This is a genomic window from Xenorhabdus bovienii (genome assembly GCF_024721015.1).
GTDB classification, from domain to species: domain Bacteria; phylum Pseudomonadota; class Gammaproteobacteria; order Enterobacterales; family Enterobacteriaceae; genus Xenorhabdus; species Xenorhabdus bovienii.
The window spans coordinates 1-57,671 of record NZ_JANAIF010000013.1; the positions used below are offsets into that span (position 1 = coordinate 1).

A 57,671-nucleotide genomic window follows, 5' to 3' on the forward strand; every position below is an offset into this window, starting at 1 on the left:
TGGATGGGATAATGGTTATATGCTGAAGGTTCTAACGGGAGGGTTTACGTCAGTATAATTTAGACCCGTTTGCCCTAGGTAGTTATTGATGCAACCGATATCGTCATACTGTTTTTTTGCTGAAAAAATTTTCAACTGGGATAAATCGCCTATTGATATTTCTGATACCAATCCGCATTATTCAGTAATCGGCAGAAGCCGTCACATTAAAAGGTAAAATAAACTGTATGGAATGGATCGCTGATCCTACGATATGGGCCGGTTTGGCCACACTTATCGTTTTAGAAATTGTTCTCGGAATTGACAACTTAATATTTATTGCCATTCTGGCAGACAAACTTCCTGAAAAACAGAGAGACAAAGCTCGCCTAACAGGTCTGACCTGTGCTCTGGTCATGAGATTGCTCCTGTTATTCAGTCTTTCTTGGCTTATTTCCCTGACAACTCCATTACTAACTTTATGGGATCATCCTTTCAGCGCCCGTGATTTAATTATGCTGATAGGGGGAATATTCTTGCTGTTCAAGGCCACAATGGAGTTAAATGAGCGGTTGGAAGGTAAAATGCTACATAACAACCAACAGCGCAAAGGTGCAAACTTTTGGGCAGTTGTTGTGCAGATTATCGTCTTAGATGCCGTCTTCTCGCTGGATTCTGTCATTACTGCCGTGGGTATGGTCAATCACATTGGCACCATGATGGCTGCTGTCATCATTGCCATGATCCTGATGATATGGGCCAGCAAGCCGCTGACGAAATTTGTTAATGCTCATCCGACCATTGTTATCCTGTGTCTCAGCTTTCTGCTGATGATCGGTTTCAGTCTGGTGGCTGAAGGCTTTGGCTATGTCATTCCAAAAGGCTATCTCTATGCCGCCATCGGCTTCTCAATTATGATCGAAGCGCTGAACCAGTTTTCCCAGTTCAATCGCCGTCGGTTCCTGAGTGCTTCCCGTTCCTTGCGCGAAAGAACCGCAGAGGCTGTACTTCACATTTTAAATGGCAAACGTGAAAACGCCGATCTGGACAATCACGCTTCCAATCTGATCGCAGACCATGAAGATCATAAAGCCGTCTTTGAACCGCAGGAACGTCATATGATCGCCCGTGTTCTCAGCATGGCGCAACGCACAGTCAGCAGTATCATGACCTCACGCCACGATGTGGTTTACCTCGATATCCATGCACCAACTGGAAAATTGACAACACTACTGGAAAAGCAACCGCATACACGAATTGTAGTAACGGATGAGCAAGCCAGTGACGAACCACTCGGCGTAGTGCATGTTATTGATATCCTCAACCAACAACTGACGCATAAGTCATTTGACTTACGGAAGCTCGTGCAACAGCCTCTGATCTTCCCTGAATCACTCTCTCTGCTTCAGGCGCTGGAGCAGTTCCGTCAGGCACAGACGCACTTCGCCTTTGTTGTTGATGAATTCGGTTCCGTTGAAGGTGTGGTCACAGTGACTGACGTGATGGAAACCATTACAGGCAACCTGCCTGCGGGGGGTGGAGAGATCGACGCCCGCCATGATATTCAGGTAACGGAAGAGGGATACTGGATCGCCAATGGATTTATGCCACTGGATGACCTTGTGCTCTATGTTCCATTGCCATTGGATGAAAAGCGCGAGTACCAGACACTGGCCGGCTTGTTGATGGAAGACCTGCAGCGTGTTCCACAACAAGGTGAGCAGTTACAGATCGGCGAATATCTGTTTGAACCGCTCGAAGTAATCAGCCACCGCATCAATAAAGTGAAAATCACGTCCCTGAAAACGGAAGAAAAGATAGAAGCATAATTCACTGCATTAAACCCATCACTAACTGACAAAAACCGACATAATGTCGGTTTTTTCAGCTCTGACAAATTTTATTGTATCGTTTTAACCTTTATTTTTAGATAATTTGTCTGAGCAGCTTCGCAGGTGCAATTGAATGTCTCATTTGACATTGCCTGCAAGATGTCTCTACGAACACACATTCACCCAGTTTATGACGCAGGCTGATTAAACCAGCGCCATAACTCAAACGGATATCACAAGGGGATGTGTGTCGTGGTAGGTAGTTTTGACACTGACCATTCTCCACGACAGGAAATTCACGCACAAGGTGTGCTATCCAGTGTTAATGAGCAGGTTTGATGATTTACTCATGGGCGGAGAAGTCACCACCGCCTTCATATTGCCCCAGGATCTTTTCAGCAAAATTTCCTGTGGCTGGGTTAGCAATACGTCTATTTATTGTTGATAAAATGAGGGTTTCATATGAGTACGAAATATTTTGCATTACTAACACATGTAGGCACTAGTAAACTGGAAAATGCTACGACATCGGGGACGAAACTTGAGATTACCCATATGGCCGTTGGTGACGGCGGTGGCAGCTTACCCATCCCAAACGTCAATCAATCCAAACTGATTAATGAAAAACATCGCGCTGAAATTGATGTACTGACCATTGATCCCAAAAAACCCAACCATATTATCGCCGAGCAGGTACTTCCTGAGGGTCAAGGTGGCTGGTGGATCCGTGAAATCGGCCTGTTTGACAAGGATGGAACGCTGGTTGCTGTCGGGAACTGCGCAGATCTCTACAAGCCTCAATTGCAAGAACAGACCGTTAGCATGGCGCTACCCGTCAGCAACTCAGATTGGCCGGGCTGGGTAAACGAGCTATTTTCTGGTCTGGCAACACGCAATTATGTGAGAGAGAAAATTAAAGATCATGCCGAAAGCCGCAATCACCCAGATGCAACATTGAAAGAGAAGGGTCTTGTCACTTTGAGTAACGCAGTAGATAGTGACAATGAAACTCATGCTGCAACATCAAAAGCGGTGAGAACAACCTATGCTCTGGCGACTAAAGCCTATGACTTGGCTAATGTAACCAAGCCTACCGACAAGTGGGTACCTTTGACCCGCAAAGTTAATGGCAAAGAGCTGTCATCGGATATCAATATTAATGCAGTTGATGTCGGTACCTATAACAAGGCTGAGATTGATATTCAAGTCAATAAAGCAGTAGAAACCGCTGGCAGCAAAGTCCCCTTGACCCGCAAAGTTAATGGCAAAGAGTTGTCATCCGATATCAATATTAATGCAGTTGATGTCGGTACCTATAACAAGGCTGAGATTGATACTCAAGTCAATAAAGCAGTAGAAACCGCTGACAGCAAGGTTCCCTTGACCCGCAAAGTCAATGGCAAAGAACTGAAAGAAGATATCGTACTCAGTGCGGCTGATCTCGATACCTATAAGAAAGATGAAATTGATCATAAAGTCGGCAAAGTTGAAGCTCTGGCTGAAACTGCCAATAAGAATGCAACCTCCGCAATTCAAAGCGCTGACAGTAAAGTGCCATTAATCCGCAAGGTGAATGGTAAAGAACTGTTAACAGACATTGAACTGACCGCACTTGATGTAAATGCCTACAACAGACCGGAAACCGACGAGCTTATCGGCATAGTTAAAAAACAGGCTGATACTGCTAACCAAAATGCGACTGCTGCCCTCCAAAGTGCTGACAGCAAAGTCCCCTTGACCCGCAAGGTAAATAACAAAGAACTGCTAACTGACATTGATCTGAACGCGGCGGATGTCGGTACTTATAACAAGTCGGAAATTGATGCTCATATCAACAAAGTTGAGCAATTGGCTGATACCGCCAATAAGAATGCGACTTCCGCTATTCAAAACGCTGACAGCAAAGTGCCATTAACCCGCAAGGTAAATGGCAAAGAACTGTTAACAGATATTGAACTAAACGCGACTGATATCGGTACCTATAACAAGGTGGAAATCAATGAGCATATCAGCAAAGTTGAGAAGCTAGCTGAAACCGCCAACCAGAATGCCACGACCGCGATCCAAAGTGCCGACAGCAAAGTGCCGTTAACCCGTAAAGTCAATGGCAAAGAACTGTCAGCCGATATTCAATTGAGCGCGGCGGATGTCGGTGCCTATACCAAAGTAGAAACGGACGACCGTATTAGTGACGTTAAAACTCAGGTTGATAATGTCAATAAGCTGGCTGAAACCGCCAACCAGAATGCCACGACCGCGATCCAAAGTGCCGACAACAAAGTGCCGTTAACCCGTAAAGTCAATGACAAAGAACTGGCAGCCGATATTAAACTGGACGCGGCGGATGTCGGTGCCTATACCAAAGAAGAAACTGACACGCATATCAATATCGTCAAAACTCAGGTTGATAATGTCAATAAACTGGCTGAAACCGCCAACCAGAATGCCACGACCGCGATTCAGAATGCCGACAGCAAAGTGCCGTTAACCCGTAAAGTCAATGGCAAAGAACTGTCAGCCGATATTCAACTGAGCGCAGCGGATGTCGGTGCCTATAGCCAGAAAGAAACTGACGATCATATCAATATCGTCAAAACTCAGGTTGATAATGTCAATAAACTGGCTGAAACCGCTAACCTGAACGCCACGACCGCGATTCAGAATGCCGACAGCAAAGTGCCGTTAACCCGTAAAGTCAATGACAAAGAACTGTCAACCGATATTAAACTGAATGCAGCGGATGTCGGTGCCTATACCAAAGAGGACACTGACGCTCATATCAAAGACGTCAAGGTTCTGGCGGAAACTGCCAACCAGAACGCCACCACCGCGATCCAACGTGCCGACAGTAAAGTGCCGTTAACCCGTAAAGTTAATGACAAAGAGCTGTCAGCTGATATTAAACTGAGCGCGGCGGATATCGGTGCCTATAGCCAGAAAGAAACTGACGATCATATCAATAACGTCAAAACTCAGGTTGATAATGTCAATAAACTGGCAGAAACTGCCAACCTGAACGCCACCACCGCGATCCAAAGTGCCGACAGCAAAGTGCCGTTAACCCGTAAAGTTAATGACAAAGAGCTGTCAGCCGATATTAAACTGGGCGCGGCGGATGTCGGTGCTTATACCAAAGAGGAAACTGACGCTCATATCAATAGCGTCAAAACTCAGGTTGATAATGTCAATAAGCTGGCGGAAACTGCCAACCAGAGCGCCACCACCGCGATCCAACGTGCTGACAGCAAAGTGCCATTAACCCGTAAAGTCAATGACAAAGAGCTGTCAGCCGATATTCAACTGAGCGCAGCGGATATCGGTGCCTATACCAAAGTAGAAACTGACGATCATATCAATAACGTCAAGGTTCTGGCGGAAACCGCCAACCAGAACGCCACGACCGCGATCCAAAGTGCCGACAGCAAAGTGCCGTTAACCCGTAAAGTTAATGACAAAGAGCTGTCAGTTGATATTAAACTGAATGCGGCGGATGTCGGTGCCTATACCAAAGAGGACACTGACGCCCATATCAAAGACGTCAAGGTTCTGGCGGAAACTGCCAACCAGAACGCCACCACCGCGATCCAAAATGCTGACAGCAAAGTGCCGTTAACCCGTAAAGTTAATGACAAAGAACTGTCAGCCGATATTAAACTGAGCGCGGCGGATATCGGGGCCTATAGCCAGAAAGAAACTGACGATCATATCAATAACGTCAAAACTCAGGTTGATAATGTCAATAAGCTGGCGGAAACTGCCAACCAGAATGCCACCACCGCGATCCAAAATGCCGACAGCAAAGTGCCGTCAACCCGTAAAGTCAATGGCAAAGAACTGTCAGCCGATATTCAACTGAGCGCAGCGGATGTCGGGGCCTATAGCCAGAAAGAAACTGACGACCGTATTAGTGATGTCAAAACTCAGGTTGATAATGTCAATAAACTGGCTGAAACCGCTAACCTGAACGCCACCACCGCGATCCAAAATGCCGACAGCAAAGTGCCGTTAACCCGTAAAGTTAATGACAAAGAACTGTCAGCCGATATTAAACTGAATGCGGCGGATGTCGGTGCCTATAGCCAGAAAGAAACTGACGATCATATCAATAACGTCAAGGTTCTGGCGGAAACTGCCAACCAGAACGCCACCACCGCGATCCAAAGTGCCGACAGCAAAGTGCCGTTAACCCGTAAAGTTAATGACAAAGAACTGTCAGCCGATATTCAACTGAGCGCGGCTGATGTCAATGCCTATAGTCAAAAAGAAACTGACGACCGTATTAGTGATGTCAAAACTCAGGTTGGTAATGTCAATAAGCTGGCGGAAACCGCCAACCAGAACGCTACCACCGCGATTCAGAATGCCGACAACAAAGTGCCATTAACCCGTAAAGTCAATGACAAAGAACTGTCAGTCGATATTAAACTGGACGCGGCGGATGTCGGTGCCTATACCAAAGTAGAAACTGACACGCATATCAATATCGTCAAAACTCAGGTTGATAATGTCAATAAACTGGCTGAAACCGCTAACCTGAACGCCACCACCGCGATTCAGAATGCCGACAGCAAAGTGCCGTTAACCCGTAAGGTCAATGGCAAAGAACTGTCAGCCGATATTCAACTGAGCGCGGCGGATATCGGGGCCTATAGCCAGAAAGAAACTGACGATCATATCAATATCGTCAAAACTCAGGTTGACAATGTCAATAAACTGGCTGAAACCGCCAACCAGAATGCCACCACCGCGATTCAAAGTGCCGACAGTAAAGTGCCATTAACCCGTAAAGTCAATGATAAAGAACTGTCAGTAGACATTAGACTGGGCGCAGCGGATGTCGGTGCCTATACCAAAGAGGACACTGACACGCATATCAATAACGTCAAAGTTCTGGCTGAAACCGCCAACCAGAATGCCACGACCGCGATCCAAAGTGCCGACAGCAAAGTGCCGTTAACTCGCAAAGTCAATGGCAAAGAGCTGTTAACTGACATTGAGCTGAGCGCGGCTGATATCGGTACCTATAACAAAACCGAAATCGATGAACGTATCAACAAAGTTGACAAACTGGCTGATACCGCCAATCAAAATGCCATTTCTGCCATCCAGAATGCCGACAGCAAAGTGCCAGTAACTCGCAAAGTGAACGGCAAGGAACTGTTAACAGATATTCAACTGACTGCGGATGATGTTGGTGCCTATAACAAGAAGGAAACCGATGATCGTATCAACATAGTTGATAAACTCGCTGATACTGCCAATAAGAATGCTATTTCTGCCATTCAAAATGTTGACAGCAAAGTGCCATTAACTCGCAAAGTGAACGGCAAAGAACTGTCAACAGATATTGAACTGACCGCGATTGATATCGATGTCTATAATAAAGCAGATGTCAACATTCTTTTCGAGGACGTTAAAGAACTGGCAAATAATGCAAATAACAATGCGGATAACAAAGTACCATTAACTCGTACAGTAAATGGTAAGTCGTTGTTAACAGACATTAAACTGCAAGCATCTGACCTCAATGTCTATAGCAAAGGAGAGGTTGATAGCCGCATCGAAGATGTTAAGGAACTGGCAAATAGCGCAAATAATAATGCGGATAGCCGAGTGCCGTTAACTCGTACAGTGAATGGCAAGGCGCTGTTATCGGACATTAAACTTATAGCATCTGATGTGGGCGCTTATACTAAAGCGGAAACTGATCTCCGTATCAGTAAAGTTGAAGACTTGGCTAAGAGCGCCAATAATAACGCCAGCGGCCGACTGGAGAAAGGCCAAAACGGGGCGGATATCCCAGACAAGAAAGCGTTTGTAAAAAATCTTGGCCTGTCCGATCTCATTGGGTTAGGTATAGAATCCCGTCGAGTCGGAACAGATGTCACCATAATCAAGCTTGGTGATATCATCAAGATCAACGGGCTTGCAATAGCTAGTGAACCGATTGGTGAAGTTAATTCATTCGTTATCGGTGGGATTACATACTATACCCACTACTACAAAATACAGCTACCAACCAGCTTGCCAAACGGCATAATTTCATGCCATGCAAGTATTGTCGGGAATAATTTTGATAATCAACAACCGGGTTACCTTGCTGATGTAAAAACACAGCGAAATAATCCAAATGGCGTGGGAGTGTCGAAAGATACATTGACAATATCTGTCACAACGCCACAGGTTGGCTGGGTGCCTCACTTCGATTATCAGGTTATAGGGTATTAACATACACTAGAAGTTTAGTCCTACCCCGTTATTTTGTAGTGAAGTCGTACCACTATAGAATTGGCATAAATCAGGTGATCGCCTCGGCGATCACCTTTAATATGCGGTAGTTTAGACCCAGTCTACCAGCCAAGCACATTTTCCTTTGCATCTCCCTACAAATAAACCAGCACCATAATCTCATTAGGTATGTTGAAAACTCATTTATTCAACAAATTCTCAAATTCCTTACGATCTTCAGCACGACTATTCTGTTCAATCCAATTTCTGATGGATTGTTTGGCTTTTTCCTGTAATTCATCACTCAGCAATGCTTCAACATTGAGCTTATATTGCAGGTTATCCCAATTACCATAAACCCGCAGGGGCACTTTTAATTTCTGTAGCTTACGCACAAATTCGTTTTGTTTTCCCCAGCCGCCTGTCAATTGCACCCACAACGACATATCGGTGTTTTGTTTCAGCAAATTCGCCTTGCCCTGCCCTGTGATATTTAACATGCCCGATATCGCAGAAAGGTTATCAACCTTAAGCTCACCTTGATTCAGTTGCGCTCTGACAGACATATTTTTTGCTTCGGTAAAATCATCAGTATTCTCTGGCTGATTAACTTGATCAGTCGCCCTCGAAAAAGACTGCTGAATAAGCTGAGGAATGTTCAATCCCTCCAAACGCGCATTTTCCAGGCCAATATTCAGATCACCCTGCCAGTAATGGGTAATAGCATATTCGTCATAGCCTTCCCCCAGAAGATCACCATCCAGCTCAAGTTGCCCACTGAATACCGGTGGCAGAGCCAGAGCCGTCAACAGTGGTTTCAGCTCTATATTTTGCAATAGCGGTTTAGTATGTAATTTAGCTGGGTTAACCGTGGCATCAATCGTCGTGGGGAGCGCAAAATGCCCACCAAATACATCGCCGCTTAATTTCAAGATTTCTGCCATTCCATCATTATTGACGGCTTTCAAGGCAAAATTATCAATATCCATGCCCTGATAAATAAACTTATCTGCCACAAACGAAAGATTGGCCTCAAATGCCTTCAGTAAACTCAGATCATAATTTGATAACGGTGAAACAGACGTCGCAATCACCGGTTTCAATAAACTGTTTTCAATTCGATAATCATGCCTTGCCTGCAAATCATTTTGCGGTAATGCATCCCATCCCAGCAGATTATCTAAATTCAGTTTTGGCGAACTCAGGTTGATGGTGTATTGTGGCTTATTTTGCAAATTAACAGCAATATTGCCGTTAAGTTCGCTTTCATTTACCGTCAACGCTAGTTTTTGCAGCGAAATGAATGAAGGAGATGATTGGTACGCCAAGCTAACGCTGCCTGTTCCTTTGATACCCTCAGACGGTAACCCGACTCCCTTCAGTTGATATTTGAGCGAACTGACATCAGCCGCCAAGCGCTGCGGATAATCAGAGATATCAACAGAAGTATTGAATTCGAATGCCAACTCCTGCTGGTTTTTATTGATCTTGCTGCTGAATTCAAGATTGACGTGATCCTGATCCCTACGCTCCATCAGGAAATTGATATCACGGATATTTAATTGGGAATCAGTATCGGTTTGCCAGACCAGTAAGCTATCCGCTACCTTGATTCTGGCAATATCCAGTTTCCAACCTTGACCCCCTGCCACCGGATATTGGATATCACTTTTCGGCGCAATCGGGGCTTCAGCCTGTTTCTGCGGCTGGCTGTCCGGCATAAATCGCAAAACTGCACCTTTCAGCATCACTTCTTTGACTACAAACTGGTGGGATAACAGCGGCAGTAATTCGACATCCAGACGCATGTTCTCTGCCACCACCGCAGGGATTTCGGCATCAGGGGCCGTCAGTGATATCTGCCCAGTCAAAATGCTCAGTTTTGGCCAGATATGCCAGCGCAAATCATCCTGTAACACGAGATGATAACCACTCTTCTTTTGTACCTGTTCGACTATGTAGCCACGAAAATCATTCGGATTAATCAGCACAACTAACGCAGCTAAACCAGCAACAATGACTACTAACAAAATAACGAGTGTCGTCAACAATCTTTTCATGACTTCCTCAGTCTCATGTCTACAAGATGAATACCTTCACCAGAAAAAATTAGTCCTCACTAATTCGGCTGCCTACAGCTCCCTGCTGATTTTTGTACTTGGCATCCTGACGTCGGTTGTAAGGGCGGTCAGCTGAACCCGAAAGGGGTTCAAAGCTCAGCGCCCCAATCACCATGCCTGGGCGCAACGCCAAAGGTAATTTGCCTGAGTTATAAAATTCCAAAACAATTTGACCATGCCAGCCTGGATCAATCCGGTGGGCAGTGACATGTACCATCAGGCCGAGGCGGGCAAGAGATGAACGCCCATCCAGCCAGCCAACCAAATTATCGGGCAGTGTGACCGATTCCAGCGTTACCGCCAGTGCAAGTTCGCCGGGATGGAGGAAAAAAACTTCTCCCTCCGGCAAAACGATTTCATCGCTCATGACACGATCAAGTGCTGCATTGACTTCAGCTTTGGGACCACTCAAATCAATGTAGGCAGCAGTATGACCACGAAAAACGCGAAACTGATTCCCAAGGCGCACATCAGCAGTTGCCCCATTTATACGTTCGATAGGGGGACGTGGGGTAATTACCAGTTTACCTTCATCAAGCCATTTAATAATGTCACGGTCACAGAGTCGCATTATTTCCTCTCAAATACGATGATGCTTATGAATGCCTGAATGGCAAATTATTCGTAAAATTGGCCAATCTTAGCTTTCAATATGTCGATAGCCACGCGGTTCTTCCCACCACGGGGAACAATAATATCGGCATATTGTTTTGATGGCTCGATAAATTGCAGGAACATTGGACGAACGGTTTTCTTATACTGTTCGATGACAGAATCCAATGTACGTCCACGCTCATTCACATCACGCTTAATGCGGCGCATCAGGCAGATATCCAATGGTGTATCTACAAAAATAGAGAAATCCATTTCCTGACGCAAACGCTTATCCGTTAATAGTAGGATACCTTCAAGGATGATGACGCGTTTTGGTTCAAAATGGATGGATTCGGTTTTGCGGGTATGAGCAACATAGTCATATTGAGGCAATTCAATGGATTTTCCGGCTTTCAATGCTTGGATATGTTCGAACAGTAAACTGTGATCCATTGAACTTGGATGATCGTAATTAACTTTATAACGTTCTTCCAGAGGAGTGTTTTTTTGGTCTTTATAATAGCAATCTTCTGGAATAACACCGATATTGTGATCACCAACCTGAGCCCGTAATTCTCTATAAAGTGTACTGGCAATAAGACTTTTGCCTGAGGCAGAGGCACCTGCAATACCTACGATTGTACACTTATGTGCTTCATCAGCCATAATAGAAGTAACCTGGTTAAAAAAGAAAAAATAAAGTGGGGACATAGCATTCAGTAACGCTATGTTTGGCGGATTATAGGGAGTTAATGACTTCTATTCCAGAGTAAACAAGATAAGTCTCGTTTTTTTCTATACGCCCCGCATAAAAATTCCGCGATTTCGCCTTGAAAAATGAAAAAATGGCCCTGTATAAACAGAGCCATTGATCGGCGATGCTGATATAGGCTTCATGAACCGATCACAGGCCAGATAGCGACAATACCAACAAAATCACACTAAAATACGGATGTAAATACTTATACCGTATTCGTAGCGAGGGATTACAATAACTGTTACTAATCAACAACGTTCCGTCGCATATCGACACGAAATTGCCTAACTCAAACTGCGCGGAAAGAAATTTCCGTAGGAATTTTCTCTCCCTGCCAGTACATCTGAGCAGAGATATTGGCGGCAATGTCACGGTAAATATCTGCCAATTCACTGCCAGGCTGGCTGATAACGGTCGGTTCGCCGCGATCAAGATCTTCACGCAGTGAGATATGCAACGGAATCTGCCCCAACAGTTGACAATGGTATTTTTCCGCCAGTTTCTCTGCACCACCCGTACCAAAAATCGGCTCCTGATGGCCACAGTTGCTGCATATGTGGATGCTCATGTTTTCAATAATGCCCAATACTGGCACATTGACTTTCTGGAACATGGCGATGCCTTTTATCGCATCGAGCAGAGCAATATCCTGCGGCGTTGTAATAACCAACGCGCCAGTCACCGGAATATTCTGGGACAGCGTTAACTGAATATCCCCTGTTCCCGGCGGCATATCGATGACCAGATAATCCAGATCCGGCCACAGTGTATCCTGTAACATCTGCATCAGAGCCTTGCTCGCCATTGGCCCGCGCCAGATCATCGCGTTGTCATCTGTGACAAGATAGCCGATGGAATTCGTCGCCATGCCGTGCACCATAATCGGCGCCATGTGCTGACCGTCAGGTGAGGTTGGGCGTTCTTGAGCTGTGCCAAGCATATTGGGCACGGACGGACCATAAATATCCGCATCCAGAATACCCACCTTTGCCCCTTCCTGCGCCAGCGCCAGCGCCAGATTCACCGCCGTGCTGGATTTCCCCACACCGCCTTTCCCTGAGCTGACCGCCAGAATATTGCGGACACCGTTGACGCCCTGCAGATTATTGGCACGGCGCAGAGTACAGATATCATGGGTAAGCCGCCAGTCAACAGATTTTGCTCCCGTAGCCGTTTGCAAAGATTGAGTCGTTTCTTCCTTCAGTTTTGCAAAAGCACGCTTCCAGACGAACGGCATCATTAATTCAATATGCAGTACCCCATCAAGCATGGCGCAATGATGCAATGCTTTCAGAGCTATCAAGTCTCGCTCTAAAGTCGGATGCTTGAACGTTGCCAGTATTTTCACAACGTGTTCTTTCAGCAGGTCAGGACTGGTCTGCTCGGGGGATTGTGAGTTCATCCCGGCTCCTTTTGATTTGTCTTTTTTTAACCGAAAACCGTTTTGTCCATCATAGCAGAAGCGGGCGGTTTGGGATAAGACCAAAATTGAAATCGACGCCGAATAGCGCCTTAAATAAAAGTAACGAAGATCTTGCGTTACCCTAGCGACAATGTTCTTGATCAGGTAACATCAAAAGCCCTTTTCAATATACGGAAGTCAGATCCTAACTATGTCTCAAGTCGCGAACAAATTATTGGTGACCTGTGCGTTGCCTTATGCTAACGGTCCCATTCATCTCGGTCATATCCTAGAACACATTCAGGCTGATATTTGGGTTCGTTATCATCGAATGCGCGGCAAAGAGGTTCACTTTATCTGCGCTGATGATGCCCACGGCACGCCAATTATGCTGAAAGCCCAGCAGAGTGGGATCTCGCCAGAAGAAATGATTACCAAAGTGAGCCTAGAGCATCAGCAGGATTTTGCCGGCTTTGCCATCAGCTACGATAACTACCACTCTACGCACAGCGAAGAGAATAAAGAGCTTGCCACCAAAATTTATCTGGAACTGAAAAAGAACGGTCACATCAAGAACCGGAAGATTTCTCAACTGTACGATCCAGAAAAAGGCATGTTCCTGCCAGACCGTTTCGTCAAAGGTGCCTGCCCGAAATGTAAGGCCGAAGATCAGTATGGCGATAACTGTGAAGTCTGCGGAACCACTTACAGCCCAACGGAATTGATTAATCCTCGTTCGGCAGTATCCGGTGCGACGCCAGAAATGCGCGATACGGAGCACTTCTTCTTTGATCTACCTGCTTTCAGCGACATGCTGCAAAAATGGACGCGTTCCGGCAGCTTGCAAGAGCAAGTCGCAAACAAAATGCAGGAATGGTTTGACTCAGGTCTGCAACAGTGGGATATCACCCGTGATGCACCTTATTTCGGTTTCGAAATTCCTGACGAACCAGGCAAATTTTTCTATGTCTGGCTGGATGCGCCAATTGGTTACATGGGGTCGTTCCAAAACCTGTGCAGCAAACGTGATGACCTGAATTTCGACGAATTTTGGTCGAAAGATTCCGAAGCCGATCTCTACCACTTCATCGGTAAAGATATCGTTTATTTCCATAGCCTGTTCTGGCCAGCCATGTTGGAAGGCAGCAACTATCGCAAGCCGACCAATCTGTTCGTTCACGGCTATATCACGGTTAACGGCACGAAGATGTCCAAGTCGCGCGGGACGTTTATCAAGGCTGAAACGTACCTGAAGCACCTTGATGCAGATTGCCTGCGTTATTACTATGCTGCGAAGCTCTCCTCCCGTATTGATGACATCGATCTCAATCTGGAAGATTTCATTCAGCGCGTTAACAGCGATATCGTGAACAAAGTAGTTAACCTTGCTTCACGTAACGCAGGTTTTATCAATAAACGTTTTGCGGGCAAATTGGCTGACCAACTTGCTGATCCTGCTCTGTACCAGCAATTTGTTGATGCGGCTGAAGGTATTGCAGAAGATTTCACCAACCGTGAATTCAGCAAAGCTATCCGTGAAATCATGGCACTAGCCGATTTGGCAAACCGCTACGTTGACGAACAGGCACCGTGGGTTGTTGCCAAGCAAGAAGGTCGGGATGCCGATCTGCAAGCCATCTGCTCAATGGGTATCAACCTGTTCCGCGTTCTGATGACTTACCTGAAACCGGTTCTTCCAAGCCTGACTGACCGTACAGAAGCGTTCTTGAATACCGAACTGACTTGGGATGGCATCCGACAACCATTGCTTAACCATGAAGTTTCACCATTTAAGGCACTATTTAACCGTATCGAGATGGCAAAAGTTGACGCTATGGTGGCTGACTCCAAAGAAAGCATCGAGCCACAAAAAACCCTGACAGGCCCACTGGCCGATGATCCCATTCAGGACACCATCGCATTTGATGATTTTGCCAAGGTTGACCTGCGTATCGCACTGATCAAGCAAGCTGATTTTGTCGAAGGTTCAGATAAGCTGCTGAAACTGACCCTTGATCTTGGTAGTGAAACGCGTCAAGTCTTCTCCGGTATCCGTTCAGCCTATCCAGATCCAAAAGCGCTGGAGAACCGTCTGACAGTGATGGTAGCCAACCTCGCACCACGTAAGATGCGTTTTGGCATTTCTGAAGGCATGGTAATGGCGGCTGGCCCTGGCGGAAAAGAGATTTTCCTGTTAAGCCCAGACAGCGGTGCACAGCCGGGAATGCAGGTTAAATAACCATCAGATACCTTGTGAAATTAAGGTATAATGATAAACAACAAAGCGGGCTCAAAAAAGAGTCCGCTTTTTAATGTGACGTATGGCACATTTACAGAGTTAGTCGTATGATAAAACCCTCGTTATATTGAGGAATTATGTTTATGTCTTTCCGAAACATGCTGGTGATAGGCTGGCAATACCTGCGTGCATTCGTGCTGCTCTATTTGTGCCTCATCGCAGGAAATATCATTTCAGCACTACTTCCCTTCTCTCTCCCCGGCAGCATTATTGGCTTACTTCTTCTGTTTTGTTTACTTGCATTCCAGCTTATTCCTGCATATTGGGTGAAACCGGGCTGTAGCCTGTTGATGAAAAACATGACATTGCTGTTTTTACCTATCGGGGTGGGTGTTATGGATTATTACCCGCAACTTAGCCAGCAAATGTTCCCGATTGTTCTCTCCTGTATCGTCAGTACAGTAATTGTCATGATTGTCGTTGCTTACAGTTCCCATTATGTCCATCGCGAACGCATCATTATTGGCGCTCAACGAAAAGAACCCGATCTCAGCTCCCCGCCATCACAACAATCGGACAAAAGATAAAAATGTTAAGCCATATCTGGTGGTCACTGCCATTAACACTGCTCGTATTTTATTGCGCCAAAAAATTGTCACGGCAACTCAAACTTCCCATCTTTAATCCATTGTTGCTATCGATGGCCGTTATCATTCCTTTGCTACTGATGACTCACACCCCCTATGAGCACTATTTTACCGGTAGCAGGATCTTAAACGACTTACTGCAACCCGCCGTTGTCGCATTGGCCTTCCCTCTTTATGAGCAGCTCCATCAAATCCGCGCTCAATGGAAATCCATTATTAGCATCTGTTTTATCGGTAGTATTGTCGCGATGGTGACAGGTACAGCTATCGCGTTATGGGCGGGAGCCAGCCCTGAGATCGCTGCCTCTGTGCTGCCCAAATCCGTCACAACACCAATTGCCATGGCCGTTGCGGATTCCGTTGGCGGAATTCCGGCTATCAGTGCAGCCTGCGTAATTACTGTCGGTATTTTGGGCGCGATCTTTGGTCATAATTTGTTCAATCTTCTAGAAATAAAAACGTCGGCTTCAAGAGGATTAGCCATGGGAACGGCATCCCACGCCGTGGGTACTGCACGCTGTGCCGAACTCGATCATATTGAAGGTGCATACAGTTCTTTGGCGCTGATGACCTGCGGCATTATCACCTCATTAATGGCACCTTTTTTATTTCCTGTACTGCTTCATCTATTTGGCTAATATTTTGCTAGTTAGCAGCTCGTGATCAAACGGTGAAAAATTCATAAAAATAGTAAAAATTTGATATAAGTTACTAAAATAATGTATCTATTACACTCATTTCACTGATTATATGGCGTTTATCACATTACAAACCTGAGCAGACATCCTAGAATGACCTTCAATTAATTTGGAGATCATTCTATGCAAGCTCGTTTTCACGCTATTTGGTCAGAAATTACCCCTAAACTGCAAGAAGCCCTGTTACCCTATATCGGCAATGACGATTTTCCAGCGATGCTGACCGCAGAGCAGGTTGAATCAATCAGGCAAATCTGCGGTTTTGATGATCATGCGCTGGCACTTGCTCTATTACCACTTGCAGCGGCCTGTGCCATTACACCTATCTCGCATTTTTACGTCGGGGCAATCGCACGGGGAGAAAGTGGCAACCTTTATTTTGGTGCCAACATGGAATTTGCTGGAGTCCCCTTGCAGCAAACCGTTCATGCCGAGCAATCAGCCATCACCCATGCTTGGCTGCGCGGTGAAAAAAAGCTGGTTTCCATCACCGTCAATTATTCGCCTTGTGGGCACTGCCGCCAGTTCATGAATGAATTGAACAGTGGAACACAATTGGAAGTCTGTTTACCCAACCGCCCACGATTGACGCTGGCTGACTACCTGCCGGAAGCCTTCGGCCCACGCGATTTGCTGGACGCACCATTACTGCTGGATACCGTCAATCACGGCTACCAATTGGATACCTGTGACGCATTAGTGCTGGCAGCACTGGATGCAGCAAACCAAAGTCATGCTCCTTACAGCCAATCCCATGCCGGTATCGCGCTGCTGGATGAACAAGATCAGGTTTATACCGGCCGCTATGCGGAAAATGCCGCATTTAACCCAAGCCTACCACCTTTACAGGCAGCCCTGATCTTAATGAATATGTCTGGTGGCAATTGTCAGTCCATCAAACGGGCAATACTAGTGGAAGGAAAAAATAGCCATCTATCCCAATCAAACGCGACCGAATCCACATTAACTGCCCTCGGTTGCACCAAAATAGAATGCCATAGATTTTGACTACCCATCTCAAAAAAACAACAATTCAGCAAAAAATTCGGGCAAACATGAAATAAAGATAACTTAACAAAATGGCAAAATTCCCCTCTGGATCGCTCGGAGGGGGTAAAATCGAAAAAACTCATAACATTTAATTAGCTAATTCTGTAAGTTATCTCTCATTTTTGCTCATGATAAACATAATTAAGTAACATTTACTGTACTTATTTTTTTTATCTTCTTAGGATCTACAGCTGATTTTGTTATTGATTAGTCCAAAGAGTAAGTATCATGGAACTGGAACACGAAAGTAAACGTCCTCTCTATATTCCCTATGCCGGCCCTATCTTGTTGGAATTTCCTCTTCTGAATAAAGGCAGTGCCTTTACTGAAGAAGAACGCAGCAATTTCAACTTACATGGTTTATTACCTCAGATAGTTGAAACGATAGAAGAACAAGCCGAGCGTGCCTACCGTCAATTTTGCGATTTTAAAAGTGACGGTGACAAACACATTTATTTAAGAAATATTCAGGACACCAACGAAACCCTGTTCTATCGGCTTCTTGATGCCCATCTCAGCGAAATGATGCCTATCATCTACACCCCTACGGTGGGTGAAGCATGTGAACACTTCTCTGATATTTATCGCCGCGCCCGTGGGCTGTTTATTTCCTATCCAAACAAAGCGTCTATCGATGACATGCTGCAAAATGCCACCAAGCAGAATGTTAAAGTCATCGTTGTTACCGATGGTGAACGTATCCTTGGTCTGGGAGATCAGGGCATTGGCGGCATGGGTATTCCTATCGGTAAACTCTCGCTGTATTCCTCTTGTGGTGGGATCAGCCCAGCTTACACCCTGCCAGTTGTACTGGATGTTGGTACAAACAACCCGCAGCGCTTGAATGACCCACTGTATATGGGCTGGCGTCATCCACGCATTACCGGCAAAGAATATGATGAATTTGTCGATGAATTTATCCAGGCTGTGAAACGCCGCTGGCCAAACGTGCTGCTGCAATTTGAAGATTTTGCCCAAACCAACGCCATGCCGCTGTTGACACGCTATCGTCATGATCTTTGCTGTTTCAATGATGATATTCAAGGCACGGCAGCCGTTGCCCTCGGCAGCCTGATTGCCGCCAGCCGCGCCGCTGGCCGCCAGTTGAGAGATCAAACCGTGACCTTCCTCGGAGCAGGTTCTGCCGGTTGTGGTATTGCCGAACAGATCGTCGCTCAGATGAAATCTGAAGGATTGAGCGATGAACAGGCCCGCGCCCGCGTGTTCATGGTTGATCGCTTTGGGCTGCTGACTGATAAACAGCCAAACCTACTGGACTTCCAGAGTGTACTGGTACAGAAAAGCAGCGTCCTGCAATCATGGGATGTCAGCAATGACAGCCTTTCACTGATGGATGTGGTTCGCAATGCCAAACCTACCGTTTTGATTGGTGTTTCCGGCCAATCGGGTCTGTTCACGGAAGAGATTATCCGTGAAATGCACAAACATTGTGAGCGTCCAATCGTCATGCCACTGTCCAACCCGACATCACGTGTGGAAGCGCGTCCTGAAGACATCATTAACTGGACAGATGGCAAAGCGCTGGTCGCGACTGGCAGCCCATTTGCCCCTGTGAAGTATGATGGGCAAGAATACCCAATCGCACAGTGCAACAACTCCTATATCTTCCCGGGCATCGGTTTGGGCGTCATTGCTTCCGGCGCCAGACGTGTTACGGATGATATGTTGATGGTAGCCAGCCGCGCATTGGCGGATTGTTCACCGTTGGCACAGACGGGTTCAGGTCCATTACTGCCACCGATTGATGATATTCAAAACGTTTCCCGCAAAATAGCTAAAGAAGTGGCGAAAAAAGCCCAGATTCAAGGCATGGCTACCGTCACGTCAGAAGATGCGCTAGAACAAGCCATTGAGCGCAATTTCTGGAAACCAGAATATCGCGTCTATAAACGCACTTCATTCTGATCTAAGACCTGCTAAGATCAGCTACAAGCCTGTCAGCACCGTTGGCAGGCTTTTATTACAGTCCGAAAACTTGCTTCAATATTTCAAGTAAAGTAGCCTTTAAGACATTGAATCATGAGTACACACAAGGTAAACAGAAACAATGTGGAAACGCCTGATTACCGGGTTGGTTTTCATCATGGCTGTTCTAATGCTAACAGTCATTATGCTTGACCGCTGGATTAGCTGGAAAACCGCCCCCTATATTTATGATGACCTCAGCCAGCTTCCTGAACGAGAAGTCGGTATGGTACTCGGCACGTCCAAATATTACACATCCGGCGCCTATAACCAGTACTATTTCTACCGTATTCAAGGGGCTGCTAACGCCTACAACAGCGGGAAGGTGAATTACCTGTTACTGAGCGGAGATAACGCCCAACTCAGTTATAACGAACCCATTACAATGCAGAAAGATTTTATCAAGGCGGGAATTCCGGCTTCCAAAGTGATAATGGATTTTGCTGGCTTTAGGACGTTGGATTCCATTGTCAGAACTCGTAAGGTCTTTAATGCCAACAATTTTACTATTATTACTCAGCGTTTCCACTGTGAACGCGCCCTGTTTATTGCCATGCATATGGGCATAGACGCACAATGTTATGCCGTCCCTTCTCCCAAAAATATGATGATCATACGTTTCAGGGAAGTATTTGCACGCCTCGGAGCCTTGGCTGACCTCTATATTTTGAAACGCGAACCTCGCTTTTTAGGCCCATTAACACCGATTCCCAGCGAAACTGTCATTCCAACAGGTATTGAAGGCTATCCTGCCGTATCGCCAGAAGAGTTACAGGAATTGGGGAAAAAGCCGCGCAGTTAATAAAAGTAGAAATAGAATAAGAGCCTATTGGATAGGCTCTTACCTTTTCACTTAAACCCTGCCAGCCAGTTTTCCGGTTAAACCACGCCAGAGCTTTTCAATCGGCCCTTGCTGATAACGTTTTAACCACCAGCAGGCAAACCAGATATTGAAGGCCCAGATCAACGGAATAAACACCAGCAATTCCAAACGGGTAAACTGATCAAACAATCCCCAACGATAAAAAATCGTGGTGCAAATCAACGTTTGCAGCAAGTAACTGGTCAGCGCCATTCTGCCAACTTGTCGTAACCAGAAATTCACTCGCCAATGGGAAATGATTGGCCAAAAACCATAAATCAACGCGATATAAGCCAATGCCAGCAAGGGTGTCGCCAGTTCGGAGATAGTATGACGAATCGTCCATGAGGCAAAATAGCTGAAGGGATATAAACACTGTATTGACAGAGCAATAACCTGAATGACCATACCCAACGGAAGTAGCCATAATGCCACCCTGCGGTAATGACTGAGGCTAAACTCCCCTTTCAGCCAGCCATTGCGCAGCAACATCGCCCCACAGAGCATCGTCCCAACCATTTGCCAGCCATATTGCACGATAACCACTATCATCATGCCACTTACCTGACGAAAACGATGCTCGATAGCCAATAACCCACCCTGGGTTTTCCAATGACTTTCATGAAATATATCCTGCGGTGTTGGCTGCCAGAAGGCACTATTTTCTCCCACTGGAAACAACCCCAGAAGATAAAACATCATCAAACCAAACAGATAAAAAATAATTCCTTTACCAAACAATCTATGGCGAGTATGGATAAAGTGCCATGCCAAAAGACCAACAATGCCATATAACAGTAAAATATCACCATCCCACAGCAAGATACCGTGCAACAAGCCAATAACAGCCAGAATAATCAGTCTGGGAATATTCCATTCACTCCCCCGCTGCCACAGTAATTCAAGTGAAGCACCAAATAACAAGGTTAAAATGAATAAAAATTTTCCCTGAGTAAAAAAACTCAGGACAGACCATGTCATCACATCAGAAAATGAGATCGAATCTTTATAAAAAAGATTCATAGAAGCGGCATATGGCAAGGCAAAACTGAAAATATTCAAAATTAATATTCCCAGAATAGCGAAACCACGCATACTATCAATTGCCTCAATCCGCTGACCCATTACCTCACTATTTTCCATGGCAATAAAAGTTCATCATGATAAGTGCAGGTGACGCACGGCACGCAGAAATTCCTGTCGTGTATTCTGACTAGATTTAAACAAACCGCCGAGAGAAGTTGTCGTCGTCGTGCTGGTCGCATCGCGGATGCCACGGGCTTTCACGCAGTAATGAACAGCATCAATGGAAATGGCAACGTTATTTGTACCGAGCAGCGTTTGCAGTGCAATCAGGATCTGCTGTGTCAACCGCTCCTGCACCTGTGGGCGCTGCGCAAAAAATTGCACGATCCGATTAATTTTCGACAGGCCAATCACCTTATCCTTAGGGATATAAGCAACCGTGGCTTTGCCATCGATAGTGACGAAATGGTGTTCACAGGTGCTGGTCAGCGTGATATCCCGCACCGTTACCATCTCATCTACTTTCATTTTATTTTCTATCAAGGTGATTTTCGGAAAGTTGTTGTAATCCAATCCTGAAAATATTTCATCTACATACATTTTCGCAATACGACTCGGCGTATCCGCCAGACTGTCATCACTCAAATCGAGATTTAACAGTTTCATAATTTCTGTCATGTGTTCCTGAATCCGTACCTTACGCACTTCTGGTTCCAGAGTTTGTTCACGCAATGGGGTTTCAAGGCCACGGGAGACCAGTGCCGAGTGCACCAGCGCAGCTTCTGTACTTAGGGATGACATCAGTTTCTCCAAGAATAATACTTTCCGTTACTTGACGGGGAATCGAGACGCATATTTTACGCAGATATCTGTGAATCTAACACCTTACATACAATACGGGTTCATACAATACGGATTCACAAAACACCTGCTGGCATGGTATCCACTCGCGTGGTATGTGTTTACATTGTATCTGTGTACAACTCTATCTGCACGTTATCAATGCGCCAAATTTGGATTACTCACTGTGGATCTGATTGCGCCTGAATACCAGTAATCCCGCAACGACCAGGCCAATAAATGCGATATACAAAGCAGGCTCCAGTTTGCCCGTCAGCCACGTCGAAATAGCTGACAACATTGGCCCGACTAATTGCCCCAGCGCATAACCCGTGGTCAGCAGCCCCGCCATATAACGAGCCTGATTCGGCGCTAATTCACGCCCATACAACAAGGCCAGTTGCACGACACACATAAACCCACCACCCACCAGCAATGCCCCGATCACAAGGCCTCCAATACCCGGCAGCACTTCAGCAATCAATATGCCAATTGCCTGAAGCCACAAGGTGATCGCCAAACGGATTTGAGTCGTCGATACATGGCTCAACAAAATTCCCAGTACAATGCCGAGTACAGAAGCGCCACCAAATATCGGCCAGACAAATTGTGCAAACAGGCTGTCAGGAAAACGCTCTGTTGCCATTTGAGAAAGGAATGTGGCGGGTAGGATATAACCAAATCCAGCCAGGCTGTAGCTCCATATCAACCGTTTGATTTCCGGTGTCAGAGTAAGTTTTTGGATGTTAGTCTGTGGGCGGTGCAGTTCACCACGACGAGGCAGATAGCGGCTGACATAGATACTGCATAACAACGCCAACATGCCATAAATCACCCAAGCGTTGGCTGCACTCATCTCCCAAGATTGAATAGCAACAGCCAGCACACCACTGATTAAAATCCCTATTCCGGTTCCGGCAAAGACAGCGGCACTCAATCCCGGCCGATGCAGTTTTGCCAGTTCATCGTTCGCCCATGCAGCGACCAATACCAACGTCCAACCACTCGCCCAGCCAATAAAGAAACGAGCAATACTATGCAATATTGGCCCATCCAGCAGGGCCGAAAGCAACGTGATCATCACCGCCCCCCACAGCCCACTCCACAGGCGGTATTCCACGAATCGCTGTGCTCGCATCGCATCATAAGAGCCAGCCAGATAACCAAGGTAATTAAATGCAGCAACAATTCCCGCTCCCGTCAGTGTAAATTGGAATTCAGCAATCATCAGCGGAACTTGTGGAGTAAAAGTGAAGCGTCCTATTCCCATTGCAACAACTAAAGCGAGAAAACCGCTCAATGCAATTTGGAAGGCTTGATAATGACGACGGCCAGAAGTGATGATTTGATTTCTCATAGTGATTAAAAAATAATGGGATTAATTGTTTTAATTAACATTATTCAGTTATAACAAATCATAAATATAATACACGTCTTTTCTTAACATTTCGTTTTTTCTCTGATATGACAACAATTCCCCATCAAAGCGATCTTTGCCATAATGCGGCCAGCACAGGAATAAACGTTTATCCGCTATCGGCGGCATATTGGGAGTTCTTTATGGATCATTGTCATACCTCAGGCTTAATCTCGCTCGAACAAGCGCTGGAAAAACTATTGGCACAAGCTGTTGCCCTGACTCACACAGAGACCATCAGCCTGATGCAAGCCGCTGGCCGGATCACCGCTACAGATATTATTTCGCCAATCAACGTTCCCTCTTTCGATAACTCAGCAATGGATGGTTATGCTGTTCGTCTTGCCGATCTAAACGGAAATCAGGCTTTGCCAATAGCAGGCAAGGCATTCGCTGGTGCGCCGTTTCAAGGAGAATGGCTTGCCGGCAGTTGCATTCGTATCATGACTGGCGCTCCCATTCCCGCTGGTGCCGATGCGGTGATAATGCAGGAACAGGCTGAAGTTACAGAAGCAGGTATTCGATTCCCCTATCCCGCTCAACCAGGGCAGAATATTCGTACCATTGGAGAAGATATCGCTCAGAATGCGGTCGTATTGCCAAAAGGAACCAAACTATCCACAGCACAGTTGCCGGTGATCGCCTCTCTGGGCATTGCAAAGGTTAAGGTTATTCGCAGGTTGAAGGTTGCCATTTTTTCTACAGGTGACGAATTACAGGCGATTGGTGAGCCATTACAGGCAGGTCAAATTTACGACACTAACCGTTTTGCTGTGCGCCTGATGCTGGAAAAACTAGACTGTGAGGTAATCGATCTCGGTGTGATTTCCGATGATCCTGACGCATTGCGCGATGCCTTTGCCAAAGCCGATAAACAAGCAGATTTAGTGATTAGCAGTGGCGGGGTTTCTGTCGGTGAAGCCGATTACACCAAAGCGATTCTGGAAGAAGTTGGCAAAATCAATTTCTGGAAACTGGCGATTAAGCCCGGCAAGCCTTTTGCGTTTGGCAAATTGGAAAACGCGTGGTTCTGTGGTTTACCGGGAAATCCTGTCTCAGCCGTGCTGACTTTTTATCAACTGGTACAACCGCTGATTGCCCGTCTGTCAGGTTTTACAGCATGGCAAGCGCCAATGCGCCTCAATGCTAAGGCCATCACACCACTGAAAAAGTCCCCAGGCAGGCTGGATTTCCAACGCGGCAACGCTTCCATTAATGAACATGGCGAATTAGAAGTACAAACCACCGGGCATCAGGGTTCCCACATTTTCAGCTCATATAGCCTCGGTAATTGCTTTATTGTGCTGGAACGAGAGCGTGGACACATTACGACTGGCGAAACAGTGCAAATCGAATTTTTCAACCACTTACTGAAAAACCAATAACTAACGGAAAAATAATGGCTATCGAGCTCACCGATGAAGAAATCCTGCGCTACAATCGGCAGATTGTCCTGCATGATTTCGATTTTGACGGACAGGAAAAGTTAAAATCAGCCAAAGTGTTGATTGTCGGTGTGGGCGGTCTCGGCTGTGCCGCCTCCCAGTATCTTACTTCGGCTGGCGTTGGGGCAATCACCCTGCTGGATTTTGATGCCGTTTCCCTCTCCAACCTGCAACGACAAATCCTTCATCGCGATGAGCGCATCGGTATGCCCAAAGTGCATTCGGCCGCCCAGACACTGCGGGAAATAAACCCGCACGTCACCTTACATCCCATTGAGGGATTATTGGATGATCCATCACTGGATGAATTGATTGGCCGACATGATCTTATTCTGGATTGTACGGATAACGTTGCCATTCGCGAACAGCTCAACCGCCTGTGTTACGGGCGTAAAGTTCCCTTGGTTTCCGGTGCTGCTATTCGCATGGAAGGGCAACTGGCCGTGTTTACTTATCAACCGGATGAACCCTGTTATCGCTGCTTGAGCCGATTATTTGGTGAAAACAGCCTGACCTGTGTTGAAGCGGGCGTGATGGCGCCACTGGTGGGAATTATCGGCTCCCTGCAAGCGATGGAAGCGATTAAATTACTGACTCAATGCGGGAAAGTCAGCCGTGGCAAAGTGCTATTGTTCGATGCCATGACCCTGCAATTTCGTGAGATCAGGCTGCCTAAAGATCCTCAGTGTGAGGTTTGCCAGAGCTAATTTTAACAACAAACCCTATTCTATACTCACTGCCTTTCCTACCTGAAAAAACGCGGGTTAAGGGGAATAAAAATATTGATGATGATTTGATAACGTTATCTGATGAAGATCAAATTTCTTTACCCGAATACTCATGTGATGACCACATACAGACATTACTCCCTTCTTTTATATTCCTTCCTTAGAATCGTATTCGAGCTATGGTGAGATTTCCCTGGTCTTGTATTATAAAATCTTAATAGATAACATAGTATTATAAAGCACCATCAATGATAATATAATATCAACGAGATTATATAATGCAAGAACTGAATGGTAAAAAATCAACTGAAGCTGATGCCTTGTTATCCAACATTGCTAAAAATATTGATTTTTTGATGAAAAATAACAACATAGACTCACAGACTCTGAGCAGATTAACAGGTCTCGGAATTGCGACTATCAACAGCCTCAGACGTGGAGTTGGAAACCCCACTATTGCTACTGTTTCATCAATTGCAGATGTATTTGGTGTCAATGTGGGTGAAATTACCGACGGGAAATTATCTGAATCAAATGGAAATGAAGAAATTATCTCCTCAGTACCTCTGGTTAGGTATGATGAATTGGATGGTTACGTATCTGGCAAAATAATCACCAAAAATTTATATAAGCTCAGTATTCAGGATAATCATGAAGATTCTCTTTTTGCCGTAGAATTTGGAAATAACCTTTTATTTCCCTATTTTGACAGCAACACCATCGCAATAGTTTCTAAAACCGAGGCAGTTTGTGACAGTGATGTCGTTCTCGTAAAAATTAAAGATGCTCCCATTTGTTTTAGACAAGTTTTTGTCGGCGAAAGTGGAATTTACTTTTCAATATTAGGCATTGAGAACGAACGGAAAACGGTTTTAACGCAGAATTACACAATAATTGGAGTTGTAATTAGGTCGATTAGAAACTTAAAATAGGATTTAATTGTGGGTAAAATAATAAGTTTTCTCAAAAAAATATTCGAAACTCGTTATATATACAGTTTACAAAAATTCGAGCCCATAAAGGAAAACGGATTTTATATCTTGAAAGAGCTAGGCACCCATACATGCATAAAAGCAAAAGCAGAAGATATTTTTGACGGCGATTTATTATACAATATCAACCCTGAAGATATCATATTCATAGCAAGGTTTGAAGAATATGATATGAGAGAAAAACAAAAATTCAAAATCATAGAGGAGAGGAGAGATCTTTCATTTATCATACAGAATGCGTATTCTCGCAGACAAATTCATGGAAAAGAACTGCTTATAGAACAGAATATAGTAGAAAAAATAGATCCGACGAGCCTTGTGAGAATAGCCTATATGTCAGGATTAAAGGATGGAAGGAAAATTTCTGACGATATCTCAAAAGCTGAAAAAATAAAACCCTCTAAATCTCCAAATTTAAAGGTAATAAAATGACTCAGAATTATCCCACTCATTCAAGGTTTAAGTATGATTCGTTGTTTGTTTCTCTATCTGTAACAATAATGATAACTTGTGATGTTCTTGTATATAAAACACTAGACTTTTATGATTTTAAAATTACATTTAGTGGAATTTTGTTCTCGTTCTACTTTCTTATATCCACGATTCAGACGGAGGTTTATGGATACAGACAAGGCGTAAAAACGGTCTGGATCATGGTGTTATGCCAATCAATCTTTGTCATGGTTATCTTTGTAGCATCGCATATGCAACCCGAAAACAATCAAATATCAATGAACTTTAAGTCATTATTCGGAGAATTTTGGCGTGTTATGGTAGGGACATGGACTTCTGTACCCATTTCTTACTTTATTAACGGATTTGTTATATCCAGCCTGAAAAAAGTCTTTCTTGGCAGGTTCTTTTTCATCAGGTATCTCATTGCCTCGATGACGACTCAGGCGGCTCTTCTGTTATCAGCTTATCCTATAAGCCTCTCTTCAAAATATAATTTCAATGAATTAATAACAATAATCACAACAACATGGTCTTACAAAGTCGTAATGTCCATTATTCTTCTGCCTATAGGGATCATCTTAGCGGATAAGATAAAAAAATTAGAGTCGGCTGATGTATATGATTGGGGCATATCATACAATCCATTTTTCCTCAGAGGTAATAAAAAATGAAAGTTGTTAATTTGACAGACATACATCTGACCAGAAACAGAGATAAAAAACTATTTGATGTAAATCCTTATGATAACTTTGATTTTGTTTGTGAGGAAATACGTAGAATACAGAATCTTACTGGGATAGAGTTAATTATCGTATCCGGTGATATTGCAAATGACGGTGATATTGACGCCTACAGATATTTTTTAAATAGAATGGAGTCACTAAAAATACCTTATATTTCCATACTCGGCAATCATGATCTCAATAAAAACTTTGAAATAGCACTGGCGGAAGAAAAACCAAAATACATTATTACCTCCCGTGAATATAATAACAATAATTGGTATATGACTTCCGTCGACACTGTCGTTGAAGGAGAAGATTATGGTTTTATAACTCAAGATAACCTTGCTGAATTAGAAAGAAAAATTATCACAAACAGAAATTTTAATATCGCCATATTTATGCATCATCATGCCATGCCGGTTGGTACGCCAATTGTAGATAGCTGCATGCTGAACAATGCCAAAGCAGTATTGGAACTTTGTGAGAAACATAAGGTTAAATTTATTGGTAGCGGTCATGCGCACACACCACGCATTTGGCATCATAATAATATGACAGCATGTGTTTCTCCTGCTGTTTCATTTCAATGGTTATCAGGCACCGATACAGTGAAAATATCAAAAGGCTTTGGCTTTAATGTTATAGATTTTGTGCCAGATTTATCTATAACGTCATGTATTTATTAATCGTCAATAATGGCAAATAAAAAAGCGCTTCATATGAGGCGCTTACTTATTGGTTGATACCTGATAGGGTACTTTATCGGGGAATTACATCCTTGTATTCACTTCAGCCATTCCGCCCCCAATCCTCAAACTGAAAAATAATATTCTCTTTTAAGATTCATGCGGGCAGAAAAAAGGCTTTACTCAGCAATTCCCTGGCTTCTCAGATACTCATCATAAGTACCTCTGAAATCAACCACTTTGTCGGATTTAATTTCTAAAATACGGCTTGCTAATGAGCTAACAAATGAACGGTCATGGGAAACGAAAATCAACGTACCTTGGTAGAGTTCCAGCGCAAGGTTAAGGGATTCGATGGATTCCATATCCAGATGGTTGGTTGGCTCATCCATAATCAGAATATTCGGTTTGTGCATCATCAGCTTACCGAACAGCATCCGTCCTTGTTCACCACCGGACAGTACCTTGACCTTCTTCTTGATGTCATCCTGGCCAAACAACAAGCGTCCCAGCGCACCACGCACGGCCTGCTCATCGTCTCCTTCGCGCTTCCACTGACTCATCCATTCAAATACCGTCAGATCGCAGTCAAAATCGCTAGCGTGATCCTGCGCATAATAGCCAATCGTATTATTTTCAGACCATTTGATCGTACCGCTGCTCGGCTCTGCTTCACCTACCAGCGTTTTCAGCAGCGTAGTTTTACCGATGCCGTTTTCACCAATAACCGCCATTTTTTCGCCAACTTCCATCAGCAGGTTCAGGTTCTTAAACAGTGGTTCGTTATCATAGCCCTTGGTTACACCTTCCAACTCTAGCGCATTACGGAACAGTTTTTTCTCCTGCTCAAAGCGGATATATGGGTTTTGACGGCTGGAAGCTTTCACTTCTTCTAACTGGATTTTGTCAATCTGACGAGCACGGGACGTTGCCTGCTTAGACTTAGACGCATTGGCACTGAAACGACTAACAAATGACTGTAAATCGGCAATCTGTGCCTTTTTCTTGGCGTTGTCTGCCAACTGACGTTCACGAGCCTGCGTCGCCGCAGTCATGTATTCATCATAGTTCCCCGGGAACAGACGCAATGCGCCATAATCCAGATCTGCCATGTGGGTACAGACCATATTCAGGAAATGGCGGTCATGGGAAATAATAATCATAGTGCTGTTGCGTTCGTTGAGCACTTGTTCCAGCCAGCGGATAGTATTGATATCCAAGTTGTTGGTTGGCTCATCGAGCAGCAGAACATCAGGATTAGAAAACAGTGCCTGTGCCAGCAAGACACGCAATTTCCAACCCGGTGCCACCGCGTTCATCAAACCATAATGCTGATCCACAGGGATACCGACACCGAGCAGCAATTCTCCCGCACGTGCCTCTGCACTATAGCCATCCATTTCACCGTAGGCGACCTCCAGATCAGCCACACGATAGCCATCTTCTTCGCTCATTTCTGCCAAGGCATAAATGCGGTCACGTTCCTGTTTCACTTCCCACAGTTCCGCGTGCCCCATGATGACCGTATCCAGCACCGTGTAGGTTTCGAAAGCGAACTGATCCTGACGCAGCTTACCCAACCGCTCATTGGGATCAAGACTGACATTACCGGCGGTTGGCGTTAAATCTCCACCCAGGATTTTCATAAAAGTAGACTTACCCGCCCCATTCGCGCCAATCAGACCATAACGATTGCCGTTGCCGAATTTGGCAGAAATGTTTTCAAATAGTGGCTTACTGCCAAACTGCATGGTGATGTTGTTTGTACTTAACACAACTTTTGCTCTTAAAGTGGATAAAAGGGAATTTGGAAAAAAATCGATAGTCGCGCATTATGCCACAACAAGAAAAAAGTATCGCCAGAATACCTCGACCTCTATCTCAAAAACCAAAACACAGACCCCGTTCACATAAAAAAGATAAATAAAATTTTCTTATAAAACGACCTAAGTTGTCCGCTAAGAAAGCATAGAATAAGGCCAATAATTATTATAGACTTTCGATAAATTTTGCGGCTCAACAATTTGATATACCGGAAAAAGAAAATGCAAAAAATCAGATGGGGTATTATTGGTTGTGGTGATGTAACAGAAGTAAAAAGTGGCCCTGCTTTTTATAAACTGGAGGGTTCAGAATTAATTGCAGTTATGCGGCGCAACGCAGATTTAGCAAAAGAATTTGCCAAACGGCATAATGTCCCAAAGTGGTATTCTGATGCCGAATCGCTGGTTAATGATCCTGAAATTGATGCGATATACATTGCGACACCGCCCTCGACACACAAAGAATATACTCTATTAGCCGCACAAGCCGGAAAAATAGTGTATGTTGAAAAACCCATGGCGCTGACATTTGAAGAATGTAATGAAATGATCGCTGCCTGCCAATCTCAGAATGTGCCACTGTTTGTCGCTTATTATCGAAGGGCACTACCAAGATTCCTAAAGATAAAAGAATTAATTGATTCTGGTGCCATTGGTACTCCGCGCATTGTAAATTGCCAACTCTTCAGAGAAATGGAATCTCGCTACCAAGATCCTGATAATTTACCCTGGTTCGTAAAACCAGAAATATCCGGTGGTGGGTTATTTGTTGATTTAGCCTGCCATACACTTGATATATTAGATTTTCTGTTGGGAAAAATCATTTCGGTCAAAGGGCATGCCAATTCACAGGCAAAAGCCTATCCGGCGGAAGATTGTGTCTCAATGTCATTTATGTTTGAAAACCATATCCAAGGCGTTGGTATATGGAATTTTGCCGCTGGCACCCGTGAAGATAAGGTAGAAATTATCGGCACGAAAGGCAAAATAGCGTTTGCGACATTCGGTGATGCAGCTATTTCATATTATGACGAAAATAATCAGCTGCACCAATTCCATTTTGAAAATCCCAAACATATTCAGATGCCATTTATTCAAACGGTTATACATCAATTACAGCGCAATAATATCAGTTCATCCAATGGGGAAGCCGCCGCAAGAACCAGTTGGGTTATTGATGAAGTCCTAAAAGAGTATCAAACTGCCCTATACATAGAAAACAAAGAAAAATAACCCGTCAGGCCAGCATTGGCTGGCCAAAGTAATATCATTGCCCCAAGATTAAGTCGTTTTGTTATTTCACCATATTGATGGTCAGAGTTAATTTAATAATTAAAAATGGTTCATCGCACTTTGCCGGGAGACGCGGCACGAATCCTCAGAAAGAAGTAATCCGTGTCGCGGTATCCGTAAGCCATCCGCTTAATGACTTTTATCCGATGGTTCATGCCCTCTATTGTCCGACTGCGAACTACCCATTCCCCGTGGCACAAGAGCATCATGCTCTTCACTGCTAATATCGCGTCTGTTGGAATTAAAGCAGGACAGACAAAGCGCTGCTGTTGCTAAGATTAGGCAATAAGCGATAATCAGCCAGGCAGTAGCGCTGGATAAAAGTGTAATGGCAAGCGTTCCGCTCCCCCCTAACAGTAGCCCCCCCAAGCAGAAGTAAACTGCTGTAGCCGTCCCAGCCATATGATCGAAACCTCGAAGCGCACCATTAGGCGCCACAGAAACCGCAGTAGCGATACCCACACCGACAAGCCACATTGGGACGATAAAGCCAAATACCGATTTAGGTATAAGTGTCTCTCCAACAGCCAGCAGCAGTGCTCCTGCCATCAGGCAGCACATTCCCGCCCGTAACATGTTCAGGCTTCCCCACCGGACAACCAGACCTCCCACGATCCGCGAAGTCACCATCATAGCGATAGCCACTGTTGCAAATAACAAGCTGAAGGTAAGCTGCGATAACCCTTGTCGGCCCATCATTAACCAGGGGGCAGTCGAAAGAAAGACGAAGAAGCTACCCATTCCTGCGCTGTAGCAAAGCGTGTACAGCCAGAAATTCAGGCGTTTTACAGGAAGAAGTAACTGCGACCACTGCAAGTCTGACTTCCGTTGCCATCGGGTCTCTGGCCAGAGTTGCCAGGCGGCAATAACAGCTACTGTCATTGCGCCTCCTAGCAAACCAAAGATTGCGCGCCACCCCAGCCAGGTGTCAACCAACACTCCTAGCAGTGGGCCTACTGCCGGAACCATAGCAAGCATAGAGCTGAGCAAGCCATAGATGATGTTGCTTTCCTCACGGCCCGAATAGATGTCGCGTATAGTCGCGAAAGTGGCTACGAGACATGCCGAAGCACCGCAGGCTTGAATAACCCGGAAGCTCAGAAAAATTTCTGGTGATGAAGCGACGGTGAGACCGAATGAAGCCACAATGTAAACAATCCCACCACTAAGTAAAACAGGGCGGCGACCAAGCCGATCTGACAGCGGGCCGAATAGAAGCTGACCGGCTCCTAACAGAACCAGGTATGCCGTCAACGTTAGCTGGATCGTCCCTGCTCCGGCACCAAGTACACCGGCTATGAAAGGCACTACCGGCAGATACATATCCATGCCCAGTGATGCCAGTAAATCGAATGGTGATAACAGTAATATTGTGGCGGTAAGAGAATATCGCCAAGAAAAATCTTTTGAGTGCACGAGCCCATCTCCTCAAGTGAAGGATTTGGCGGTACTCTCGTAGAACGATGTGGTTCTTGAGAACACCGCAACAACCGAAAAACTATGGCTGCCGCGGCTTATTTCTCTGCTTTCTCGGTAGTGCTCATATGCGAGTTATCTCATGAATGAATCCATATCGTAACAATCTTCACACTAAGATGCGAAGAACCTTAACAATATCATCCCTGTATTAATCACACGATTATGTTATGAGTAGATCACATAATGATGAAATTTATCCTATGATGTCATCTAATTCTGGAATAAAAATATTTTTTTAGCAAGGGTTTGAAAAACATTAATGTTAAAAATGACAACAGTAGAAATAAAAAAATATCAACTATCAGAATATTATTCTGATAGTAAAATAGACTGTTAATTTATTACAGAGTAATTGCCATCAATTTATTGATTTCGTTATATCCTTCTCTTTCATAAAAACGAATGGCTTCAACATTGTGCGACAAGACTGTCAATTCCAGATGCGAATAATTATTTTCCTGCGCCCATTTTTTCATTCCAACCAACAGTCGCTGGCCAATTCCTTGGCTTCTGGCATCCTGACTGACGATCAAATCAAAAATATAACCATAATTTCGTGGTATCAAACAATTAAACGGCGGTGTATTTTGCTCTTGCGCAATGGAAAAAACCGCCGGGTAGTGCCACAAAATCCTCTGCCAGTTCAATCATTACTTTTTGATTATACGTTACACAACTGATAATACAGTTGAGTTGCACCTGTTTCGCTGCGAAGATGGTAGCCCTAAATAACATGTTGTAACCGAGGTTTTCTGTAAATGTCTCTTTCCAAACACCGGGCGGCTTCTTTTCCACTGCTTCCTGTCGTTTTATTATTACTTTCAATGACATCAATTCAAGCGGGAGCTTCACTGGCCAAAACAGTATTTCATGTCATTGGCGCACCTGGTGTCACCGCCCTGAGACTGGCGTTGGGGACGATTATTTTATTTCTGATTTTTAAACCTTGGCGTCTGAAATTCCAGCGAGAGTCTCTTATTCCTCTTTTTGCCTATGGCATTTCATTGGGCGCAATGAATTATCTGTTTTACATGGCATTGTCCCGTATTCCTCTTGGTGTTGCTGTTGCGCTTGAATTTACGGGGCCTTTAGCTGTTGCTATGTTCTCTTCCCGACGCCCGCTGGATTTCCTTTGGATCGCCTTGGTCATTGCAGGATTAGGTTTTCTGTTACCGGTCGGAGATGGCGTCAGCACACTTGATCCTATCGGAGTCTTATATGCATTGGGAGCCGGTGTTTTCTGGGCACTCTACATTATTTTCGGGCAACGTGCTGGTGCTGGCTACGGTGCTGCAACGGTTTCCATTGGATCATCGATTGCCGCCATGATTTTTTTCCCTGTGGGATTGATACAAACTGGCCCAGAGTTACTGTTTGATCCCTCATTGCTGCCTATTGCACTAGGGATCGCCATTTTATCTACCGCATTTCCCTATACACTGGAAATGATTGCCCTCACCCGATTACCTGCCAAAACGTTTGGGACATTGATGAGCCTTGAGCCTGCCTTGGGAGCATTATCGGGAATTATCTTCCTGAATGAGCATTTGACGATGACTCAGTGGATTGCCCTGTTCTGTATTATTTTCGCTTCAATAGGCTCTACCTCAACCATTAAGCGGAAGGCTAAAATAGAAAAAGTAGAATAATCAATTAGTCATAAACAAGCTGAAGTTATCCAGAAAAACCGGAGAGTTTCGAAACTCTCCGGTTTTTCTATTATTGAAATATGAAGGGTATATCAACTATCAATGTAATAGAAACAAGCAATATGACTCCCGGAGAGTTATCAACTAATCTTATTTCATCCAATGAGATAACTCATTATTCGGCATTAAGGGAACATCATTATGAGTACAGCAAAATTAATCAGCCCCAACACTTCCCACCTGATTTATACCCGCAACAACATTAATGAAGATGTAAAGCAGAGATCGATTACTGCCCTGAATCATATGGTGATCCACTTTATCGACCTCTCCATGATGACTAAACAAGCCCATTGGAACATGCGTGGCAGAAACTTTATTGCCATCCATGAGATGCTTGATGGTTTCCGCACTGCTCTCACTGATCACCTTGATACATTCGCAGAACGTGCGGTTCAATTGGGTGGCACCGCGCTAGGAACGGTTCAGGAGGTTCACAGCCGAACCCGGCTGGAAAATTACCCAACGGGCATCCATGATGTGCAGGATCACTTAAAAGCACTGGCAGACCGCTACGCCGTTGTTGCAAATGATATCCGTCAGGCGATTGTTGATGCAGAGGATGAAGATACGGCGGATATGTTTACCGCAGCTTCCCGTGATCTCGACAAATTTTTATGGTTTATCGAAGCAAATATTGAGCAATGAAATAAAAATATTATTTTTCATCATCTTATGGCCGCATCTGCGGCCTTTCTACATCACGGATAATCTCCAATAAGAAAAAACATCGAAAAATAGCCGCTACAATGTCAAAGATTAGACTAACCTTTAAAAAAATCATTTTTCTCTCTATAATCTCTTTTTGATTTAAAAATCAACATGAGGACGCTATACGATGGATACCGAAGTCAAAGATTCTAACGGCGCATTATTAAATGATGGTGACACCGTTCAAGTTATCAAAGATCTGAAAGTCAAAGGTACTTCTAAGACGCTGAAACGCGGCACATTGATCAAAAACATTCGTCTGACTCACCGTGAAGATGAAGTTGAATGTAATTCGGATAAAATCAAAGGGTTAGTGCTTAAAACCTGTTTCTTGAAGAAAATTGGGTAAATAGCAGTTACAAACCGATTTTTGCTTAAAAGATAAATAATATTAATTTTTATATTATTTATCTTTTTTTATAAAAAGTTTGGAATAAAATGGAATATTTTTCCAATTTTCAACGAATATCAGAAAAATAATTCTTACAATTCATAATATAACCCCGCTTTAGAATACCTTCTCAACAAGTATCAAGTATCATCATACAAATGTACTATCAGCCTTCTTTTTTAATACATTAACTCACTAACGATTATTTATATTTTCTGAAGCAAATTAAATAGTAAAAATTCACTACAATCATTGATAATTACATCACGTATAACCAGACTGTGTTTCTTTGTTTACTTCGAATCAATTACACACTTAATAACGAAAAAAATTCAAGTTATTATAAACTTTAATTTTAGTTAAAAAACAAAATTATGTTTGAGATTAAAATAAATTATATGGAAACATCCTACTAATATTTTACAATGATTCACTATAATCATTATAATTTAAACCTATCTTATCGATAGCTCACCGCTATATTCAACAAAACCTAAACAACATTTATTATATAAAAAAACACATTGACATAGAAGAAGCAAAGAATAGAATTACCATTGTTAGCAAGCATGCTAATATAAATTAAATCTGATATTTTATTTAATATCAAATAGGAGTCAAAAAATGGAAATTGAATTTATTGAAGAATCTGAATCATCTGTAGAAGTTCTTTGCAATAGTCTTGGATGTCCATAATAAAATATATTACCCTCCTTATTACAGGGGGGTACATTAGGTGTTCATCATGAATATAAAAGAAATAAACATTTATTTATCTAAATTGATATCAAATCCTAAATATTCCATAAAAATGTATGAAAACCCTAATAAGTTCATGGAGATATATCACATATCTCAGTCTAGTCGAGGTATTTTAATAGATTTTTTTAGGCAAAATGGTAGTAAGTTTGTTAACTCTTCAATCTTACAAAAAACAAAAAGAATGGATGGATTAATAATGTCACTACCAAATTTATACAACTATTTGAATAAAGATAATTTTGAATTAGAATTTGAAAAATACCTTATAAATATTGACTTCAATAATGAAGTAAAAAAGAACCCTATTATTGAATCTACTTTCTTTTGTGAACATATAATTCAAAAGACTGGAGATGACCTTTTGAGAACTATTGCCTTATATGAAAAAGAAAAAAATAATCTATTAAAGGATAAAATTAATTTTAAATTGAGTGGTGGTGGTGGATTTCTTCCACATCAAGATCATCCAGCGTTTACTAGATTTATTAAAGAAGAAATATTTAACATTATGATCCCAGTTGATGATATGAATATAGCAAATGGTTGCCTATATATTTCAAAAATTCCATTTAAAAAGAAATCGATCCCTCATAATAGTGGACAAACATTAAAAAGCGCATATAAAAATTATCACTGGATTCCTATTCAAGCTAAGTTATGAATTAAGATTATTCTCTTTTCTTAGTCTATCTGTTATTTTTATTTTATTTTTTATCTTTAAACATGGGCCATTATATAATATGGCTTATACTGCCATTATCTTATTGGTGGCTTTGAATTTGTTTATCAGAACTAACGATAATATAAGTCACCGAATAACAGAAAAATCTTTTTTGCCTTCATTTCTTTTATTCCCTTACTTTATAAATTTATTATACTTTATAAAAAACAAAAAAATATTCACCATAAATTTAATTATCTCAGTGATACTCTCCTATCTGGTTTGCTATATTGCTTATCAGCAAACACCCGATAGAATAATCTATATAACAATAATATATCTCAGTTTTACACTTTATATATTCACCCTATTTTTCTACAATATCATTCACATAGAAAATAAACACCTATCTTATCTTGTTAATTTCTCATCAAAAAGAAAATTTATTTTCATTAATTATACTCTGTGTCTTTTATTATTTATAATATGTGGCCTGTATTATATTATAATGACCAAATCAACTGCGATATTAATTTTTTATTATTCAGGAATTTACTCTTTAACAGCACTAATAAATTTATCAAGATCGCAATATACAAAATTAATCACCCTGTGTGTTATTGTTTTATTTTCTTGTTTAGGAGGATATATTTATGCTTAATATTATCGGATTAGATATTTCAGTTGGCCATAAAAAAATATTCTCTGATATTAATTGCCAGTTTGATATTGGGCTAAATCGTATTGTAGGTGTTAATGGTTCTGGAAAAACCACGTTTCTTTCCTGTATTTCTGGTATTAACAAAATTGATAAAGGGAAAATAAACCTTATTAAAGACAATAAAAATCATCCATTCAAGCTACAAAAGCAGGGTTTTTATCTTTCTGATCATATTGATTTTTATCATTTTCTTACCGGACTGGATATCATAAAACTCATTAAACGTTATAAAAAAATAAATTGCCATCATCAGTTAGATGATTATTTAACAGGATTTGGCATATCCGGTTATCTGAATACTAAATTTGGTGATATGTCACTGGGAACCAAAAAGAAACTATTACTGACATCAGCATTAATGACTGATGTCGATGTTTACATTTTAGATGAACCCACCAATGGCCTTGATGTGACATCAATTAGTTTTCTAAAAGAAAAATTCAATTCTCTTGCTGACCAGAAAATTATCATTTTCAGTTCACATGACGAAAATTTCTTAAAAGATCTCAACATACATGATTACAAAATACATGAAAACCGTATTTCCAAAACGGGAAGTTAGCATAACTTATCGTGGTCAATAACGCTTCGTCACGTTATTGACCTTTTTTCATTTGCAGTAATTCATCTTCTGACGGCACATCCGGTTGCTCAATAGGAAATACCGGTAAAGCATTCAACAGACGGGAACCATAACTTTTGCTCAGTAGGCGCCGGTCATAAATCACCACCTCACCATAACATTCATGACTGCGGATCAATCTTCCCACTTGCTGAATAAGGCTGAAAGACGCACTCGGCAAACTTTGTACTTCAAAAGGGTATCGCTTTAGGGATTTCAGCCATTCACTTTCCGTAATGATGACCGGATTGGTCACAGGAGGAAAAGCTATTTTATGGATATGTACTTGTGAAAGATAATCACCTTTCAAGTCCAGTCCTTCCGCGAATGACTGCAATCCAATCAACACGCTGGGCTGCCCTTCATCAATACGTCTGCAATGAGTTTCCACCAATCGATAGCGCGGCTGATCACCTTGCACCAATAACATAAGCCGCAATTCTTTCACGAAAGTGAGAAAACCTTCCATTGCACGCTGGCTACTAAATAGCACCAACATTCCCCGATAGGCTCCCATCAGTACCTGCGAACGAAAATAACGCGCCATTTCTTCAAGATGCTGCATTTCATTTTGAATAGTGGGTTCCTGCGTCATCTGGGGAATAATAATACGTCCCTGGCGTACATGTTCGAAAGGAGATGACAAGGTGATAAAGCGATCATCATAATTTTCATGCAGCCCAGTCAGCTCCTGAATACGAGAGAAGCTATTTAGAGAACGTAATGTCGCTGATGTCACCACAACATGGGGAATATTACGCCATAACAACTGCGTTAATTGCTCGCTGACTCGAATGCCTGCACAGTGAAAATAAAGATGCGATTGGTTTTTCTCATAACGGCGAGTGAGCCATTTCGATATTGGTGCATGGGAAGATTCTTCCTGTGATGCTAAACGCCACAGTTTCACCATATTTTCAAAGTAACCCGATGTTCGGCTGGTTTGCAGAATAGCATGATGCAACCTGACAATATCCTGTTTGGCTGTTTGATCGGTAAGATCATTTAAAATCGCTTCAGACAGGCCACGCAACCCATCAGTAAGTTTGAATAATTGCTGGCAGCATAACAGCAAATTTTCAGGTAATTTTCCCAGTTCAAATAAATATTCTGCTGTTTCACGGCGCTCGGGCAATAATACCTGTGTGATATCCGCCAGCTCCTTAAAACATTCACGAATTTTTTCACAATGCGCCTGCAAACGGGTGATATTTGCCAAAGCTGGCGGTTTGGCCGGGCGAAATTGAAGCAAGTATTGCTCTACATGGCGAACAAAGGTATCCAACTGCCCATTAAGTTGAAATAACGTGATTTCGCCTTCAACTTCCAGCGAATCCCTTGCAACATCAGGAATATGATGCCCTTCATCCAAAATCAGCAACAGGTTTTTCGCGTCCGGCAAAACGGATTCATTTTCCAGTGCAGCTATGACCAGAGAATGATTGGCAACAACAACATCCGCATTTTCAATTTCCCGACGGGCAAGGAAAAATGGGCAGCGATGGTAAAACTGGCAATTTCTCGCCAAACAATTCATTTTATCGGTGCTGATCTTTGCCCACAGCGAATCCGATAACGCCAGTTGATGATGGTCACGCAGACCATCCCAGGCAAAAGTGGTGTAATCACTGCGCAGCCTACGGCACAGTTCCCGCTCTTCACTATTGGCGATTTCAGTTTTGTCTTCGACCAAAAGCATCAGATCAATCTGCTCCCCCTCCGCAGCACAGATAGCTTCCAAATTGCGGGGGCAAACATACCGCGCACGGCCAAAAGCCCCGGTGAATTTCAGGTCAGGGATGAGCTTGCGTAACAACGGCAAATCTTTGCTGTAAATCTGATCTTGCAAAGCAACATTGGCTGTACTGACCACTAGCGGCTTTTTTTCCGCCCGACTGACGGCAATACCCGGGATCAGGTAAGACAGCGTTTTACCGACCCCGGTCGGGGCTTCTATCACCAAATGTCGTCCCTCTTCATCTGCCAGTGTCTTTGCAACCTCTGCAATCATCTGACGCTGAGGCTCGCGTGGAATGAAGCCATCAATATGGATGGATAATGCCTTATACCATTGGCTAATCTGATTTTTTATTGAACTGGAAAGTGCCATGAGTTTTGCTACGTAAAATTGGAGGGCTATTCTCCCATAGAGCGACCCTCAGATCAGCTTTATATCGCTATTATTGGGAACACGTTTCCAGCTTTTTCATTGGAGAAGCAAGAAAATCGGTTATTACTTGTTTGGAATACAGAAGCCGATATACTTTTGGCTTTCCGTGTCGGCTATAAACCATGACTAGAAGCTATCACTGAGAACCACGACTTAAAAATATAGCTTTTAAAAACATAGCGGCTAAAAATTCTGATTAAAAATCTTATTGAGAACTAAAGATGAAAAAAATCCTGCTTATTATCATCGTGTTATTTTCCCTCGGCTCTATTGGCGGTGTCTTTTTGGCAGGGCTGAATATGTACACTCGCTCAACAACTCCGGTAGAAGAGCCACAGCAGTCACAGCAGGAAAACGCCCCGATAGGGCAACAATAACCGTCAATACATCCGCTTTTATTGCAATATCCGGCATTGCAACATCATGTGAGAAAGCTCATGAAAAATGAATATTTTGTTAGTCCGCAATGGTTAAACGACCATCTCCATGATGAGAATGTCGTCATTGTTGACGCCAGCGCCCCCATGCCTACCCAAACTATCGATTATCACCAGTTATGGCTAGATAACCATATTCCGGGTGCCCAGTTTTTTAACCTGGATAAAATCGCCAATCTCCAGACTAACCTGCCACATATGCTGCCAGAACCGGAGATTTTCCGTCAGGCCGTTAGCGCGATGGGGATCAGTGAAAACCATCTGGTGATAATTTACGATCAGGGGAATATGTTCTCTGCCCCACGAGCATGGTGGACTTTCAAGATCTTTGGCACTCGCAATATCCGTATCCTTGAAGGGGGTTTACAGGGCTGGCAGCAAGTGGGTTATCCAACGGAATCAGGTGAAGTTACCCGTCAGCCCCAAATTTTCAATAGCCAATTCACCCCTGAAAAAGTCTGTTCTCAGGAACAGATCCTTGATGCTCTCCATAATAAAGCGCCAATACAGTTTATTGATGCCAGAGCCGAAGACCGTTTTCAGGCTAAAGTACCAGAACCTCGCCCCGGTTTGAGAATGGGGCATATACCCGGCTCAAAAAATGTCCCGTGGACAGCATTGATTGATAATGGAAGTTATAAGTCACCAGACGAAATTGCAGCTATATTCAAAAAGCAAAGCGTTGATTTAAAACAGCCAATGGTGACTAGCTGTGGTTCTGGAATGACAGCCGCAGTTTTAGTATTAGGGCTGGATATGATTGGTCACAAAGAAGTGGGATTATACGATGGCTCTTGGGCGGAATGGGGTGCCGATGATTCTCTTCCGTTAGAAAAATAGATAAAACAGCAAAGGGCATCAAAATATCATGCCCTTTTTCCTATCAAGCATATGAATCCTACTGCTTTTATAAGACGATTAATTAGAAATTTTATGGTATACAAATAGGACAACTATCGCACCCACGACTGCAATGGCAAAACTTCCCAGATTAAATCCATCAACTTTTCCCATGCCGAAGAATGTACTGATATATCCGCCAACGACTGCACCAATAATTCCTAAAATCACCGTCATGATGATACCGCTGCTGTTATCCCCCGGCATAACCCACTTCGCAATAATTCCAGCAATTAAGCCAAAGATAACCCATGACAGGATACCCATATACAACCTCCAGAATTGATTAGATGATTTGCTTAAGAACCTTAGTATAGGCTCTAATAGGATTTTACTGTATATTTCTCTTCTATGCCCTAATTTAAGACACTAAATAAAAGAATTGCAAATAGTAAAAGAAAATATATTTATAAGTCATTAGCCATATTTATATAAAAATTAACATTAAAAATCAGAATCCATTAATGAAATTTAAAAGTTAATTTTTCCAAATGAATAATTATCACAGGTCAGTTAGCAAAATATTTTTCAGTATAATGGGAAATATTCGGACAATATAATAAAGATGAAAGGGATATAGCAGATAATTTAATAGCGGCTGGGTGAGTCCCAGCCGCTACGTTCTCTCAATTTATAGCAATAATCATGCTTCTGCAGCTGAAGAGATAATATTTGAGATAGCAGCAGACGTTTTCAATGCTCTAATCTGCATAAATAACTCATCGGCTTCATCATACTCTTTACGTAGATAGCCAAGCCACTGCTTGATGCGGGCAACGTGATACATACCTGTATCACCCCGCTTTTCCAGATAAGTATATTTTTGCAATAACTGAAGCACACCATTCCACGGCATTCTTGGTTCGTTATATTTAATAACACGACTCAAGTTTGGCACATTCAGTGCGCCACGGCCTATCATCACCGCATCACATCCCGTCACCTTCATGCACTCCTGAGCACTGTGCCAATCCCAGATTTCACCGTTGGCAATCACTGGAATGGCGAGGCGACGCCGGATTTCACCAATCGCCTGCCAGTCTATGCGTTCTGCTTTATAGCCATCTTCTTTAGTACGCCCATGCACCACCAGTTCGGTCGCACCCGCCTGCTGAACGGCATCCGCAATTTCAAACTTATGATCACCGGTATCCCATCCCAGACGCACTTTTACCGTAACCGGTAACTCTTCAGGTACCGCGTCCCGCATCGCTTTGGCACCACGGTAGATGAGTTCAGGATCTTTCAATAATGTGGCTCCCCCACCGCCGCCATTTACGGTTTTAGAAGGGCAGCCGCAGTTTAAATCAACGCCCCAAGAGCCCAATTCAACTGCCCTGACAGCATTTTCGGCCAGCCATTCTGGATATTGCCCCAGAAGCTGCACCCTGACGGGTGTTCCTGATGGTGTCCGGCTCTGGTGCTCCAGTTCAGGACACAACCGGTAAAAGGATTTCACCGGCAGCAGACTGTCCACCACACGTAGAAATTCCGTGATACAGAGGTCATAATCGTTGACCTCACTCAACAGTTCCCTGACCAGATGATCCAGAACACCTTCCATCGGAGCCAGTAAAACGCGCATGGATTATTTTCCCGATACGGCTAGTTTGCTTTGGATGAAGTACGCGGCCAGCCCTGTCGCGATGGTGCACCTTTACTACGCGGACGATCACTGTTTTGTTTGGCACTGCCTTGGCTAGAACGGTTCTGGCTGGAACGGCTCGGCTTGGTACTACCCTGATTGGAAGGGCTTTGTCTGCCGTTGCCACGCTGACTGCCACGGGAATTACTTCCGTTCAGAATGGGCTCAGCTTTAATGGAAGGATCAGGGTCATAACCCGAAATCGCAATACGTGGAATTTCACGCTTCAGCAGTCGTTCAATATCGTGCAGGAGTTTGTGCTCATCGACACAAACCAGCGATATTGCCTGTCCTGTCGCTTCCGCACGGCCAGTACGACCAATACGATGTACGTAATCTTCCGCAACATTAGGCAATTCAAAGTTAACGACGTGGGGCAGCTGATCGATATCCAATCCACGGGCAGCAATATCTGTCGCCACCAGCGCGCGTATCCGGCCTGACTTGAAATCGGCCAGCGCACGGGTTCTGGCTCCCTGGCTTTTATTACCATGAATCGCGGCAGCAGTGACACCATCTTGACTGAGCTGTTCCGCCAGACGGTTTGCGCCATGTTTGGTGCGGGTAAAGACCAATACCTGCTGCCAGTTCTGGTTGCCTATCATATGAGAGAGCAATTCTCCCTTACGTTTTTTATCCACAAAATGAACAGCTTGATCGATTTGTTCAGAAGCCGAATTACGACGGGCAACTTCTATGCTCACCGGATCACACAGCAGTTTATTGGCAAGGCTCTTGATATCATCGGAAAAGGTCGCCGAAAACAGTAAATTCTGGCGTTTTGCGGGCAATTTGCTCAATACCCGACGAATGTCATGAATAAAGCCCATGTCCAACATGCGGTCGGCTTCATCCAAAATAAGGATTTCAACATGGGATAAGTCCACCGCATTCTGGTGTTCTAAATCCAACAGACGCCCCGGAGTTGCCACGAGAATATCGACACCACCACGTAATTTCATCATTTGTGGATTAATGCTGACACCACCAAATACAACCAGTGAACGCAATCTGAGATATTTACTGTAATTGCATACATTTTCACCCACTTGAGCCGCCAGCTCACGGGTCGGTGTCAAAATCAGCGCCCTGACCGGACGACGACCTTTTGCCTGAGCCGGAGATTCACTCAGTAATTGCAAAATTGGCAAAGTAAACCCTGCCGTTTTCCCCGTTCCCGTCTGGGCACTAGCCAAAAGATCTTTACCGGACAACACAACAGGTATGGCTTGCTGCTGAATAGGGGTGGGTTCCACGTAACCTTGTTCTTCAACGGCACGTAAAATATCAGCCTTCAAGCCGAGTGACTCAAAATTCATAAATAAGAAATGCTCCAGACTTCACCATTCCTGAAAACCAGTTCAGGAGCAGTTTTATGGGAAGAAAACAGACGCGATAAATCGCAAAGAAATTACACAAACTGCAATGCATCATAAGCTGGCATTATAACAGATATGTTTTTCTAAACAGCATAGAAGAAAAGAATAATTGACTTTTATATGCTAATAAACGTGCCTATTGGCAGAAAACGTTTGCAGGAAATGACAAAAAATAGGCATATTATTTTTTTTTGGTGGCGATTTAACGTAAATTTATGCCAGCTTTACATCAGGTTACTTTAGTTTTAAAGTTAATCATATGATTGATATATCGATGGCATTTTCGAAAATTTTTTGTAACAGGATACCGCATAACATGGCAGCTAAAACGACTCAAACATCGCGAGGCGAACAGGCCAAACAGCAACTTATTGAATCAGCGATAGAAATTTTCGGGAAGTCCGGTCTGGAAGGGGCGACCACCCGTAATATTGCCCAGCACGCAAAACAGAATATCGCCGCTATTTCTTATTATTTCGGCTCTAAAGAAGGGCTATACCTTGCTGTCGCACAATTTATTGCCGATAAGCTAAAATCGGAATTTTCCCCACTCGTTGAAGCGATTGACCGTTTTTTTGTCGAAACTTCTCAGCCTTATCCACAAGCGCAGATACTGGCATTTATCCATGAAGGAATGACGAGGTATAACTGTCTGATTTTCGAAACAAGCAGCATCAATCTCAGTCGAATCATGTCACATGAGCAGTTGACGCCCACAGCGGCTTACAGCGTTATCCATGAACAGGGGCTTGCCCCGGTTTATTCCCGTCTGAATAAACTCATCGCCAATTATATCGGCGCGGATGAACGCCAGATTTCAACACAGATCCACACACATGCCCTGTTGGGGGAAATTCTTTCTTTCCGTCTGGCACGAGAAGCGTTACTACGCCAAACGGGTTGGGACAATCTTGGCACCAAAGAATACGAATTAATCAATCAAGTGTTATCTCAACACATCACTTTATTGCTTAACGGGTTACGGCAGAAGTAACTCACCCAATGCCATACAGGCTGAAAATTAAAAATTGAATAACGCATAAGGGATGGTATGAACAGTAAAAAGTTTGCTCTTTTCCTATTAGCGATCATCGTTGTTATCGGAGCTATTGTCGGCATTGATTATTATCAGGAACAAAATGACAAGGAATTAATGCTGTATGGCAATGTTGATGTCAGAACCGTCAATCTTGGCTTTCGAGTCGCGGGTAAGCTGGCAGCCCTGCAAGTAGATGAAGGCGATGCAATCACTGCGGGTCAGGCACTCGGCCAACTCGACAATGCCCCCTTCATCAATGCCCTGAACCAGGCGAAAGCAACCCGTGACGCCGCCAAAGCAACTCTTGCCAAAACCGAAGCCGGTTATCGCACTGAAGAAATTGCTCAAGTACGTGCCGAGACCACGCAAAAAGAATCCGCATTCCGCTTCGCTGATAGCTTCCTGAAACGTCAACAGGGGTTATGGCAACGTAAAATGATTTCCGATAACGAGCTGGACAATGCCAAAACCGGCCAACATCAGACGCTGGCGGCCTATCAAGCGGCAAAAGATAAGTTACGTCAGTTTGAGGCGGGTTATCGTAAAGAGGAAATTGCCGCCGCCAAAGCGCAACTGGCACAAGCAGAAGCTGCCGTGGCACAGGCAGAGCTTAATTCACAGGATACGCAACTGACTTCACCGTCAGCAGGTGTCATTCTTACCCGAGCCATCGAACCCGGCACGATGCTGGCAGCCGGAAACACCGTCTTTACACTCTCGCTGACCAAACCTGTCTGGATCAGAGCGTATATTGATGAACCCAATCTGAATCAAGCGATAGCAGGGCGCGAAATCCAAATTTATACCGATGGGCGGAAAAATCAGCCCTATCACGGCAAAATCGGCTTTGTTTCTCCAACGGCTGAATTCACGCCCAAAAATGTCGAAACACCTGACTTAAGAACCGATTTGGTCTATCGGCTGCGCATTATTGTCAACGATCCCGATGAAGGGCTAAAACAGGGAATGCCTGTCACTCTGCGTTTCACTGATTCTAATAAGTAAGGCGCGAACATGACCAGTTCGGCTTACACGATAATACTGAACGGCGTAGAGAAAACATTTCCGGGGTTGGAAGTTCCTGCCGTATCACACTTGAATGCAGAAATTCAAGGGGGATCAGTTACCGGTCTTGTCGGGCCGGACGGTGCCGGAAAAACCACGCTGATTCGGATGCTGGCAGGGCTATTGAAGCCCGATAACGGCAATATTAAAATCATGGGGCTTGATCCCATCAAAGACAGCGTTGAAGTGCGTTCTGAACTGGGCTATATGCCGCAGAAGTTCGGTCTGTATGAAGATTTAACCGTGCTGGAAAATCTCAATTTATATGCAGAGCTGCGGGGTGTGCTTCGCGAAGAGCGCAAGGCCACTTTTCAAAAACTACTGACTTTCACAGACTTAACCCATTTCACCGGGCGGCTGGCGGGAAAATTGTCCGGAGGCATGAAACAGAAACTGGGGCTTGCCTGTACACTATTGGGAAGCCCGAAAGTTTTGCTGCTTGATGAGCCGGGAGTGGGTGTTGATCCCATTGCCCGTCAGGAATTATGGCAGATGGTGCACGAACTCGCTTCCGACGGAATGTTGATTCTGTGGAGCACGTCTTATTTAGATGAAGCAGAGCTGTGCCGTGATGTTTTACTGCTGAACCGTGGTGAATTGCTCTATCGCGGTCAGCCGCAGAAATTGACCCAGAATATTGTCGGACGATCTTTTCTACTCGATGTCAAACAAGGTTCCCGCCGTAAAATCCTGCAACATGCGCTTACGCTGCCACAAGTGACGGATGGAGTGATTCAGGGAAGATCTGTGCGTCTGATCTTAAAAGCTGGTGTAGACCAAAGCGATCTACTCCAGCAAATAGGGCTGCCTGATGCCAAGCTATTTGACTCCGAACCTCGCTTCGAAGATGCCTTTATCGATCTACTGGGTGGCGGCCCTTCCCATCGCTCTGCACTGGCAGAAATCATGCCGCAGATACCGCCCAATCCGACGGAAACCGTTATAGAAGCCCGTAGCCTGACCAAAAAATTTGGTGATTTTGCAGCAACTGATCATGTGGATTTTCAGGTGAAGCGCGGGGAAATTTTTGGCTTGCTCGGGCCTAATGGTGCTGGAAAATCGACAACCTTCAAGATGATGTGTGGGCTGATCGTCCCCACTTCGGGCAATGCGCTGGTTCTGGATATGGATTTAAAAACCAGTTCAGGCAAAGCTCGCCAGCGTCTCGGTTATATGGCACAGAAATTTTCCCTCTATGGCAATCTGACCGTTGCACAGAATCTTAAGTTCTTCTCCGGTGTTTACGGGCTGAAAGGCCGCCATCAGCGGGAGAAAATGGCTGATATGGTCAATGCCTTTAATCTCGAACCGATCTTGCATCAAACCACCGACAGCCTTCCGCTCGGCTTTAAACAGCGTCTTGCCCTTGCCTGCGCCTTGATGCACGAACCCGATATTCTGTTTTTGGATGAGCCAACGTCGGGCGTCGATCCACTGACTCGCCGCGAGTTTTGGCTACATATCAACGGAATGGTAGATAAAGGTGTTACCGTGATGGTGACCACCCACTTTATGGATGAGGCAGAGTATTGTGATCGTATCGGGCTGGTATTTCGGGGAAAATTGATCGCCGCAGGGACACCTGATGAGCTGAAACAGTTGGTCACTACTCCTGAGCGTCCCAATCCTTCAATGGAAGAGACCTTTATCGATCTTGTGGTGAATTATGATAAGGAGCCGCAATGAGTCATCCTGAACGCATTCGCCCTGAATATCAGGGATCCCATAAAGCTGTCAGTTTTTCATGGCGTCGGTTAAAAGCACTGTGCATTAAGGAGAGCAAACAAATTGTCCGCGATCCCAGCAGTGCCTTGATTGCGGTAGTTATCCCGTTGATGCTGCTGTTTATCTTTGGTTATGGCATTAACCTTGATTCCGGCAAACTGCACCTCGGCATTCTGATGGAACAGCAAAGTGAAGATGCCCGTGAACTCGTTCATGCATTTACAGGCTCGCCCTATATCGATGCCACTGTCAGCGACAATCGCCAACTCTTGATCAATAAAATGCAGATGGGTGGGGTTCGCGGTATCATCGTGATACCGGTAAATTTTGATGTTCAGCTCGCCCGTGTTGATGGTTATGCCCCTATACAAGTGATCACCGATGGCAGTGAACCCAATACCGCCAATTTTGTTCAAGGCTATGCGAAAGGCGTCTGGCAAATCTGGTTACAGCAACGGGGGCAAAATCGCGCGGTTTCAACGGCTCCACTCATTGACATCCAAATCCGTTACTGGTTTAACCCCGCAGCCATCAGCCAGCATTTTCTCATCCCCGGCGCCATTTCAATTATTATGACGGTGGTAGGAGCGATCCTCACTTCTCTTGTGGTCGCCCGCGAATGGGAAAGGGGAACAATGGAAGCACTGCTGTCAACCCAAGTCACCCGAACTGAATTACTGCTCGCCAAATTATTACCCTATCAAGTGCTGGGTTCTTTCGTCATGGTGCTTTGCATGATATTCACCGTGTTTGTACTGGGCATTCCCTATCGCGGCTCACTCTGGCTATTGGCACTGATTTCCAGCCTCTATCTCGCTACCGCCTTGGGTATGGGCTTGCTGATTTCTACTGTGACACGCAATCAATTCAATGCAGCAATGATTGCCCTGAATGCCGCTTTTTTGCCTGCCATTATGTTATCCGGCTTTGTTTTTGAAATAGACAGTATGCCCGCTTTCATTCAGGCAACGACTTATGTCATCCCTGCCCGCTATTTTGTCAGCAGCTTACAAACGCTATTTCTGGCGGGTAACATCGGCACTGTGCTGATCACGAATTTGCTTCTGCTGATTGCCAGCGCCATCGTTTTTATTGGCTTGACCGCATGGAAAACCCGTCGGCATCTGGATTAAGAAGGAAAGAGCATGTTTTACAGCCTGTATACGCTAGTCATAAAAGAGTTGCAGTCTCTCCTGAGAAATCCCCAGACACGAGCCACTCTGATTGTGCCGGTTCTCTTTCAGATGACCCTGTTTCCTTGGGCGGCCACGCTGGAGGTCAAGAATGCCACGATTGCCATTTATAATGAGGACAAGGGGCAGGCTTCCATTGAATTAACCCAGCGTCTGGCAAAATCGAAAGCATTTCCTGACATTATTTTGCTGACCAGTTCACAGGAAATCCGCCCGACGTTAGATAACCGCAAGGCACTGCTATTGGTGCGCTTTCCCCAAAATTTCAGTGCCAATATTGCCAGCCAGACACCGACTTCAATTCAGGTTTTACTGGATGGACGCAACTCAAACAGCGCACAAATTTCCGCTAATTATATCCAGCAGATTGTGATGAATTATCAGAAGGAATTATTAGGCAATTCGGCCAGTCTCAACAATAGCGACTTGATCATTCGTAATTGGTATAACGCCAATCTGGATTATAAATGGTTTGTGGTGCCATCACTGGTTGCCATGATTACGACAATTGGCGTTTTGATCGTGACCGCACTTTCCGTTGCCCGTGAAAGGGAACAGGGAACACTGGACCAATTGCTGGTTGCTCCGTTGGCGACATGGCAGATTTTCCTCGGTAAGGCGATCCCCGCATTGGTTGTGGCAACCACTCAGGCAAGTATTGTTTTACTTATCGGGACATTGTTTTACCAAATTCCTTTTGCCGGTTCCTTGCTGCTATTTTATGGCTGCACTCTGGTTTATGGTCTATCGCTTGTTGGTTTTGGCTTACTTATCTCCGCTGTCTGTTCAACGCAGCAGCAGGCTTTCATCGGCGTGTTTGTGTTTATGATGCCAGCTATTCTGCTGTCTGGTTATATTTCTCCCGTCGAAAATATGCCCGTTTGGTTACAGGATATTACGTGGGTTAATCCTATTCGGCATTTTACTGATATCACTAAGCAAATTTATTTGAAAGGTGCGGATTTTTCGGTGATTTGGCACAGCTTATGGCCGTTATTAGTTATTACCGTGACAACTGGCGGGATCGCTTATCGGTTATTCCGTAGTAAAATTGCTTGATGAATTATGGAAAATTATTTTCTCCCGAACTTTTGGCTGATTTTTCCAGTCATGTATTCCACAGGGACAACTCTTGACCGGAGGTGCAAAAAGAGGAAAGCATAATCGATCATCATTCTATTTTTACATTCTCTCTAAAAATAATTAACAAAAAAATAATGGGAAATAATATATCAACAATTAATCAGAAAAAGATCTTCTTACTTTCTTTTATTTCTAATATAAAAAAACCTGCTGGTGCAGGTTTTTTTCCAAAATATTCAGTGGTGATTAACGACGATCACCGAGAATACGTAACAACATCAGGAACAGGTTGATGAAGTCCAGATACAGAGTCAATGCGCCAGTAATGGAATATCTGCGCAGGTTCTCTTTATCGTTAACATCCAGCTCTGCACCCATTTCTTTCAGTTTCTGGGTGTCATAAGCAGTCAGACCCGCGAAGACTAAAACACCAATATAGGTGATTGCCCACATCAGTGCCGGGCTTTTCAGCCAGATGTTTATCAGAGAAGCCAGAACGATACCAATCAGCCCCATAAACAGGAAGCTACCTAAACCACTCAGGCTGCGCTTAGTGGTGTAACCGTAGACACTCAAAGCACCAAACATCGCCGATGAAATGACAAAAGTACTGGCAATCGAGCCAAGAGAATAGATCACAAAGATACTGGAAAGCGTCAGTCCCGTCAGCATGGAATACAGCATAAACAGCCCTGTCGCCAGCGCACCGCTCATTTTATGAACCAAGCCAGACAGCACAAATACCAATGCAAGCTGTGCAATGATCAGGCCATAAAATACAATGGAACTGCTAGAGATTGCGTTTAAGATTTCAGGGCTATTCGCTACATATCCTGCAACAAATGCAGTTAACAGCAGACCACAAGTCATCCAGCCGTAGACTTGTGCCATATAAGTTTGTACACCAGAGCCAGCTTTCTGGACAATCGAACCACTAGAACGTTGATATCGGTCCATGACGATTACCTTTTTATAACAAGTTAAGGGAAATTGAGACTAATTGAGACTGCTTAAAAATAAACAGTCTATTCAATTGTTATACATTAGCATAGAACATTAACAAAACCATCCGCCAATTAATGGCAATTTCAGCGATATATTATTTAACTATCCAGTTTTAGAGATAGGCCGCAAAATTATCAGCCAAAAGATTTTACCGTTATTTACCAGCGCCCAGCCGCTTCCTGATCACTCTCTCGCGTTGCTACCCAGCGCTCTCCTTCCACCAGAGACTCCTTTTTCCAGAATGGTGCTCTGGTTTTCAAATAATCCATAATAAATTCAGCCGCAGCAAAAGCCATGCTGCGGTGAGCGCTGGTGACACCAACGAACACAATCTCCTCACCCGGATACAATGCACCGATGCGATGAATGACACTGATTCGTTGCAGCGGCCAGCGCTGACGAGCTTCGTCAATGATAGCCTGCAACATTTTTTCCGTCATACCCGGATAATGCTCCAGTGTCAGTGCCTTGACGCTATCCCCCAGATTATGATTACGCACTTTGCCCGTAAAGGTAACGACTGCGCCATCATCATCGCACTGCGAGAGCCATTGGTATTCATCACCAACGTTGAATATCTCCCTTTGGACACACACTCGTGTGTTTTCCATGATCATCCCCCCGTAACTGGCGGGAAAAAAGCCACTTCATCACCATCCTTCAAAGGGTGTTCAGCATGTACAAAAGATTGGTTCACTGCGGCAAGTAATTTGCCCTCCTCCAGTGCCAGCGCCCATCGTTCTCCTTTCTCAATCAGAGAGTGACGAAGATCCGCAACCGTTGGGTATTCATGAGGCAGTTCGAGTGAATCAGCCCCTACCAGTTCACGAATCTGTGCAAAAAATAGGACTTTTATCATGATCCCACCTTAAAATTTCCTGATTTGCCGCCGCTTTTTTCCAGCAAACGTACCGGCCCAATCACCATATCTTTTTGCACAGCCTTACACATGTCGTAAATCGTCAAAGCCGCCACAGAAGCAGCGGTCAAGGCTTCCATTTCCACGCCGGTTTTCCCCGTCAGGCGGCAGCAGGATTCGATTCTGACACGATGATGTTCGGCTTGTGCTTCTAGTTGTACTTCAACTTTACTCAGCAGCAGCGGATGGCACAGTGGGATCAATTCCCAAGTTCGCTTCGCTGCCTGAATCCCCGCAATACGGGCAGTCGCAAAAACATCGCCTTTATGGTGATCACCAGCAACAATCATGGCCAGCGTTTCCGCCTGCATTTCAACAAAGGCTTCTGCCCGTGCCTCTCGCACGGTTTCCGCTTTGGCAGAAATATCCACCATATGGGCTTCACCCGCAGTATTGATATGGGTCAGTTGGGACATTCTCCGCTCCTGAAAAATGAATTGAGCCGTTAAATTAACCGCCAATGAAAGAAAGATTAGGGGTAATGCCACTATCCCCCTGATGTAAAAAGTGAGTCTCACGCTTATGGCGCAACCCACCTTGAATGCGCAATTTTAGATCATCAAGTAACGTGTCATCGGACAATAAATCACGCAATGGAATTCCCTGCTCACCAAACAGGCACAGGTGAAGATTGCCAATCGCAGAAACCCGCAGGCGGTTGCAGCTTTGGCAGAAGTTTTTTTCATACGGCATGATAAGGCCAATTTCGCCCTGATAATCGGGATGACTAAAGACCTGAGCCGGCCCGTCACTGCGGGCGCGTTGCTGTTGCTGCCAGCCCTCTTGCAGCAGATGGCGACGGATCACTTCACCGGAAAGATGGCGACGGCGGAACAATTCACTGCCTTCCCCCGTTTCCATCAATTCAATAAAACGCAATTGGATCGAACGATGTTTAATCCACTCCAGAAAAACGGGCAGGCTAGTATCATTGACGTTTTTCATCAATACGGCGTTGACTTTCACTCCACTGAACCCTGCGTCAAAAGCCGCGTCAATGCCACGCATAATCTGGAAAAATTTATCCTGTCCGGTAATGGCGTGGAATTGGCGGGGATCAAGGCTATCCACACTGACGTTGATCGCCGTCAGCCCCGCCTCTTTCCAGCGGGCAACATCGCGCTCCATTCGGTAGCCATTGGTCGTAATGGCGATTTTTTTGATCTGTGGGTTTTCATGCACTGTCGCGATGATATCGCAGAAATCACGACGCATAGTGGGTTCTCCGCCCGTCAGGCGAATTTTTTCCGTCCCCAGTTCAGCAAATGCACGGCTGACGCGGCGAATTTCTGGCAGGAACAGGAACGATTGGTGCCCATGAGGGTGATAGCCATCAGGCAGGCAATATGTGCAGCGAAAATTACACACATCGGTAATCGATAATCTCAAGTAATAAAATTTGCGGGCAAATGCATCTACGAGTTGTTCCACAATAACACCTTCCAAATACGGGAGATGCAGGCATTTCTACCTTGCACCCTGGTGACTCAGGAGCCACGGCCAAAGCATCATATCAATGTGGTATCCGTGTGATAGAACAACGACTTAGACACAGAGGCTAGGAGTTAATACCAATTTCAATCATTATATGAATAATTGTGTGAGTAACGAGATTCTCGTTGCTGATTCTAACGTTTAAGATAATAAAAAGCTAACACCAACCTTCGATATATATCTTATTACACAACGAGTTAATGAAACATTGTCACATCTACTTCCGAAGATGCATCACTCTGTTATCAATCAAAATATTCGGCAAAAGATCGGATAAAATCACGGCAATTTCTCAAAGCATCATATTTTATGATAAATTACACCCGATTTATTAAGGCCATATAAGTTTAGTCAATATCAGTAACAGGAACCCTATGCGAAACCGCACATTAGATGATTTAGATCGTGTGGTCGCCCTCGGTGGCGGTCACGGACTTGGGCGCGTCATGTCTTCCCTTTCATCTCTCGGTGCCCGTCTGACCGGTATTGTCACAACGACTGACAATGGGGGATCAACCGGAAGAATACGGCGTGCTGAAGGTGGGATCGCCTGGGGTGATACCCGCAATTGTCTGAATCAACTGATCACTGAACCGACGGTCGCTTCCGCCATGTTTGAATATCGATTCAGTGGTAATGGCGAGCTGGCCGGCCATAATCTGGGCAATTTGATGTTAAAGGCGCTGGATCACCTGAGTGTCCGCCCCCTTGAGGCCATTAACCTGCTCCGCAGTCTGCTAAAAGTCAATGCACATCTTATCCCGATGTCCGAACACCCTGTCGATTTAATGGCTGTCGATGATCAAGGCAATATGGTGTATGGGGAGGTCAATGTTGATCAACTCAATTGTGTACCACAGGAGTTAATGCTCTATCCCCATGTCAACACGACCAAGGAAGCGCTGGAAGCCATCGAGCGGGCAGACTTGATTTTGATCGGACCCGGTAGTTTTTTCACCAGTCTGATGCCGTTGTTATTGCTGGAAGATTTAACTCAATCTCTGCGCCGTAGCAATGCCAGTATGATTTATATTGGCAACTTGGGGAAAGAACTCAGCCATGCTGCCGCAGGTCTGTCGTTGAGCGATAAGCTTGAAATGATGGAAAGTAAAATTGGCCGCAAGATGATTGATGCGATTATTGTTGGCCCTTGTACTGATATCAGCTCTTTAAGTGACCGGATTGTGGCTCAACAAATTTTAGAGGCTCAGGATATTCCCTATCGCCATGATCGTGAATTATTACGACAGGCTATCGAAAATACCCTGCAAAAATTGGGCTGACTATTTTGCAAGTGGAGAGTGATGCTATTCACTCCCCACATTCCATTCTATTTCCATTACGAGTTAGCAATAAACTGTGCCCGCAATGCCTGTACCTGATCACGAATATTCGCCGCCTGTTCAAATTCCAGATCCCGCGCATACTGGTACATTTTTTCTTCCAGTTCACGAATTTTGTTTTCCAGCTCTTTTGCCGACAATTTACGGTAATCATCAGTGTCGGGAGAAGCTTTACCTCTTCCTTTGGCTTTTCCTTTACCATGCGCTGGTTGACCAATTTTCAGGAGATCACCGATTTTTTTATTCAGCCCTTTCGGTACGATGCCGTGTTCCTCGTTAAATGCCTGTTGTTTGGCACGACGGCGCTCAGTTTCATCAATGGCTTTTGCCATAGAATCGGTGATCCTGTCACCGTATAAAATCGCCTTGCCGTGCAAGTGACGCGCCGCTCGACCAATAGTCTGGATCAGGGAACGCTCTGAGCGCAGGAAACCTTCTTTATCCGCATCCAGAATTGCCACCAGAGAAACCTCCGGCATGTCCAAGCCTTCGCGCAGTAAGTTAATGCCCACCAGTACATCAAACTCGCCCAGGCGAAGATCACGGATAATTTCCACCCGTTCCACGGTATCGATATCAGAATGGAGATAACGCACTCGCTCGCCGTGCTCTTCCAAATATTCAGTCAAATCTTCTGCCATCCGTTTTGTCAGCGTCGTCACCAGTACTCGCTCGTTTTTCTCGGCACGGATACGAATTTCAGATAGCAGATCATCAACTTGCGTGGCTACAGGACGAACTTCAATTTCAGGATCAATAAGACCCGTCGGGCGCACCACCTGCTCAACCAGTTCGTTACCTGATTTTTCCAATTCATAACGGCCAGGGGTTGCAGAAACATAAATCGTCTGGGGCGCCAGTGCTTCAAACTCCTCAAACCTCAATGGGCGGTTATCCAATGCTGATGGCAGGCGAAAACCATAATCCACCAGCGTTTCCTTTCGGGAACGATCGCCACGATACATGCCGCCAATCTGCGGGATAGTGACGTGAGATTCATCTACCACCAGTAAACCATCCGCTGCAAGGTAATCAAACAACGTTGGCGGTGGCTCACCTTCGGCACGGCCAGAGAGATAACGGGAGTAGTTTTCAATGCCAGAGCAGTAACCCAGTTCGTTCATCATTTCGAGGTCAAATTGTGTTCTCTGGGTGATACGCTGTTCTTCCAGCAGTTTATCCGTCGCCAGAAGCATTTTGCGTCGCTGTTCCAATTCAACTTTAATGTCTTCCATCGCCTGAGTAATACGCTCACGCGGTGTGACATAGTGAGTCTTGGGATAGACGGTATAACGCGGCACGTTGTACTGAATCTGACCGGTCAGTGGATCAAACAGGGAAAGCCGCTCCACTTCATCATCAAACAGTTCAACACGCAGCGCATGTTCATTAG

The 57,671-nt window shown here is 44.4% G+C and carries 48 protein-coding genes, 1 pseudogene and 1 riboswitch (1 of these 50 running past the window's edge); of the genes and pseudogenes, 28 read left to right on the forward strand and 21 right to left on the reverse strand.

Features of this window, described 5'->3' with window-relative positions; translation table 11 throughout:
- The first annotated feature begins 227 nt into the window (after positions 1-227).
- On the forward strand, positions 228-1,808 hold the full coding sequence (locus NXS07_RS05545) for a TerC family protein (RefSeq protein WP_038191812.1): 1,581 nt from the start codon (positions 228-230) through the stop codon (positions 1,806-1,808).
- 465 nt (positions 1,809-2,273) lie between these two features.
- A complete protein-coding gene (locus NXS07_RS05550) occupies positions 2,274-8,039 on the forward strand; it encodes a phage tail protein (RefSeq protein WP_258086335.1) in 5,766 nt (1,921 codons plus the stop codon).
- Between the two features lie 200 nt (positions 8,040-8,239).
- Here NXS07_RS05550 and asmA read toward each other — a convergent pair whose 3' ends face one another.
- The 4 genes from asmA to apbC form a co-directional block, all read right to left on the reverse strand.
- Positions 8,240-10,099, reverse strand: coding sequence for an outer membrane assembly protein AsmA (asmA, locus tag NXS07_RS05555; protein WP_038203893.1), 1,860 nt, complete (start codon positions 10,097-10,099; stop codon positions 8,240-8,242).
- Between the two features lie 49 nt (positions 10,100-10,148).
- Complete coding sequence (gene dcd, locus NXS07_RS05560) at positions 10,149-10,730, reverse strand: dCTP deaminase (protein WP_038197135.1); 582 nt, start codon at positions 10,728-10,730, stop codon at positions 10,149-10,151.
- Positions 10,731-10,777: 47 nt separating this feature from the next.
- Positions 10,778-11,419, reverse strand: coding sequence for a uridine kinase (gene udk / locus NXS07_RS05565; protein WP_038203897.1), 642 nt, complete (start codon positions 11,417-11,419; stop codon positions 10,778-10,780).
- A gap of 380 nt (positions 11,420-11,799) precedes the next feature.
- The gene (gene apbC / locus NXS07_RS05570) at positions 11,800-12,912 is read right to left on the reverse strand and encodes an iron-sulfur cluster carrier protein ApbC (protein ID WP_038197134.1); all 1,113 of its coding nucleotides are present in this window, start codon (positions 12,910-12,912) and stop codon (positions 11,800-11,802) included.
- Positions 12,913-13,123: 211 nt separating this feature from the next.
- On the opposite strand from apbC, the gene metG reads away from it, so the two are divergent.
- The 6 genes from metG (at position 13,124) to sanA (ending at position 20,334) form a co-directional block, all read left to right on the forward strand.
- Positions 13,124-15,151, forward strand: a complete 2,028-nt coding sequence (metG, locus tag NXS07_RS05575) for a methionine--tRNA ligase (RefSeq protein WP_046337224.1) — start codon at positions 13,124-13,126, stop codon at positions 15,149-15,151.
- A 143-nt stretch (positions 15,152-15,294) separates the two neighbouring features.
- Positions 15,295-15,738, forward strand: a complete 444-nt coding sequence (locus NXS07_RS05580) for a CidA/LrgA family protein (RefSeq protein WP_046337225.1) — start codon at positions 15,295-15,297, stop codon at positions 15,736-15,738.
- 2 nt (positions 15,739-15,740) lie between these two features.
- Entirely contained in the window at positions 15,741-16,436 is a 696-nt protein-coding gene (locus NXS07_RS05585) for a CidB/LrgB family autolysis modulator (protein WP_038187986.1), read from the forward strand.
- 183 nt (positions 16,437-16,619) lie between these two features.
- Entirely contained in the window at positions 16,620-17,504 is an 885-nt protein-coding gene (gene cdd, locus NXS07_RS05590) for a cytidine deaminase (protein WP_038218544.1), read from the forward strand.
- Positions 17,505-17,774: 270 nt separating this feature from the next.
- Complete coding sequence (locus NXS07_RS05595) at positions 17,775-19,472, forward strand: NAD-dependent malic enzyme (protein ID WP_258086336.1); 1,698 nt, start codon at positions 17,775-17,777, stop codon at positions 19,470-19,472.
- Between the two features lie 142 nt (positions 19,473-19,614).
- On the forward strand, positions 19,615-20,334 hold the full coding sequence (gene sanA / locus NXS07_RS05600) for an outer membrane permeability protein SanA (protein WP_038218548.1): 720 nt from the start codon (positions 19,615-19,617) through the stop codon (positions 20,332-20,334).
- A 51-nt stretch (positions 20,335-20,385) separates the two neighbouring features.
- Here the strand turns inward: sanA and yeiB are convergent, their stop codons facing one another.
- The 3 genes from yeiB to NXS07_RS05615 all read right to left on the reverse strand — a co-directional run bounded on the left by yeiB (position 20,386) and on the right by NXS07_RS05615 (position 23,617).
- On the reverse strand, positions 20,386-21,537 hold the full coding sequence (yeiB, locus tag NXS07_RS05605) for a DUF418 domain-containing protein YeiB (protein ID WP_258086337.1): 1,152 nt from the start codon (positions 21,535-21,537) through the stop codon (positions 20,386-20,388).
- Between the two features lie 15 nt (positions 21,538-21,552).
- Entirely contained in the window at positions 21,553-22,221 is a 669-nt protein-coding gene (folE, locus tag NXS07_RS05610; RefSeq protein WP_038197126.1) for a GTP cyclohydrolase I FolE, read from the reverse strand.
- A gap of 217 nt (positions 22,222-22,438) precedes the next feature.
- Positions 22,439-23,617 (reverse strand): YbfB/YjiJ family MFS transporter, encoded by a 1,179-nt coding sequence (locus NXS07_RS05615; RefSeq protein ID WP_258086338.1) that lies wholly within the window; start codon positions 23,615-23,617, stop codon positions 22,439-22,441.
- Positions 23,618-23,820: 203 nt separating this feature from the next.
- On the opposite strand from NXS07_RS05615, the gene moeA reads away from it, so the two are divergent.
- The 6 genes from moeA to NXS07_RS05645 all read left to right on the forward strand — a co-directional run bounded on the left by moeA (position 23,821) and on the right by NXS07_RS05645 (position 28,709).
- Positions 23,821-25,062 (forward strand): molybdopterin molybdotransferase MoeA, encoded by a 1,242-nt coding sequence (moeA, locus tag NXS07_RS05620; RefSeq protein ID WP_258086339.1) that lies wholly within the window; start codon positions 23,821-23,823, stop codon positions 25,060-25,062.
- 14 nt (positions 25,063-25,076) lie between these two features.
- On the forward strand, positions 25,077-25,829 hold the full coding sequence (moeB, locus tag NXS07_RS05625; protein ID WP_258086340.1) for a molybdopterin-synthase adenylyltransferase MoeB: 753 nt from the start codon (positions 25,077-25,079) through the stop codon (positions 25,827-25,829).
- A gap of 299 nt (positions 25,830-26,128) precedes the next feature.
- Positions 26,129-26,782, forward strand: coding sequence for a helix-turn-helix domain-containing protein (locus tag NXS07_RS05630; protein WP_230579627.1), 654 nt, complete (start codon positions 26,129-26,131; stop codon positions 26,780-26,782).
- 9 nt (positions 26,783-26,791) lie between these two features.
- Positions 26,792-27,274: a hypothetical protein gene (locus NXS07_RS05635; RefSeq protein ID WP_038218557.1), complete on the forward strand. Its 483-nt coding sequence runs from the start codon at positions 26,792-26,794 to the stop codon at positions 27,272-27,274.
- The gene (locus NXS07_RS05640) at positions 27,271-27,969 is read left to right on the forward strand and encodes a VUT family protein (protein WP_258086341.1); all 699 of its coding nucleotides are present in this window, start codon (positions 27,271-27,273) and stop codon (positions 27,967-27,969) included. Before NXS07_RS05635 ends, NXS07_RS05640 begins: the two co-directional genes overlap by 4 nt.
- Entirely contained in the window at positions 27,966-28,709 is a 744-nt protein-coding gene (locus NXS07_RS05645) for a metallophosphoesterase family protein (RefSeq protein WP_258086342.1), read from the forward strand. The genes NXS07_RS05640 and NXS07_RS05645 overlap by 4 nt, the downstream gene beginning before the upstream one ends.
- 179 nt (positions 28,710-28,888) lie before the next feature.
- Here NXS07_RS05645 and NXS07_RS05650 read toward each other — a convergent pair whose 3' ends face one another.
- The gene (locus NXS07_RS05650) at positions 28,889-30,484 is read right to left on the reverse strand and encodes an ABC-F family ATPase (RefSeq protein ID WP_238125526.1); all 1,596 of its coding nucleotides are present in this window, start codon (positions 30,482-30,484) and stop codon (positions 28,889-28,891) included.
- A gap of 270 nt (positions 30,485-30,754) precedes the next feature.
- Between NXS07_RS05650 and NXS07_RS05655 the strand changes: the two genes are divergently transcribed.
- On the forward strand, positions 30,755-31,765 hold the full coding sequence (locus NXS07_RS05655) for a Gfo/Idh/MocA family protein (RefSeq protein WP_258086343.1): 1,011 nt from the start codon (positions 30,755-30,757) through the stop codon (positions 31,763-31,765).
- Between the two features lie 110 nt (positions 31,766-31,875).
- Here NXS07_RS05655 and NXS07_RS05660 read toward each other — a convergent pair.
- From NXS07_RS05660 to NXS07_RS05670, 3 genes and pseudogenes are all read right to left on the reverse strand, one after another.
- Positions 31,876-31,986: pseudogene (locus tag NXS07_RS05660) on the reverse strand (transposase); the annotation flags it as partial.
- Complete coding sequence (cml, locus tag NXS07_RS05665; protein WP_258086344.1) at positions 31,955-33,241, reverse strand: CmlA/FloR family chloramphenicol efflux MFS transporter; 1,287 nt, start codon at positions 33,239-33,241, stop codon at positions 31,955-31,957. The pseudogene NXS07_RS05660 and the gene cml, both read right to left, overlap by 32 nt.
- A 404-nt stretch (positions 33,242-33,645) precedes the next feature.
- The gene (locus tag NXS07_RS05670) at positions 33,646-33,933 is read right to left on the reverse strand and encodes a GNAT family N-acetyltransferase (protein WP_230581099.1); all 288 of its coding nucleotides are present in this window, start codon (positions 33,931-33,933) and stop codon (positions 33,646-33,648) included.
- A 129-nt stretch (positions 33,934-34,062) separates the two neighbouring features.
- On the opposite strand from NXS07_RS05670, the gene rhtA reads away from it, so the two are divergent.
- The 5 genes from rhtA (at position 34,063) to NXS07_RS05695 (ending at position 38,821) form a co-directional block, all read left to right on the forward strand.
- Positions 34,063-34,953: a threonine/homoserine exporter RhtA gene (rhtA, locus tag NXS07_RS05675; RefSeq protein WP_038203944.1), complete on the forward strand. Its 891-nt coding sequence runs from the start codon at positions 34,063-34,065 to the stop codon at positions 34,951-34,953.
- A gap of 201 nt (positions 34,954-35,154) precedes the next feature.
- A complete protein-coding gene (dps, locus tag NXS07_RS05680; protein WP_038218566.1) occupies positions 35,155-35,661 on the forward strand; it encodes a DNA starvation/stationary phase protection protein Dps in 507 nt (168 codons plus the stop codon).
- Between the two features lie 190 nt (positions 35,662-35,851).
- Entirely contained in the window at positions 35,852-36,073 is a 222-nt protein-coding gene (locus tag NXS07_RS05685) for an alkylphosphonate utilization protein (protein WP_012987524.1), read from the forward strand.
- 787 nt (positions 36,074-36,860) lie between these two features.
- Complete coding sequence (locus NXS07_RS05690; protein ID WP_038223808.1) at positions 36,861-37,538, forward strand: phytanoyl-CoA dioxygenase family protein; 678 nt, start codon at positions 36,861-36,863, stop codon at positions 37,536-37,538.
- Positions 37,539-38,191: 653 nt separating this feature from the next.
- A complete protein-coding gene (locus NXS07_RS05695; protein ID WP_038223810.1) occupies positions 38,192-38,821 on the forward strand; it encodes an ATP-binding cassette domain-containing protein in 630 nt (209 codons plus the stop codon).
- A 34-nt stretch (positions 38,822-38,855) separates the two neighbouring features.
- On the opposite strand, the gene dinG is transcribed toward NXS07_RS05695, so the two are convergent.
- Positions 38,856-40,991: an ATP-dependent DNA helicase DinG gene (dinG, locus tag NXS07_RS05700; protein ID WP_038217895.1), complete on the reverse strand. Its 2,136-nt coding sequence runs from the start codon at positions 40,989-40,991 to the stop codon at positions 38,856-38,858.
- Between the two features lie 281 nt (positions 40,992-41,272).
- Here dinG and NXS07_RS05705 point away from each other — a divergent pair, with 281 nt between their 5' ends.
- Entirely contained in the window at positions 41,273-41,428 is a 156-nt protein-coding gene (locus tag NXS07_RS05705) for a lipase chaperone (RefSeq protein ID WP_012987526.1), read from the forward strand.
- Positions 41,429-41,488: 60 nt separating this feature from the next.
- Positions 41,489-42,328 carry a 3-mercaptopyruvate sulfurtransferase gene (gene sseA / locus NXS07_RS05710; RefSeq protein ID WP_038206485.1) on the forward strand — a complete coding sequence of 280 codons (840 nt, stop codon included), beginning with the start codon at positions 41,489-41,491 and terminating at the stop codon, positions 42,326-42,328.
- 78 nt (positions 42,329-42,406) lie between these two features.
- Here the strand turns inward: sseA and NXS07_RS05715 are convergent, their stop codons facing one another.
- From NXS07_RS05715 to rhlE, 3 genes are all read right to left on the reverse strand, one after another.
- Positions 42,407-42,655, reverse strand: a complete 249-nt coding sequence (locus NXS07_RS05715) for a GlsB/YeaQ/YmgE family stress response membrane protein (protein WP_012987528.1) — start codon at positions 42,653-42,655, stop codon at positions 42,407-42,409.
- Positions 42,656-43,031: 376 nt separating this feature from the next.
- The gene (gene dusC, locus NXS07_RS05720; protein ID WP_038222413.1) at positions 43,032-43,973 is read right to left on the reverse strand and encodes a tRNA dihydrouridine(16) synthase DusC; all 942 of its coding nucleotides are present in this window, start codon (positions 43,971-43,973) and stop codon (positions 43,032-43,034) included.
- A 20-nt stretch (positions 43,974-43,993) separates the two neighbouring features.
- Positions 43,994-45,352, reverse strand: a complete 1,359-nt coding sequence (gene rhlE, locus NXS07_RS05725; RefSeq protein ID WP_258086345.1) for an ATP-dependent RNA helicase RhlE — start codon at positions 45,350-45,352, stop codon at positions 43,994-43,996.
- A gap of 376 nt (positions 45,353-45,728) precedes the next feature.
- Between rhlE and NXS07_RS05730 the strand changes: the two genes are divergently transcribed.
- Genes NXS07_RS05730 through NXS07_RS05750 form a run of 5 tightly spaced genes read left to right on the forward strand, consistent with a single transcriptional unit; the run spans position 45,729 to position 51,493 of the window.
- Positions 45,729-46,406 (forward strand): transcriptional regulator, encoded by a 678-nt coding sequence (locus NXS07_RS05730; RefSeq protein ID WP_038193232.1) that lies wholly within the window; start codon positions 45,729-45,731, stop codon positions 46,404-46,406.
- 57 nt (positions 46,407-46,463) lie between these two features.
- A complete protein-coding gene (hlyD, locus tag NXS07_RS05735) occupies positions 46,464-47,456 on the forward strand; it encodes a secretion protein HlyD (protein ID WP_258086346.1) in 993 nt (330 codons plus the stop codon).
- 9 nt (positions 47,457-47,465) lie between these two features.
- A complete protein-coding gene (locus NXS07_RS05740; protein ID WP_258086347.1) occupies positions 47,466-49,202 on the forward strand; it encodes an ATP-binding cassette domain-containing protein in 1,737 nt (578 codons plus the stop codon).
- Positions 49,199-50,374 (forward strand): ABC transporter permease, encoded by a 1,176-nt coding sequence (locus NXS07_RS05745; RefSeq protein ID WP_038222406.1) that lies wholly within the window; start codon positions 49,199-49,201, stop codon positions 50,372-50,374. The genes NXS07_RS05740 and NXS07_RS05745 overlap by 4 nt, the downstream gene beginning before the upstream one ends.
- 12 nt (positions 50,375-50,386) lie before the next feature.
- Entirely contained in the window at positions 50,387-51,493 is a 1,107-nt protein-coding gene (locus NXS07_RS05750; RefSeq protein WP_038193224.1) for an ABC transporter permease, read from the forward strand.
- A 270-nt stretch (positions 51,494-51,763) separates the two neighbouring features.
- Here NXS07_RS05750 and NXS07_RS05755 read toward each other — a convergent pair whose 3' ends face one another.
- From NXS07_RS05755 to moaA, 5 genes are all read right to left on the reverse strand, one after another.
- Positions 51,764-52,474, reverse strand: a complete 711-nt coding sequence (locus NXS07_RS05755; RefSeq protein ID WP_038222404.1) for a Bax inhibitor-1/YccA family protein — start codon at positions 52,472-52,474, stop codon at positions 51,764-51,766.
- A gap of 206 nt (positions 52,475-52,680) precedes the next feature.
- Complete coding sequence (gene moaE / locus NXS07_RS05760; RefSeq protein WP_038217877.1) at positions 52,681-53,133, reverse strand: molybdopterin synthase catalytic subunit MoaE; 453 nt, start codon at positions 53,131-53,133, stop codon at positions 52,681-52,683.
- A 2-nt stretch (positions 53,134-53,135) separates the two neighbouring features.
- The gene (moaD, locus tag NXS07_RS05765) at positions 53,136-53,381 is read right to left on the reverse strand and encodes a molybdopterin synthase sulfur carrier subunit (RefSeq protein ID WP_038222400.1); all 246 of its coding nucleotides are present in this window, start codon (positions 53,379-53,381) and stop codon (positions 53,136-53,138) included.
- Entirely contained in the window at positions 53,378-53,857 is a 480-nt protein-coding gene (moaC, locus tag NXS07_RS05770; protein WP_038206467.1) for a cyclic pyranopterin monophosphate synthase MoaC, read from the reverse strand. The genes moaD and moaC overlap by 4 nt, the downstream gene beginning before the upstream one ends.
- A 34-nt stretch (positions 53,858-53,891) precedes the next feature.
- On the reverse strand, positions 53,892-54,875 hold the full coding sequence (moaA, locus tag NXS07_RS05775) for a GTP 3',8-cyclase MoaA (RefSeq protein ID WP_196244126.1): 984 nt from the start codon (positions 54,873-54,875) through the stop codon (positions 53,892-53,894).
- A riboswitch (molybdenum cofactor riboswitch) is annotated at positions 54,862-55,018 on the reverse strand. It overlaps the preceding gene by 14 nt.
- 291 nt (positions 55,019-55,309) lie before the next feature.
- On the opposite strand from moaA, the gene yvcK reads away from it, so the two are divergent.
- Positions 55,310-56,218 (forward strand): uridine diphosphate-N-acetylglucosamine-binding protein YvcK, encoded by a 909-nt coding sequence (gene yvcK / locus NXS07_RS05780; RefSeq protein WP_038222397.1) that lies wholly within the window; start codon positions 55,310-55,312, stop codon positions 56,216-56,218.
- A 56-nt stretch (positions 56,219-56,274) separates the two neighbouring features.
- Here yvcK and uvrB read toward each other — a convergent pair whose 3' ends face one another.
- On the reverse strand, positions 56,275-57,671 hold the 3' portion of the coding sequence (uvrB, locus tag NXS07_RS05785) for an excinuclease ABC subunit UvrB (protein WP_038222396.1). Its footprint extends 631 nt past the window's final position; 1,397 of the gene's 2,028 nt are visible here — the last part of the coding sequence; its start codon lies off the right edge, out of view; the stop codon is at positions 56,275-56,277.

Excerpts from the sequence above, each read along its gene's own strand:
- NXS07_RS05545 (WP_038191812.1), top strand. The coding sequence starts at position 228 with ATGGAATGGATCGCTGATCCTACGATATGGGCCGGTTTGGCCACACTT.
- NXS07_RS05550 (WP_258086335.1), top strand. The coding sequence starts at position 2,274 with ATGAGTACGAAATATTTTGCATTACTAACACATGTAGGCACTAGTAAA.
- asmA (WP_038203893.1), bottom strand. The coding sequence starts at position 10,099 with ATGAAAAGATTGTTGACGACACTCGTTATTTTGTTAGTAGTCATTGTT.
- dcd (WP_038197135.1), bottom strand. The coding sequence starts at position 10,730 with ATGCGACTCTGTGACCGTGACATTATTAAATGGCTTGATGAAGGTAAA.
- udk (WP_038203897.1), bottom strand. The coding sequence starts at position 11,419 with ATGGCTGATGAAGCACATAAGTGTACAATCGTAGGTATTGCAGGTGCC.
- apbC (WP_038197134.1), bottom strand. The coding sequence starts at position 12,912 with ATGAACTCACAATCCCCCGAGCAGACCAGTCCTGACCTGCTGAAAGAA.
- metG (WP_046337224.1), top strand. The coding sequence starts at position 13,124 with ATGTCTCAAGTCGCGAACAAATTATTGGTGACCTGTGCGTTGCCTTAT.
- NXS07_RS05580 (WP_046337225.1), top strand. The coding sequence starts at position 15,295 with ATGTCTTTCCGAAACATGCTGGTGATAGGCTGGCAATACCTGCGTGCA.
- NXS07_RS05585 (WP_038187986.1), top strand. The coding sequence starts at position 15,741 with ATGTTAAGCCATATCTGGTGGTCACTGCCATTAACACTGCTCGTATTT.
- cdd (WP_038218544.1), top strand. The coding sequence starts at position 16,620 with ATGCAAGCTCGTTTTCACGCTATTTGGTCAGAAATTACCCCTAAACTG.
- NXS07_RS05595 (WP_258086336.1), top strand. The coding sequence starts at position 17,775 with ATGGAACTGGAACACGAAAGTAAACGTCCTCTCTATATTCCCTATGCC.
- sanA (WP_038218548.1), top strand. The coding sequence starts at position 19,615 with ATGTGGAAACGCCTGATTACCGGGTTGGTTTTCATCATGGCTGTTCTA.
- yeiB (WP_258086337.1), bottom strand. The coding sequence starts at position 21,537 with ATGGAAAATAGTGAGGTAATGGGTCAGCGGATTGAGGCAATTGATAGT.
- folE (WP_038197126.1), bottom strand. The coding sequence starts at position 22,221 with ATGTCATCCCTAAGTACAGAAGCTGCGCTGGTGCACTCGGCACTGGTC.
- NXS07_RS05615 (WP_258086338.1), bottom strand. The coding sequence starts at position 23,617 with ATGAGAAATCAAATCATCACTTCTGGCCGTCGTCATTATCAAGCCTTC.
- moeA (WP_258086339.1), top strand. The coding sequence starts at position 23,821 with ATGGATCATTGTCATACCTCAGGCTTAATCTCGCTCGAACAAGCGCTG.
- moeB (WP_258086340.1), top strand. The coding sequence starts at position 25,077 with ATGGCTATCGAGCTCACCGATGAAGAAATCCTGCGCTACAATCGGCAG.
- NXS07_RS05630 (WP_230579627.1), top strand. The coding sequence starts at position 26,129 with ATGCAAGAACTGAATGGTAAAAAATCAACTGAAGCTGATGCCTTGTTA.
- NXS07_RS05640 (WP_258086341.1), top strand. The coding sequence starts at position 27,271 with ATGACTCAGAATTATCCCACTCATTCAAGGTTTAAGTATGATTCGTTG.
- NXS07_RS05645 (WP_258086342.1), top strand. The coding sequence starts at position 27,966 with ATGAAAGTTGTTAATTTGACAGACATACATCTGACCAGAAACAGAGAT.
- NXS07_RS05655 (WP_258086343.1), top strand. The coding sequence starts at position 30,755 with ATGCAAAAAATCAGATGGGGTATTATTGGTTGTGGTGATGTAACAGAA.
- rhtA (WP_038203944.1), top strand. The coding sequence starts at position 34,063 with ATGTCTCTTTCCAAACACCGGGCGGCTTCTTTTCCACTGCTTCCTGTC.
- dps (WP_038218566.1), top strand. The coding sequence starts at position 35,155 with ATGAGTACAGCAAAATTAATCAGCCCCAACACTTCCCACCTGATTTAT.
- NXS07_RS05685 (WP_012987524.1), top strand. The coding sequence starts at position 35,852 with ATGGATACCGAAGTCAAAGATTCTAACGGCGCATTATTAAATGATGGT.
- NXS07_RS05690 (WP_038223808.1), top strand. The coding sequence starts at position 36,861 with ATGAATATAAAAGAAATAAACATTTATTTATCTAAATTGATATCAAAT.
- NXS07_RS05695 (WP_038223810.1), top strand. The coding sequence starts at position 38,192 with ATGCTTAATATTATCGGATTAGATATTTCAGTTGGCCATAAAAAAATA.
- dinG (WP_038217895.1), bottom strand. The coding sequence starts at position 40,991 with ATGGCACTTTCCAGTTCAATAAAAAATCAGATTAGCCAATGGTATAAG.
- NXS07_RS05705 (WP_012987526.1), top strand. The coding sequence starts at position 41,273 with ATGAAAAAAATCCTGCTTATTATCATCGTGTTATTTTCCCTCGGCTCT.
- sseA (WP_038206485.1), top strand. The coding sequence starts at position 41,489 with ATGAAAAATGAATATTTTGTTAGTCCGCAATGGTTAAACGACCATCTC.
- NXS07_RS05715 (WP_012987528.1), bottom strand. The coding sequence starts at position 42,655 with ATGGGTATCCTGTCATGGGTTATCTTTGGCTTAATTGCTGGAATTATT.
- dusC (WP_038222413.1), bottom strand. The coding sequence starts at position 43,973 with ATGCGCGTTTTACTGGCTCCGATGGAAGGTGTTCTGGATCATCTGGTC.
- rhlE (WP_258086345.1), bottom strand. The coding sequence starts at position 45,352 with ATGAATTTTGAGTCACTCGGCTTGAAGGCTGATATTTTACGTGCCGTT.
- NXS07_RS05730 (WP_038193232.1), top strand. The coding sequence starts at position 45,729 with ATGGCAGCTAAAACGACTCAAACATCGCGAGGCGAACAGGCCAAACAG.
- hlyD (WP_258086346.1), top strand. The coding sequence starts at position 46,464 with ATGAACAGTAAAAAGTTTGCTCTTTTCCTATTAGCGATCATCGTTGTT.
- NXS07_RS05740 (WP_258086347.1), top strand. The coding sequence starts at position 47,466 with ATGACCAGTTCGGCTTACACGATAATACTGAACGGCGTAGAGAAAACA.
- NXS07_RS05745 (WP_038222406.1), top strand. The coding sequence starts at position 49,199 with ATGAGTCATCCTGAACGCATTCGCCCTGAATATCAGGGATCCCATAAA.
- NXS07_RS05750 (WP_038193224.1), top strand. The coding sequence starts at position 50,387 with ATGTTTTACAGCCTGTATACGCTAGTCATAAAAGAGTTGCAGTCTCTC.
- NXS07_RS05755 (WP_038222404.1), bottom strand. The coding sequence starts at position 52,474 with ATGGACCGATATCAACGTTCTAGTGGTTCGATTGTCCAGAAAGCTGGC.
- moaE (WP_038217877.1), bottom strand. The coding sequence starts at position 53,133 with ATGGAAAACACACGAGTGTGTGTCCAAAGGGAGATATTCAACGTTGGT.
- moaD (WP_038222400.1), bottom strand. The coding sequence starts at position 53,381 with ATGATAAAAGTCCTATTTTTTGCACAGATTCGTGAACTGGTAGGGGCT.
- moaC (WP_038206467.1), bottom strand. The coding sequence starts at position 53,857 with ATGTCCCAACTGACCCATATCAATACTGCGGGTGAAGCCCATATGGTG.
- yvcK (WP_038222397.1), top strand. The coding sequence starts at position 55,310 with ATGCGAAACCGCACATTAGATGATTTAGATCGTGTGGTCGCCCTCGGT.